The organism is Pseudomonas sp. SMV71, assembly GCF_052042015.1.
In the GTDB taxonomy this organism is placed as follows: Bacteria; Pseudomonadota; Gammaproteobacteria; order Pseudomonadales; family Pseudomonadaceae; genus Aquipseudomonas.
Map to the genome: position 1 here is coordinate 1 of NZ_JBKGGU010000025.1, position 52,576 is coordinate 52,576.

Genomic DNA, 52,576 nt, shown 5'->3' on the forward strand with positions numbered 1-52,576 from the left:
GCTCCCACAGTGATCCGCGTTAGCTTCGGCTCATCCGGTAAACGCAATGCTCTCCACCACCTCCAGGTCGTACCCTGTCAACCCCGCGTACTTGAGCGGTGGCCCCAGGTGGCGCAACTTGCCGACGCCCAGGTCCTGGAGGATCTGCGCCCCGGTACCCACTTCAGAATAGATGCGTGATTGGGACCGGCTGAACTGCCTGGGGGGCTGGGTGAGTTGCGGCACGCGCTCGAGCAGCGCCTGGGAGGATTCGTGGTTCGCCAGCACGACCACCACGCCACAACCTTCTTCGGCGACCCGTTGTAACGCCGCCCATAGCGTCCAGTTGGATGGTCCGTGGTATTCGGCGCCCACCAGGTCCCGCAGCGGGTCGATCACGTGCACTCGTACCAGGGTCGGTTCGTCGCGACGAATCTCACCCATGACCATCGCCATGTGCACGCCGCCCTCGATACGATCTTCAAAGGTGAACAAGCGGAAGGTGCCGTGCACCGTCGGCAATTCGCGCTCACCGATGCGCACCACGGTGTGCTCGGTGCTCAGGCGGTAGTGGATCAGGTCGGCGATGGTGCCGATCTTGATGCCGTGCTTACGCGCGAACACTTCCAGGTCCGGGCGACGGGCCATGGTGCCGTCGTCGTTCATCACCTCGACGATCACCGAAGCGGGCGTGAAGCCCGCCAGGCGCGCCAGGTCGCAACCGGCTTCGGTGTGCCCGGCGCGGGTCAGCACGCCACCTTCCTTGGCGCGTAATGGGAAGATGTGCCCCGGCTGCACGATATCGGCAGGGCCGGCATCGGCAGCCACGGCGGACGCGACGGTGCGGGCCCTGTCGGCGGCGGAAATGCCGGTGGTCACGCCCGTGGCGGCTTCGATGGACACTGTGAACGCGGTGCTGAACACGCTGCCGTTGCTCGGCACCATCTGTTCGAGGCCCAGGCGCTGGCAATGCTCGTCGGTCAGGGTAAGGCAGATCAGCCCACGGGCTTCCCGGGCCATGAAGCTGATGGCCTGGGCGCTGCAACAGTCGGCGGCGAGTAGCAGGTCGCCTTCGTTTTCGCGGTCTTCGTCATCCACCAGCAACACCATCTTGCCCAGGCGGTAGTCTTCGATGATTTCCTGAATGCTGTTAAAGGCCATGTCGGGCTCTCTTGTTCTTTATGAAATGCTGGATGGAAACAATTTGTGGTATACCATAATACAAAATAAACCGAGAGGTCACTATGAAGGCGTACTGGATTGCCCATGTGGATGTCACCGACCCCGATCAATACAGTCAATACACCCAGCGGGCACCGGCGGCGTTCGCCTTGTATGGCGCGCGCATGCTCGCCCGGGGCGGGCGTAGCGAAGCGATGGAAGGCAGGGCGACGCCGCAGCGCAGCGTGGTGATCGAGTTCGACTCTTACGAGCAGGCGGTGGCTTGCTACCACTCGCCGCAGTATCAGGAGGCCAAGCGCCACCGCAAGGACGTGGCCCAGGCCGAAGTGATCATTGTCGAGGGCGTGGCGCCTGCGTAGGCGTGGATGCCAGATCATTCACTTTGGGAGCGAGCTTGCTCGCGATGGCGGTGGGTCAGAAAAAAATCATCTGCTGACCCACCGCCATCACGAGCAAGCCCGCTCCCACAGAGGATTTCACAAGGTGGATTTCACAGGCTGGGCTCACAAGGGTGATCAACGAATGAAATGGATCTTGCCGCTGTCGTCGTTGCCGATGTAGATGCCATAGACGCCAGCCTGGCGTTCCTCGATATAACGTTCGAGGATCTGCCGGATGGCCGGGTAGTAGATGCTGTCCCAGGGAATGTCTTCGGGAGCGAAGAACTGGCAGGCGAGGGTTTCCGGGCCGAACTGGCCAGTGATTTCCACGGCGACGGCGCGGAAGATAATGTAGACCTCGCTGATCTTCGGCACGCTGAAGATCGAGTAGGGCGAAACTATGTCGGCGCGCACGCCGGTTTCTTCCCAGACTTCCCGCAACGCGGCCTGCTCAGTGGTCTCATTGCCCTCCATGAAGCCAGCCGGGAGGGTCCAGGTGCCTGGGCGTGGCGGGATGGCGCGTTGGCACAACAAGTACTTGCCGTCCCGCTCGATGATGCATCCTGCGATGATCTTCGGATTGACGTAATGGATGTAGCCGCAGCCGTCGCACATCAGCCGCTCATGGGTATCGCCCGCCGGCAGGCGGTGATTCAGGTCACTGCCGCCACACTTTGGACAAAAGCTCGGGCTGAACATGTCAGTGGCCTATGCGCGGTTCTTTCAGGGCGATGGGCGCGGTGATCTCGGGGATGTCGCCGGTTTCTTCCTGCTTGCGCTTGAGGTACTCCAGCGCCACCTTGGCTGCCGCGCGCACGTGATCCACCGAGGCCTGGTGGGCAGCCAGCGGGTCGCCGCTCTTGATGGCCTCGACCATGCGCTCCATTTCCTGGTTGCTGGCGCCGCGACGGTTTTCCTGGGACACCGACGTCGCCCGCAGGTAACTGATGCGCGCCTGCAACTGCCGCAGCTGGGTGGCTGCCACGTGGTTGCCGGAGCCTTCGAGCAGCACGTCGTAGAAGCCTTGCACCGAATCGATCACCTGTTGCAGCTCGCCTTCCTTGAGGGCCTGGCGGTTTTCCTCGAGGGCCCGCTCAAGTGCCTTGATGTCCTTGGCCTTGGCTCGCAGGGTGAACAACTGGACGATCAGGCCTTCCAGCACGCAGCGCAGCTCATAGATGTCGACGGCGTCGGCCAGGGTGATGATCGCCACCCGCGGGCCCTTGGCATCGGCGAACTCCACCAGGCCTTCGGATTCCAGGTGGCGCAGGGCTTCGCGCACCGACGTGCGGCTCACGCCCAGGCGGTCGCACAGGTCACGCTCGACCAGGCGATCTCCCGGCAGGAGCTGGAAGTTCATGATGGCGCTTCGCAGTTTATCCAGCACGATCTCGCGCAGGGTAACGGGGTTGCGATTGACCTTGAAGCTGTCGTCGAGTGGCAGGCGTTTCATGGGGTCCGCTCTGTAGTAAGGCTGTCCATGCCAAACGGGCAACATCTGCGCGTTCAGTTCAAACAGCCGAAGGTTGACTGGAGGCCTCGGCATCGGCTTCGGCAAAGGCTTCACGGGCAAGCCGGAAACTGTCTACCGCAGCCGGAACGCCGCAATAGATACCGACCTGAAGCAAAATTTCGCGTATTTGCTCACGACTCAGGCCGTTACGCAAGGCGCCACGCACATGCAGTTTGAGTTCGTGCGGGCGATTGAGCGCCGAGATCATCGCCAGGTTGATCATGCTGCGCTCCTTGAGCGACAAACCCTCGCGGCCCCAGACATGACCCCAGCAGTATTCGGTGACCATTTCCTGCAACGGCCTTGTGAAGTCGTCGGCATTCTCGATGGAGCGCTTGACGTAGGCCTCGCCCAGTACCTGGGTGCGGATCTTCAGGCCTTGTTCGTATTTGTCGTTGCTCATCGCGGCGTGCTCCCAAAGTCTTCGAGCCCACCCATCAGGGTGTATTTGAGTTCCAGATAATCGTCGATGCCATATTTGGAGCCTTCGCGGCCCAGGCCCGAGGTCTTGATGCCGCCGAACGGCGCGACCTCGGTGGAGATCAGGCCTTCATTGATGCCGACCATGCCGTATTCCAGTGCCTCGCTCATGCGCCAGGCGCGGCCCAGGTCGCGGGTGTAGCAATAGGCGGCAAGACCCGAGTCGGTGTCGTTGGCCATGTGGATGGCTTCGGCCTCGGTGGCGAAACGGAAAACGGCGGCCAGTGGTCCGAAGGTTTCGTCCCGGGCAACTTTCATTTGCGTGGTCACGCCGACCAATACCGTCGGCTGGAAGAATCCATGGCCGAGGGCATGGCGTTCGCCGCCGCAGAGCAGCCGGGCACCGTGGGCGAGTGCGTCCTGGACATGGTCCTCGACCTTGGCGACGGCCCGCTCGTTGATCAGCGGACCTTGGCTCACGCCTGCCTCGAAGCCGCTGCCGACCTTCAATTGGGCCACGCGCTCGGCCAAGCGTGCGACGAAGGCATCGTGGATGCCGTCCTGGACCAGGAAGCGATTGACGCAGACACAAGTTTGCCCGGCATTGCGGAACTTGGCGACCAACGCGCCTTCCACCGCACGCTCCAGGTCGGCGTCGTCAAAGACGATGAACGGCGCGTTGCCGCCCAGCTCCAGCGAGACCTTTTTCAGCGTCGGCGCGCATTGGGCCATGAGCAACTTGCCGATGTTCGTGGAGCCGGTGAACGAGAGTTTGCGTACCAGGGGGCTGCCGGTCAGCTCGCCGCCGATGGCCACGGCGTCGCCGGTGATCACGTTGAAAATGCCGGCGGGAATCCCGGCCTGTTCCGCCAGGACCGCCATCGCCAGGGCCGAGAACGGCGTCTCCGGCGCGGGCTTGACGATGCAAGGGCAGCCGGCGGCGAGGGCCGGACCGGCCTTGCGGGTGATCATCGCGGCAGGGAAATTCCACGGGGTGATGGCTGCCACCACGCCGATCGGTTCCTTGCTCACCACAATGCGCGCGCCGTCCTTGTGGCTGGGAATGGTGTCGCCGTAGATGCGCTTGGCTTCTTCGGCAAACCATTCGATGAAACTGGCGGCGTAGAGAATCTCGCCCTTGGCTTCTGCCAACGGTTTGCCTTGTTCGAGTGTGAGGATTTCTGCCAGCGCGTCGGCCTGTTCGATCATCAGCCCGTGCCAGCGCTTGAGGGTCTGGCTGCGTTCCTTGGCGGTCAGCCCGCGCCAGGCCGGCCAGGCTCTGTTGGCGGCAGCGATGGCCTGGCGGGTGTGTTCGGCAGCCAAGTTTGGCACCCGGCCGATCAATTCGCCATTGGCCGGGTTGAAAACGTCCTGGCAAGCGCCGTCGGGCGCTGCGAGCCATTGGCCGTCGATATAGGCCTGCTGGCGGAACAGTTGCAAGGCTGCTGGACTCATGCCGGCTCCCTGAAAGAATAGAAAAATACGTGTGGCGAGGGAGCTTGCTCCCGCCGGGCCGCGCAGCAGCCCTCGCTTTTTTTCGGGGCTGCCTTGCAGCCCAACGGGAGCAAGCTCCCTCGCCACGAATATTGCGTGGCTTGTGATTCTGGAATCAGCCCAACGCGGGCAGGGCGCCCAGCTTGCCCTTGTGATAGATCATCGGCGTGACGGCTTGCTCGGGCAGGATCAGGTGCTTCACAGCGCCGACGATGATGGCGTGGTCGCCGCCGTCGTACTCGCGCCACAACTCACACTCGATGATCGCCGTGGCCTTGGCCAGGATCGGGTTGCCGAGGTCGCTCAGGTGCCAATCGATGCCGTTGGCCTTGTCCTTGCCTTTGCCGGCGAAGGCGTAGGCTTCGGCGGTCTGGTCGGCGGACAGCAAGTGGATTGCGAATTGCTTGCTGTCCCGCAGGATCGGGTAGGTGTCGGAGGCATAGTTGGGGCAGAACAGCACCAGCGCCGGGTCGATCGACAAGGCGCTGAACGCACTGGCGGTGATGCCGACGATGTTCCCGTCCGGGTCCAGGGTCGTGACCACGGTGACGCCGGATGGGAAGGAGCCCATGACTTCTTTGTAAATGCCGGGTTCGATCATTTCTCAGGACTCCTAGCGCATCACGAACGGGTCAGGCATGGGCGCCTGGGAAAGGTTGATCCACACCGTTTTCAGCTCGGTGTAGGCCAGCACCGAATCGATGCCGCTTTCGCGTCCATAGCCGCTGTTCTTGAAGCCGCCGATCGGCGCCATGGCCGAGACCGCGCGGTAGGTGTTGACCCAGATGATCCCGGAGCGCACGTCACGGGCCAGGCGATGGGCACGGCCCAGGTCGCGGGTCCAGATGCCGGCGGCGAGGCCGAACTGCGAGTCGTTGGCAATCGCCAGGGCTTCGGCTTCGTCCTTGAACCGGATGACCGAGGCCACCGGGCCGAAGACTTCTTCCTGCATGATCTTCATGGAGTTGCGGTCGCATTCGAACAGGGTTGGCTCATAGAACCAGCCGTCACCCACGCCGGTCGGGCGTTTGCCACCCAGGCGCAGGCGCGCGCCCTCGGCGATGGCGTCGGCCACCAGGCCTTCGACCACGGCCAGTTGTTGCGCGGTAGCCATCGGGCCCATTTCACTGTCATCGTCCTGCGGGTTGCCAATGCGGATGCGCCTGGCGCGCTCTTCCAGGCGCGAGACGAACTCATCGTAGATCTCGTCCTGCACCAGCAGCCGCGAGCCGGACACGCAGCTCTGCCCCGATGCGGCGTAAATTCCGGCAATCGCCCCATTGATGGCGCTGTCCAGATCAGCATCGGCGAAGATGATGTTCGGCGATTTCCCACCCAGTTCCAGGGACAGCTTGGCGAAGTTCTCGGCGCTGCTGCGCACCACATGACGGGCCGTAGCCGCGCCGCCGGTAAAGGCGATCTTGCGCACCAGTGGATGACGGGTCAGTGCCGCACCGGTGCTGGGGCCGTAGCCGGTCACGACGTTGACTACGCCCGGCGGGATCCCGGCTTCCAGGGCCAGGCGAGCCAGCTCCAGGATCGTCGCTGACGCATGCTCGGACGGCTTGATCACGATGGTGTTGCCGGCGGCCAGTGCCGGGGCCAGCTTGATCGCGGTCAGGTACAGTGGGCTGTTCCAGGGAATGATGGCCGCGACCACGCCCATGGCTTCGTGCACGGTGTAGGCGAACAGGTCCGGTTTGTCGAGGGGCAGGGTGCCGCCTTCGAGCTTGTCGGCCAGGCCGGCGGTGTAGTGGAAAAACTCCGGCAGGTAACCGACCTGACCGCGGGTCTCACGGATCAGCTTGCCGTTGTCGCGGCTTTCGAGCTGGGCCAGTTGTTCCTTGTTTTCGGCGATCAGGTCGCCCAGGCGTCGCAGCAACTTGCCGCGAGCGGTTGCGGTCAGACCACGCCAGGCCGGGCTGTCGAAGGCGGTCTGCGCCGCCTGCACGGCGCGCTCGACATCAGCCTCATCGGCATCGGGCAGTTCAGCCCAGGCCTGCGCCAGCGCCGGGTTCAGGCTTTCGAAGGTCTTGCCGGACAGGGCATCGACCCATTCACCGCCGATGCACATGTGGAAGCGTGCGAGTGTCATGCAACGATCCCCTTTAATGGATTGGGTTGGGCGTACGCCTTGTCGAGGAATTCGAGCAGCACCTGGTTGACCAGGCGCGGCGATTCTACCGGCATCATATGCCGTTGCTCGGCGAGTACGGCAACGGCGGCGCCGGGAATGCGCGCGGCCAGTTGCTCGGCCATTTCCGGGGTCGAGCCCGGATCCAGTTCGCCGGTCGCGATCAGCGTTGGCGCCTGGATACTGCCCAGGTCGTCGGCGCGGTACATGTCCTGGGTGGCGAACAATTCATAGGTGGTCAGGTAGCCCTGCGGATCGTTCTGCGCCAGGGTCTGGCGCAACGCGGCGATCTGCGCCGGGTTGGCCGCCTGGTATTCGCGGCTGAACCAGCGCGACAGCGCGGCTTCGGCATTGGCATCCGGACCATGCTCGGCGGCTTGGGCTGTCCGGGCAATGACCCCGGCGCGTTGCTCGGGGCTGCGGTTGAACACGCTGTTGAGCACCACCAGGCTTTGCAGGCGCTGCGGGTAATGCAAGGCGAACGCGCGTGCCACCAACCCGCCCATGGAAAAGCCGACCACCGAGGCCTGAGGCAATTGCAAGTGGTCGAGCAATTCCAGCAACTGGTCGGCGTAGCCGAGCAAGCCGGTGCCGCCGGCCGGACGCGGGCTTGCGCCATGGCCGAGCATGTCGTAGGCAATCACGCGGTATTTCGTGGCCAGGCCAACGACCTGGCCGCCCCACATTTCTTTGTTCAGGCCCACGCCGTGGATCAAGACCACGGGCTGGCCTTGGCCGGTCGCCAGGTAACTGGTGCCGGCCGGGGTGAGTTCAGCGGTGAGCCGAATCATGGAGCGCTCCTGCTTGCCTTTTTATTGTGGTCAACCGGGCTGGTTCACTGCGCCTTTTCAGCGGCCAGTTCTTCCAGGTCGATGTAGCGGTTGCCGATACGCGGATGCAGGCGGCCGCCATCGGCGCAACCCAGGACCACGACGATTTCGTCGGCGCGCGGAGCGTCTTCGATCTGCATTTCCAGGGTGATGTAGTGCGAACGCAGGCCTTCGTCGTCCTTGTGCATCATCGGAATCTGGATCGAGGTGCCCGGGCCGCCGCGCTTGTTGGTGAAGCTCAAGTAGCTCTTGGCCTTGACCGCTTCGCGATAGTGATTGCCAAAGCGCAGGGTGTGGATGACGGCGGACGCGTGTTCGATTTCACCGTCGGCGCCGACCACGGCGGCCTTGCCGTAGGCTTCGATCTTGTCCGCGCCGCCGATGATGCCTACCAGGCGCTCGACCATCAGTGCGCCGAGGTCGGAGCAGTTTGCGCGGATTTCCGGTTTCAGGTCTTCGACAAAACCGCGGCCTAGCCAAGGGTTCTTCATGACCACCGCCAACCCGACCATGGTCACCGGCTTATCCGTGGCCTTGCCGCCTTCGATGAAGGTTTCGTCGACATAGCTGACGATCTTGCGAATTTCGAAACTCATGAGCTGCTCCGTAGGAGGGTGAGAGAAGTCTGTGCGTATGATGGTATACCATAATACTGTAAGCGCAAGAGGCGGCTTTCAGAATGTTCGCAAGGGGCGACAAAAGGGGGTGAGCCGGTCGGGGTGGCGGGAGAGCAATTTGTAACCGCCACAAAAAGAGCGAGGGCCGTCTATCCTCATGGGATAAATGTCCCTCTTTCAGTGCAATAGGCGCTTGTCAGCCCTCTTGTTGCACCTATTCGATCCATTCGAAACGACGCAAGGATCGCGACGGGCAGGCGCTTTATCTCCGGCGAGCGGTTCACGGTCGTCAACACGAGCATAAGACACGACCTACAGCTACACCGATGAAGTCTGCACGAGTATCAGTTCCCGCGGCTGACGCCTCAGCACAGCCCGCGCCAGCGCATCCCGCAATGGCATCTGGAACTGCCGCGACGGGTGCGCAGCCAGCTCGACCCCTACGGCAACCCAGATGCATGCACGGGTGCAGGTGAATTCAGTGGTGCAGGTCCGACACTCATCACCGCGCCGAGGCCCACGGCCTCATCGCGAGCAGGCTCGCTCCCACAGTGGATTTAGGTGTGAATACAAATTTCGTATCCGCCTCAACGCCCTGTGGGAGCGGGTTTACCCGCGAAGGCGGCGGTACATCCAACCTCTTCTTCGGCAGACCCACCGCTATCCATCCTCATTGCCAACTGACCCACCGCCATCGCGAGCAGCCTCGCTCCAGCGGGGGATCTGCTGCCAAGCAAGGTCCACCCAGTTCTCTAAAAATGAAGCTTTCATGACAAAAGTTCGGTAGCACATCGCCATTCCCGTCATGCCTGTGTGACGTGTTCGAGGGGCCTGCAAAGGGTCGTTTGGAGCCGGGGCGCGAGGGCGGGAGTGAGGCGATGGGAACTATGGAACGTTATTCGAAAGTGGGTATGCAGGAGCTTGACCAGCGGCTGTCGAAGATCGTCGAGGCGGCGCGCAAGCAGCCGGTTTCGGTGTATCGCTACGGCGCGCCATGGGTCTGGATCGTTTCCCAGGATGACTGGCAGGGCGCGCTCAAGGAAGTGTCCAGCTACATCCCCCAGGGGCATTCGCTGGTGTTGTTGCGTCCGCAGATCGACGACCTGCTCAACGATCATCGCGATGTCTTGCAAGGGCTCAATGCCGACGCCCAGATGCTCATCGCGCCGCAGACCGTCATGCATATCCTCCTGCTGCAATTGCTTTATTCGGTGCCCAGCGAGCAGCAACTCTACGAGCAACTCAACTACAACCTGCTGTTCCGCTGGTTCGTCGGCCTGGACCTGAACCAGAAAGTCTGGAGTTTCAACGTTTTGTGCAAAGACCTCGCCACCCTGCTGGGCGATGCGCGGGCGGTAAGACTCATCCAGAAAATCATCGGTGAAGTGTTCTGTGGCGCCTTGCTGCAAATGCCCGAGTTCTCCTTGAACTTCGCGCTGCTGCACACCTGGCTGGCTCGGCACGCCACGACGTCGACTGCAAGCAATTGAGCCGTACTTTGAACTCAGGGGGTGGTGTGGAGCATTTTTTCAAATCGCGGCCGGCGCTGTGGGGCTGGCTGTTGCTGGCGGTCGGGGGGCCGTCGGCATTGGCTGGCGAAGCTGGGCAAGACGCTGCCGAACCCGCAGCGCGCCTGGTGGACGTGAACGAGTATTTCGTGCGCGGCAACACCGTGCTCGATGCCCGGGCCATCGAGGAGGCGGTGTACCCGTTCCTCGGTCCACAAAAGGCCTTGAGCGACATCGAAGGCGCCCGGGACGCCTTGCAAAAGGTCTATCAGGCGCGTGGCTATCAATCGGTGTTCGTCGAGTTGCCGGAGCAGAAAGTCGAAGACGGCATCGTTTACCTGCAAGTCAGCGAGACCAAGGTCGGCCGGGTACGGGTGGTGGGCGCCAAACACTATTCCCCGGTGGAAATCCGCGAAGAAGTACCGGCCCTCCAGGAGGGCCAGGTGCCCGATTTCGCCCAGGTCCAGAGCGAGTTGGCGCAGTTGAACAAGACGCCCGGCCGCCAGGTCATGCCGTTGGTTCGTGAAGGGCAAAGACCAGGCACCATGGACGTGGACCTGCAAGTGGAAGACCAGAATCCCTGGCAAGCCAGCCTGGGCCTGAACAACGACTACAGTGCCGACACCGAGAGGCTGCGGACCGTCGCCAGCCTCGGCCACAACAACCTTTGGCAACTGGGTCACAGCGTTTCGCTGACCTTCTTCACCGCGCCTCAGGACACCGACAATGCCAAGGTCTGGTCCGGTTCATATACCGCACCACTGGACGAACGCTGGAGCGTGCAATTTTCCGGCTACCAGTCCGACAGCAACGTGGCGACCGTCGGCGGCAGCAACGTGTTGGGCAAAGGGCATTCGTACGGGGTTTCGGCGATTTACACGCTGCCATCCAGTGGCGCCTGGGCCAACACCTTGTCCGCCGGCGTGGATTTCAAGGATTTCGATGAAGAACTGAGCCTCGGTGGTTCCAGTGACAAGGCGCCGCTCAAGTACGCGCCGTTCACCTTCGCCTATAACGGGCTGCGTTACACCCAGGACAGCCAACTGGGTCTGGGCCTGAGCCTGGTGGCCGGTACTCGCAGCCTGCTGGGCTACGGCAGCTCCGACGAAGATTTCGACTACAAACGCTACCGCGCCAGCCCCAGCTTCGCCGTGCTCAAGGGGGACGCCAGCTACACCTTTACCTTCGGCAACGACTGGCAAACCGCATCCAAGGCGGCCTTCCAACTGGCCTCCGGACCGCTGGTCTCCAACGAGCAGTTCTCCGCCGGTGGCGCGACCTCGGTGCGCGGTTATCTGGCGGCCGAACGCACCGGGGACGACGGCTACCTGCTGTCCCAGGAGCTGCGCACGCCATCCCTCGCCAGGTTTCTTGGCAGCTACGTCCAGGAGTGGCGCTTCTATGCCTTTGCCGAAGGCGCGCAGTTGTACCTGCGTGACGAGCTGCCCGACCAGGACGCCGACTACGCCCTTGCCAGTGTTGGCCTCGGTACCCGGGCGAGCCTGAGCAAGTGGTTGTCCGGGAGCGTCGATTGGGGCCTCCCGCTGCTCGACGGGCCGAACACCTCGAAAAAGGAATCGCGCCTGCACTTCAACCTGCAAGCGACGTTTTGAACCCAGGAGTCATGTCCATGCAACGCTTATTGTTATCTCTGTTGATTTGCCTGGGGCTGGTTCTTCCGGCAACCGCCAATGCCTGGTGGCAGGACGACTGGCACTACCGTAAACAGATCTCGGTGGACACCACGCCTCAGGGCGCGGCTATCGCCCAGGCTCTGGGGCGCACCGCATTGCTGGTGCGCCTGCACACCGGCAACTTTACCTTCGACGGGGTCAAGGAGGACGGTTCCGACCTGCGCTTCGTCAGTGCCGACGACAAGACCGTGTTCAACCACCAGATCGAAAGCTTCGACCCGCTGATGGGCATGGCGTTGATCTGGGTCGATGTGCCGAGTGTGGAGGGCGGTCAACGCCAGGACCTGTGGATGTACTACGGCAACCAGAAGGCGCCGGCCGCCGGCAGCGGTCAGCTGACCTTCGATCCGGATTACACCGCGCTGTACCACTTCGACGGTGCCACCGGCGTGCCGCCCAAGGACACCACGGCGTACGGAAACAATCCCCAGGGCGCGGTCGGCACCGGCATCGATGGGGTAATCGGCCGTGCCCTGCAATTCAATGGCCAGCCACTGTTGCTGCCGGCCAGTGCGTCATTGCAGCACAACGCCGGTGGCGCGTTCACCTTCAGCGCCTGGTTGCGCCAGGACCAGGCCAGTGGCGAGCAGGTCGTCCTGGCCCGGCATGAAGCCGCCGCCAGCCTGCTGATCGGCGTCAATCAAGGCACGCCGTTCGTGGCCATCAATGGTCAGCGCGCCGTCTCGACCCAGCCGTTGAACCCAGGCCAGTGGCAGCACCTGGCGTTGACGGCCTCGGGCGACCGGGTGGTGCTGTACCTCAATGGCCGGGAAACCGCGAGCCTCGCCGTGGCGATGCCGGCATTCAACTCGCCGATTGCGCTGGGCGCCGACATTTCCGCCGGTGCCTTCGCGCCGTTCAGCGGGGCGATGGACGAAGCACGGCTGTCCAAGGTCGCCCGCCCGGCGCCGCTGTTGCTCGCCGACGCCAACGCCCAGGGCGCCGAATCGAAACTGGTGGCGTACGGCGTCGATGAGGAACAGTCCGGCTTTGGCTTCGGCAGCCTGGGTTTCCTGCTCAATGCCGTGCCGATGGATGCCTGGGTGATCATCGCGATCCTGGTGCTGATGATGTTCCAGTCGTGGATCATCATGCTGCGCAAGAACCGTATGGTCAGCCGGGTCAGCCGTGCGAACGAGGCGTTTCGCGAACATTTCGCCCGGATCGGCACGCGCCTGGAAATGTTCGCCGACGACCAGGAACTCGCCCAGCGCCTGCAACATTCGTCGCTGTGGCGGTTGTACCTGGTGGCGGTCAAGGAGATCCGCACCCGCCGTGAGCAGGGCGCCGACACCTCAAGCGTCTCGGCGGCCACCATCGAAGCGATCCGTTGCTCCATGGACGGCGTACGCACCCGGGAAAACCAGCAGCTCAGTTCGAAACTCTCGACCCTGTCCAACGCCATCGCCGGCGGCCCCTACATCGGCCTGCTCGGCACCGTGCTGGGGATCATGGTGGTGTTCCTCGGCACGGCGATGGCCGGCGATGTGAACATCAACGCCATCGCTCCAGGCATGGCTGCGGCACTGCTCGCCACCGCCATGGGCCTGTTCGTCGCGATCCCCGCGCTGTTCGGCTACAACCGCCTGATCACCCGCAACAAGGAAGTCAGTGCCGACATGCGGGTGTTCGTCGACGAATTCATCACGCGCCTGGCGGAGCTGCACGGCGAAGGCCAGTCCGGCGAAGCGACCCCGCGCCGTGACCATCACGCTCAATCGTTCGTACCGGCCTGAGGACATCGCGATGGCTAGCGTAAACGCTTCACACGATGACGACGATGATGCCGCCGTCGACAGCATCAACATCACGCCGCTGGTGGATGTGCTGATGGTGGTGCTGGTGATGTTCATCCTCACCGCTACGGCACAGGTCTCGGGCATCCAGATCAACCTGCCCAAGGCCAGTGCCTCGGTGTCGCTTTCGGAGGCCAAGACCAAGGCAATTTCGGTGAATGACGGTGGCCAGGTGTTCCTCGATGCCTACCCGGTGACATTGGCTGAACTGGAAGAACGCCTGCGCATCGAGAAGGCCCAGAGCCCGGACTTCCCGGTAATCGTGCGCGGTGACGCCACGGTGCAGTACCAGAAAGTCATCGAGGTGCTGGACCTGTTGCGGCGCCTGGAACTGTCCCAGGTCGGTCTGGTGACCGGCAAACCGAGCCAGGGCTGACCATGACCGCCAGACTTCCCATTAATCCGCCCCCGGTGAAGCCCTCGCCACTGCGCCTGTTCAAGTGGGCCGCTGCCCTGGTGCTGGGGGCCGTGGCGGCATGTCTGCTGTGGCAGTGGGCCAACGACATGAGCGGCGTACGCCGTGAAGCGCCGAAAGTGCCGACCATCATCCCGCTGCCGCCTCCACCCCCGCCACCCCCGGAGAAGCCCAAGGAACCGGAGCCCAAGGTCGAGGAGAAGGTGGTCGAGCCAGAGCCGACCCCGGAACCCGAAGAGGTCAAGCCCGAGGAAGAAGCGCCGCCGTCACCGGTGGATGACCTGGCCAACCCGATGCAGATGGACGGCGACGCCCAGGCTGGTAACGACGCCTTCAACATCGGTGCCGGCAAGGGCTCAGGCATGGCCGGGGCAGGGGGCGGGCGCCTCGGTAATGGCACCTACAGCCAGTTCCTGGCGTTCACCTTCCAGCGTTTGCTGCGGGAAAACCCTGAGCTGCGCAGTCTGGCGTTCTCGCTGCAGGCCGACGTCTGGCTCAGTGCCGTGGGCGAGATCACCCGGGTCGAGCTGGCCAAGTCCAGTGGCAACCCGCAGGTGGATGAGCAAGTGATTTCCGCCCTGCGTGCCGCGCCGCATTTGAGCGAACGGCCACCGGCCTCCCTGACTTTGCCTGTGCGCCTGTCCTTGCAGGGACGGCGTCCGGGTTAACCGAATATTGAAAGTTTGCCAACAGGAGTTGTGTGCAGATGATTTCCAATGTGAATCGATTGTCGTGGGCGGTCGGCCTGGTGGTGCTGGGCCTGGCCGCACATGCGACGGCCGCCCCGGCGCCTTCGGAAAACGCCACGATCAATCTGATCCGCTTGCTCGTGCAGCAGGGCGTATTGAAGCAGGACCAGGCTGATGGCCTGATTGCCCAGGCCGAGCGCGAAGCCGTGCAGGCCCGCCAGGCCTCGGCAACGGTTGCCGCAGCGCCCACGGGCGCGCCGGGCGACGTGCGCGTGCAATACGTGCCGAACATCGTGCGCGAGCAGATCCGCGATCAGGTCAAGGCGGAAGTCATGGCCACCGCCAGGCAGGAGAACTGGGCCCAGCCCAACACGTTCCCGGATTGGGTCTCGCGCATCAGTTTCGATGGCGACATTCGCCTGCGCGATGAATCGCGCTATTACTCGGGGACCAACAGCAACCAGATCGTCGACTTCGCCCGGCTCAACGACAAGGGCCCGTATGACGTCAACCCCAACAGCAGCGCCAGCCTGCCGCCGTTGCTCAACACCCGCGAAGACCGGGAAAACCTGTTCCGCCTGCGGGCGCGCCTGGGCATGAAAGCGGTGATCGCGCCGCAATGGACCGCCGGCATCCGGATCGGCACCGGCTCGGACAACAACCCGGTGTCCACCACCCAGACGCTGGGCGGTGGTTTCGGCAAGAAGGACATCTGGCTCGACCAGGGTTACCTGACCTGGAAGCCGTCGGATGAGTTGACCTTGACCGGCGGGCGCATTGCCAACCCGTTTTTTTCCACCGACCTGTTGTATTCCGGTGACCTGAACTTCGACGGCGTGGCGGCGATTTTCAACCACAAGCTCAACCAGGATTGGGGGCTGTTCGGCACCGTCGGTGCGTTTCCGGTGGAGTACACCAACGACACCAGCACCAGCAACGGGACAGACAAAGAGGAGAGCGACACCAAGTGGCTGTACGGTGCGCAATTGGGGGCCAACTGGGCGATCAACGACAGCAACCGTATCAAGGGCGCAATGGCGTATTACCGCTTCGACGACATCGAAGGCCAGCGTTCGTCGCCGTGCCAACCGTGGGCCGGTGACCCGGGTTGCGACAGCGACGGTTCGCGCGTGGCTTTCATGCAGAAGGGCAACACGGTGTTCCTGCTACGCGACATCCTGCCCAACCCACTCAACCCGTCCACCACGCCACAACCACAGTACGTCGGCCTGGCCTCGGAGTTCAATCTGCTGGACCTGAACCTGGCGCTGGATACCGACCTGCCCGCGGACCTGAAACTGCGCAGCCAGGCGCATTACGTACACAACCTGGGCTATGACGAAGGCGAGATGCGCAAGCGCTCGGCCGGGCAGTTCGCCAACAACCTGGACAGCGATGGCGAGGTGGAAAGCGGCGCCAACGCCTGGATGCTCCAGTTCACCCTGGGCAACGCGCTGGAGCTCAGGCGCGAAGGCGACTGGAACCTGTTCGCCGGCTACAAGTACATCCAGCCGGACGCCTTGCCGGACGGTTTCAACGATTCGTCCTTCCACCTGGGCGGCACCAATGCCAAGGGCTATTTCCTGGGTGGCAACTACGGTCTGGCGAGCAACGTCTACGCCACCGGTCGCTGGTTGAGTTCCGAAGCGGTGTACGGCGCACCGTACGACATCGATGTCTTGCAGCTTGAAATCAATACGCGCTTCTAAGCGCAGGGAGGCCTCATGAAAAGGCGAGCCATGAATCCGTATCCCGCCGCATTGTTGATGCTGGGCCTGCTGGTCAATGCCAGTGCCCACGGCGAGGGCCTGGAGGAGCGACTGCGGGCGCAGTTGCGCAGCACCACCGCACAGTTGCAGACCCTGCAGAGCGAACAGGCCCAGGCCACTGCTGCCCGGCAGGCCGCGGAAAACCAGGCCAGGGAGGCCCAGGCGCAGATCAAGCAACTGACTGCACAATTGAACAAGGCCCAGGCCTTGAACGAGCAGTTGGCCGGGCACCGGCAAAACCTGCAAAACCAGGCCCAGGCCCAAGTGGCGGCCAGCAACGAACAGATCGGCAAGTTCAAGAAAGCTTATGACGAGCTGTTGACCCTGGCCCGTGGCAAGGAAACCGAGCGGGCCCGTCTGGAGGCGCAATTGACCGAGCGTGACACACAAGTGCAGCAATGTTCGGTCAAGAATCAACAGATGTACGAAGTCGCCAAGAACCTGCTGCACGCTTACGAAACCATCGACGTGGCGGACGTCATGAAAATCCGCCAGCCGTTCGCCGCCAGGACCCGGGTGCGTTTCGAGGAGCTGGCCCAAGGCTTTGGCGATGATCTCTACAAGAACCGTTTCGATGCGCCCCAGGCCTCGATCACTCATTGATTCGCAAGGAAGAATGACATGACCTCAATGGTTGAACACGTCAGCGCAAAATCCCTGACCGAACTGCTGCAAGCCGCCGGTTACCGGGTCAACGAAACCGAGCAGAACGGCATCGTGCAATTGCTCAGCGCCAGCCAGGGCATCGGTTTCGCCGTGCGTTTCGGCAACCCGACGGCGACCCCAGGGCATTACATGGACTTTACCTTCAGCTGCGCACTGCGCGTGCAAGGTGAACTGCCGGCCGGTTTGGCCGAGCTGTGGAACGCCTCGCGACGCTTTGCCCGGTTGTCGTTGCAAGGTGAGTTCCTGCTGATGGAAATGGATGTGGTGGTCGCCGCCGGCGTCAGCGCCGATCACTTGCGCAGCAATCTCGAACTCTGGGATCGACTGTTGCAGGAATTCATCGTGTACCTGCGCGAGTTCAGCCAGAACGCCGCACGTTCGCAGACCCGGGCCGAGCCTGCCGAAACCGCGCTGGAAGAGGCGAGCGCATCGTGAAAAAGCCGACCTTCGTCATCAGCGCCGCTGCGTTGGGCCTGGTCGCTACGGCGGTGGTGCTTGGCCTGCGTCCGGGCAACGATCCGGTGGCGGCGGTGCAGACTGCCAGTGTGTTGCAAGCCGACTCGCCAAGCCTGGCCCGGCTGGGCAACCAGCAAGTCAGCCCGGAAGAACTCAAAGCCCTGCTGGCGGCGCTGGCTCCTGAGGTTCGTCAGCAGATGCGTGGCAATCGGGCCGCGCTTGAGGGTTGGATTCGCGCACGCCTGGCGGAAAAAGCCGTGTTGGAACAGGCGGATGCCCAAGGTTGGCGCCAGCGCCCTGAGGTGGAGCGTCAGACCCGTGCGGCCACCGAGCAGATTGTGTTTCGCGATTACTTGCAGTCTGTCAGTCAGGTTCCGGCCGGGTACCCCAGCGAAGAAGAGTTGAAACAGGCTTATGACGCCGGGAAAGCCAACTGGACCGCGCCGGCGTTGTACCGTGTCAGCCAGATTTTCCTGGCGGCCAGCGAGCCGCAAACGGTTGAGGCGGTACGTCGGCAGGCGATGGACCTGAGCAAGAAGGCCCAGGCTTCACCGGCCGAGTTCGCTGCGCTGGCGACTCGTTTCTCCCAGGATCGCACCAGCGCGGAGCGGGGTGGCGACAGCGGTTTCCAGCCCTTGCAGCAGTTGGTCCCGCAGGTGAGGGAGGCAGTGGCGCGCTTGAAGGTCGGCTCGGTGTCGGATCCGGTGCAGAGCGCGGCGGGGTTTCACGTCATCAAGCTCACCGAGCAGCAACCGGCCCGGGAAGCGACCCTCGACGAAGTCCGCGAGCGCTTGACCCAGGCCCTGCGCGCCCAGCGCCAGGAGCAGATCGCCAAGGCTTACCTGGACGGCATGCTCGATACGGCGACGCTGAGTATCGACGGCGCTCAGCTGAGCAAGGTGCTAGAGGAGGTGCGTTAGTTTCTCGCTCCTGATCCCGTGACGAGGGAGCTTGCTCCCGCTGGGACGGTCCGACGCCTCGGGCGAAGCGGCCCCAATAAACATGACCGCGTTCTTTTCAGGAATCAATCGATGCCGGCTTTAGGGCTGCTGCGCAGCCCAGCGGGAGCAAGCTCCCTCGCCACAAGGGGATGTGCCTGGGTCGAGTCATCGCGCAGCCCTCGCTTTTTTGAACAACCGACAGGGAGTCACCCATGACCTTTACCGAGCCCGCAGGACGCCAGGCCATCATCAGCCCCTACCGCACGCCGCTACGGTCCGCCGATCCCTGGCTGGCATCGGCCGGCAGCATCGAGCCTGCGGTGGCCCAGTGCTTCCTGGTCAGTGCCCGTTGTGGCTGTTTCATGCAAGCGGCCCGTAGCCTCAACGTCAAGGCGACCTGGTTGCGCAAACAGTTGGCGCAGCTCGAAGCGCGACTGCAACGGCCGCTGTTCAGCTTCCAGGGCAGCGCCTTGACCCTCAGCCGCGAAGGCCGGCAATTGCAGGCGCGCTTGATCGCCCTGATGAACGACGGCCCACCGCCGCACGACGAGCAGCCATTGATTCGCCTGGCCGTGGCCGAGCCGATCCTGCATGACATTCTGGGGCGCGACCTGATCTCGTTGCTGCGACGCAACGCCAGCGCACGGCTGCAGATCCTCACGCTGGACAGCGAAATGGCCTTGCACGCCGTCAGCGCCGATCTGGTGTTGTGGTTAAGCGATGCGCAGGTGTCGGCGCCGGGGCCGAGCTTCGCCACGCTGCCGGCTGACCGATTGGCAAGCCTGAATTACGTGCCGCACATCGCCAAGCGCTATTCCCGGCCAGCCACCCGCCCGGACTGCCTTGACGGCCTGAGCGACTACATGCTCGTGCAATGGCAGGCGGACCAGCAGGTGGACAGCTTTGCGCCGTGGAATACGCTGCTGGAGCAACGCCGGGCCGGTGTGGTGCAGGTGCAATCCTACGAGCTGATGCTGGAAATGATCCGCTGCAGCGCCTGCATCGGACTGTTGCCGCAGTACATCAGTCGCTTCGACCGAGGGCTGGTCGCCTTGCCGGGGCTGTTCGAGCAAAACATGCAGCGGCATTTGTGGATGACGGTCAATGCCCAGGCCGAAGCTTCGCCCGAAGTGCAGATGCTCATCGAACTGATTCGCCACACGCTGGATGAGCGAAGGGACTGGTTTCAAACCTGACCGCTCTACAGGGGAGACCCGTGTCCATCGTGGGAGCGAGCCTGCTCGCGATAGCGGTGTGTCAGCCAACGTCGATGCCAACTAAACCACCGCCATCGCAAGCAGGCTCGCTCCTGCAACAGTGGGTGATGCGAGCCCCGGGACAGGCAAAACCCCATGCATTGGCTATACCTGTAGTTCCGCCCCGTCTTGTGTGGCTTGAAGGAGTGACAGCATGAAGCTCGCGTCAGTGATTGGAACCGTGTGCATCGCCTCGCTTGTCCTGGCGGGTTGCTCCAGCAAAGTCACCCAGCCGGATGAGTACTCGGGATTTCTCGGCGACTACAGTCGTCTGAAGGAAGAAAAATCACCGTCGGGGGCCGAGGTGATGCGGTGGGTCGATCCGAAGATCGATCTGGACAAATACACCAGCTTCTATATCGAGCCGACCCAGCTGTACCCCAAGCCCCAGCCAACCGTGAAAATCCCCCAGGCGACCCTGTCCGGAATAACCGGCTACTACGACCAGGCGCTCCAGCGCGAAGCGGGAAAATCCTTGCCCCTGGCAACCGCGCCGGGCCCCGGTGTCCTGGTGATGCGCGCGGCCATTACGGCGGTCAGCAGCAAGACCGAAGGCCTGAAACCCTATGAAGTGGTGCCGATTGCGCTAGTGGCGGCGGCGGTCAGCACCGCCAGCGGCATCCGTGACCAGGAAACCACCCTGGGCACCGAAGCGGTGTTCCTCGACGGCGGTAACAATGCCGTGGTGGCCCAGGTCGTGCGCAAGGGCACGGGCAAGCCCTTGTCCAATGAATCCCAGGTGATGAAACCCGACGACGTCAAGGGCGTGATCGATGGCTGGGCAGCGGATCTGCACCAGTCATACCTCAAGCTCAAATCCAAATAAGCAACCTGAGCAAATCGCCGGCCCCCTGTGGCGAGGGAGCTTGCTCCCGCTGGGCTGCGCAGCAGCCCTATGTGAGTGCTGCGCACTCAAGCGGGAGCAAGCTCCCTCGCCACAGTGTTCGTCCAAACCTTCAGCCAGTAGCGTGGTCCACACCATGACTTTTTGTCTCCAACCATAGGTCGCGCAACCATTTCATGGTTAACTTCCGGCCTCAGCCTTTTTCAAACCTGTCAGAAGGAATCCGTTCATGGCTACAGTCACGCTCAAAGGCAATCCGGTGCAAGTCAACGGCCAGCTGCCGCAAGTCGGCTCCAAGGCGCCAGCCTTTTCCCTGGTGGCCGGCAACCTGTCCGACGTCACCCTGGCGAGCCTCGCCGGCAAGCGCAAAGTGCTGAACATCTTCCCAAGCGTCGACACGCCGACCTGCGCTACTTCGGTGCGCAAGTTCAACGCTCAGGCCAACGGCCTGGATAACACCGTCGTGCTGTGCATCTCCGCCGACCTGCCGTTCGCCCAGGCGCGCTTCTGCGGTGCCGAAGGCCTGGAAAATGTACAGAACCTCTCGACCCTGCGCGGCGCCGAATTCATTCAGGACTACGGCGTGGCGATTGCCGACGGCCCACTCAAAGGCTTGACCGCCCGTGCCGTGGTCGTGCTGGACGAGAACGACACCGTGCTGCATAGCGAACTGGTGAAGGAAATCGCCGAAGAGCCGAACTACGACGCTGCTCTGGCTGCCTTGAAATAAGTTTCCTGATATAAGCATTTATTACATTTGTTGACGGCCCGGGCCTTGAGTCCAGGCCGTTTTCATTTGTGTTTCAACGTCTTAGCCTGACTTCGGGATTCGTAAGCCCAAGGTAAATTGCCGGTAAAGGCGCTTTGCTAAATATCCGACAGTGCTTATCGTTCAGCCTTCCGTAAAAGAGCCCCACGCGCCCAATGGTTGACCACTCCATGCCATCCTCTGTTTCCCGCAATTCCCGTCGCTGGCTGTTCGGCCTGTTCATCGTCCTGGTCGTCGCGCTGCTGGCCTGGAAGTTCTGGCCCACCGCCACAGGTCAGAAGCCTGGGGCAGGGCAGAAGGCCGCAGCCGGGCACATGGGGCGCTCGGGCGGCATGCGACCTGGATTTGGCGGCGCAACGGGGCCGATCCCGGTTCGGGTGGCGCCGGCGGTCACCGGGGATTTCCCGCTGTATTACAAGGCATTGGGCACGGTCACTGCCCTCAACACCATCAACGTGCGCAGCCGGGTCGGCGGTGAACTGGTCAAGGTGGCTTTCGAAGAAGGGCAGATGGTCAAGGCCGGCGATTTGCTGGCTGAAATCGATCCGCGCCCCTACCAGAACGCCTTGCTCCAGGCCGAAGGCACGTTGCTGCAGAACCAGGCGCAGTTGAAGAATGCCCAGGTCGATCTTGAGCGCTACCGTGGCCTCTACGCCGAAGACAGCATCGCCAAGCAGACCCTCGATACGGCCGCCGCGCTGGTAGGCCAGTACCAGGGCACGGTCAAGACCAACCAGGCAGCGGTCAACGACGCCAGGCTCAACCTGGAATTCACCAAGATCCGCGCTCCCATCTCTGGGCGGGTCGGCCTTCGGCAACTGGACATCGGCAACCTGGTGGCGGCCAATGACACCACCGCCCTGGCGGTCATCACCCAGACCCAACCCATCAGCGTCGTGTTCACCCTGCCCGAAAACAACCTGGAAACCGTACTCGCACGCTACCGCAGCGGTGCGAAGCTGCCGGTGGAAGCCTGGGACCGTGGCGACGTGAAACTCCAGGCCAGCGGTGTGCTGCAAAGCCTCGACAACCAGATCGACGTCACCACCGGTACGCTGAAGTTCAAGGCTCGCTACGAAAACCGCGATCAGTCGCTGTTCCCCAACCAGTTCGTCAATGTGCGCCTGCTCGCCGACACCCTCAAAGGCGTGGTGCTGGCACCGACCGCGGCCATTCAGTTCGGCACCAATGGCACCTTCGTCTACGCCCTGGAAGGCGACAAGAAAGTGACCATCCGGAAGCTGAAGGTCGGGGCCAGCGACGGCGAGAACACCGTGATCACCGAAGGCCTGGCCGCCGGTGACCGAGTCGTGCTCGAGGGCACCGACCGCTTGAAGGAAGGCAGTGAGGTGGAGGTGGTCAATGACAGTCGGGACGTGCCCACCACGCCGACCGAGCACCTGCAGGGCAAGACCGCGGCAGCCCCGGATGAGCCGGCTGCGGCCGACAAGGCGAAAAAGGACGGCGCATGAATCTCTCGCGGCTGTTCATCCTTCGCCCGGTCGCCACCACGCTGAGCATGCTGGCCATTGTCCTGGCCGGCCTGATCGCTTATCGACTGCTGCCGGTGTCGGCCTTGCCCCAGGTCGACTACCCGACCATCCGCGTGATGACCCTGTACCCCGGTGCCAGCCCCGACGTGATGACCAGCGCCGTAACCGCCCCCTTGGAGCGGCAATTCGGGCAGATGCCGGGCCTGACGCAGATGGCGTCCACCAGCTCCGGCGGTGCGTCGGTGATTACCCTGCGCTTCAACCTCGAAACCAACATGGATGTCGCCGAACAGCAGGTGCAGGCGGCAATCAACGCGGCCACCAACCTGCTGCCCGACGACCTGCCGGCGCCCCCGGTCTACAACAAGGTCAACCCGGCCGATACCCCGGTGCTGACCCTGGCGATCACCTCCAAGACCATGCTGCTGCCCAAGCTCAATGACCTGGTCGATACGCGTATGGCGCAGAAGATCGCCCAGATCAGCGGGGTCGGCATGGTCACCATCGCCGGAGGCCAGCGCCAGGCCGTGCGGATCAAGGTCAATCCCGAGGCCCTGGCGGCCAACGGGCTCAATCTGGCGGACGTACGTACGCTGATCAGCGCATCCAACGTCAACCAGCCCAAGGGTAACTTCGACGGCCCGACCCGGGTCTCGATGCTCGACGCCAATGACCAGTTGACCTCGCCCAAGGACTACGCCGAACTGATCCTGGCCTACGCCAACGGCGCGCCGTTGCGGCTCAAGGACGTGGCACAGATCGTCGACGGCGCGGAAAACGAACGCCTTGCCGCCTGGGCCAATGAAAACCAGGCCGTGCTGCTGAATATCCAACGCCAGCCAGGGGCCAACGTTATCGAAGTGGTGGACCGGATCAAGGCCCTGTTGCCGAGCATCACCGACAACCTGCCGGCCGGCCTGGACGTCACCGTGCTGACCGACCGGACCCAGACCATCCGTGCCTCGGTCACCGACGTGCAGCATGAATTGCTGATCGCCATCGCCCTGGTGGTGATGGTGACGTTCCTGTTCCTGCGCCGTTTCAGCGCCACCATCATTCCTTCCGTAGCTGTACCGCTGTCGCTGATCGGCACGTTCGGCGTGATGTACCTGGCAGGGTTCTCCATCAACAACCTGACGCTGATGGCCTTGACCATCGCCACCGGGTTCGTGGTGGACGACGCCATCGTCATGCTGGAGAACATTGCCCGCTACATCGAGGAAGGCGACAGCCCGTTGCAGGCCGCGCTCAAGGGCGCCCGGCAGATCGGCTTCACCCTGGTGTCCCTGACGTTGTCGCTGATTGCCGTGCTGATTCCGCTGCTGTTCATGGCCGACGTGGTCGGGCGGCTGTTCCGCGAATTCGCCATTACTCTGGCAGTGGCGATCCTGATTTCGCTGGTGGTGTCGCTGACCCTGACGCCGATGATGTGCGCGCGGTTGCTCAAGCGTGAGCCCAAGGAAGAAGAGCAGGGCCGCTTCTACCGCGCCAGCGGCGCCTGGATCGACTGGTTGATTGCCGCCTATGGGCGCAAGCTGCAGTGGGTGCTCAAGCACCAGCCGCTGACCTTGCTGGTGGCGGTGGGCAGCCTGGTCTTGACGGTGGTGCTCTATCTGGCGGTGCCCAAAGGGTTCTTTCCGGTGCAGGACACTGGAGTGATCCAAGGCATTTCCGAAGCCCCGCAATCGATTTCCTTTGCTGCCATGAGCGAGCGCCAGCAGGAGCTTGCCAAGGTGATCCTTGCCGACCCTGCCGTGGACAGCCTGTCGTCCTACATCGGCGTGGATGGCGACAATGCGACGCTCAACAGCGGCCGCTTGCTGATCAACCTCAAACCCCACAATCAGCGGGATGACAGCGCAACGGCGATCATTGCCCGCTTGCAGCCGCAGCTGGACCGGCTGGTGGGCATTCGGCTGTTCATGCAGCCGGTGCAAGACCTGACCATTGAAGACCGGGTCAGCCGCACCCAGTACCAGTTCAGCCTGTCGTCGCCGGACGCCGAGTTGCTCAGCCTCTGGAGCGGCCGTCTCGCCGAAGCCCTGGCGCGCCAGCCGGAACTGACCGATGTCGCCAGTGATTTGCAGGACAAGGGCTTGCAGGTCTATCTGGTGATCGACCGCGACGCGGCTTCACGCCTGGGCGTCTCGGTGGCGAACATCACTGACGCGCTGTATGACGCCTTTGGCCAACGGCAGATCTCCACCATTTACACCCAGGCCAGCCAATACCGCGTGGTATTGCAGGCCCAGGCCGGCGAGCGGATCGGGCCCCAGGCGCTGGATCAGATCCACGTCAAGACCACCGATGGCGGCCAGGTGCGGCTGTCGAGCCTGGCCCATGTCGAGGAGCGCCAGGCGCAACTGGCGATTGCCCACATCGGCCAGTTCCCGGCGGTGATGATGTCGTTCAACCTGGCGCCGGGCGTAGCCCTCGGGCATGCAGTGGATGTGATCGAAAAGGTCCAGCAGGACATCGGCATGCCGATAGGCGTACAGACGCAATTCCAGGGAGCGGCCCAGGCCTTCCAGGCATCGTTGTCGAGTACGCTGCTGCTGATCCTGGCGGCAGTGGTGACCATGTACATCGTGCTGGGCGTGCTGTACGAGAGCTACATCCACCCGATCACCATTCTGTCCACCTTGCCCTCGGCGGCCATCGGCGCCTTGCTGGCATTGATACTCAGCGGTAACGACCTGGGCATGATTGCGATCATCGGGATCATCCTGCTGATCGGCATCGTCAAGAAAAACGCGATCATGATGATCGACTTTGCCCTCGACGCCGAACGCAATCAGGGCGTGGACCCGCAGACGGCGATCTATCAAGCCGCGCTGCTGCGTTTCAGGCCGATCCTGATGACCACCCTGGCGGCCTTGTTCGGTGCAGTGCCGCTGATGCTGGCCACCGGCTCCGGCGCCGAACTGCGCCAGCCATTGGGGTTGGTGATGGTCGGTGGGTTGCTGGTGAGCCAGGTGCTGACGCTGTTCACCACCCCGGTGATCTACCTGTATTTCGATCGCTTGGGGCGGCGCTTTGCCCGGGTTGATGGGAAAGAGGTGCAGGCATGAGGCGCAGCGTGGGCCGGCCGCATACCCTGTGGCGAGGGAGCTTGCTCCCGCTGGGCTGCGCAGCAGACCTTTTGGTGAGTGCTGCGCACTCAAGCGGGAGCAAGCTCCCTCGCCACAAAAGCGTCGGCCACAAAAGTGTTTGCTGCATGGCGCCTGATGGCTGGAGCGCTTGCCCATGAACCTCTCTGGCCCCTTCATCCGCCGCCCCGTGGCGACCATGCTCCTGAGCTTCGCGATCATGCTGCTCGGCGGCGTGTGTTTCGGGCTGTTGCCTGTCTCGCCGCTGCCGCAGATGGATTTCCCCGTGATTGTCGTCCAGGCCAACCTGCCAGGCGCCAGTCCCGAGGTGATGGCGTCGACGGTGGCCACGCCGCTGGAGCGTTCGTTCGGTGCCATCGCCGGGGTCAACACCATGAGCAGCCGTTCAAGCCAGGGCTCCACCCGGGTGATCCTGCAGTTTGACCTGGATCGCGACATCAACGGCGCCGCCCGGGAGGTGCAGGCGGCCATCAACGCCTCGCGCAATCTGCTGCCCAGCGGCATGCGCAGCATGCCCACCTACAAGAAGGTCAATCCGTCCCAGGCACCGATCATGGTGCTGTCGCTGACCTCGGACGTCCTGGAAAAAGGCCAGCTCTACGACCTGGCATCGACCATCCTGTCTCAGAGCCTGTCCCAGGTCTCCGGAGTCGGCGAGGTGCAGATCGGCGGCAGCTCCCTGCCGGCGGTGCGCATCGAGCTGGAGCCGCAGTTGCTCAACCAGTACGGTGTCGCCCTGGACGATGTGCGCACGGCCATCGCCAACAGCAACGTGCGCCGGCCAAAGGGTTCGGTGGAGGACGACCGGCGCATGTGGCAGGTCCAGGCCAACGACCAGCTGGAAAAGGCCAAGGACTACGAAACGCTGATCATCCGTTACCAGGACGGTTCGGTCCTGCGGCTCAAGGACGTGGCGAAAGTCGCCGACAGCGTCGAGGACCGCTACAACAGCGGTTTCTTCAATAACGACGCGGCCGTGTTGCTGGTGATCAATCGCCAGGCCGGGGCCAACATCATCGAGACGGTCAACGAAATCAAGGCACAACTGCCGGCCTTGCAGGCGGTGCTGCCGGCCAGCGTCAAGTTGAACCTGGCGATGGACCGTTCGCCGGTGATCAAGGCGACGCTGCATGAAGCGGAAATGACGTTGCTGATCGCCGTAGCGCTGGTGGTGCTGGTGGTGTTCCTGTTCCTGGGCAACTTCCGCGCTTCGCTGATCCCGACCCTGGCGGTGCCGGTATCGCTGGTGGGTACGTTCGCGGTGATGTACCTGTACGGTTTTTCCCTGAACAACCTGTCGTTGATGGCGTTGATCCTTGCCACCGGGTTGGTGGTGGACGACGCCATCGTCGTGCTGGAAAACATTTCCCGGCACATCGACGAAGGCGTGCCGCCGATGCAGGCCGCGTACCGCGGCGCCGAAGAGGTGGGCTTCACTCTATTGTCGATGAACGTTTCGCTGGTGGCGGTCTTCCTGTCGATCCTGTTCATGGGCGGGATCATCGAGAGCCTGTTTCGCGAGTTTTCCATCACCCTGGCGGCCTGCATCGTCGTCTCGCTGGTGGTTTCCCTGACGCTGACACCGATGCTCTGCGCCCGCTGGCTCAAGCCCCACGTGCCCGGACAGGAAAACCGTCTGCAGCGCTGGAGCCTGCGCCTCAACGACCGCATGGTCCGCGGCTATGCCACGAGCCTTGACTGGGTGCTGCGCCATCGGCGACTGACCTTGCTGAGCCTGCTGTTGACCATCGGTGTGAACGTCGCCTTGTATGTGGTAGTGCCGAAAACCTTCATGCCGCAGCAGGACACTGGCCAGTTGATCGGCTTCGTACGCGGCGACGACGGGCTGTCGTTCAATGTGATGCAGCCGAAGATGGAAATCTTCCGCCGCGCGGTACTCAAGGACGACGCGGTGCAGAGCGTTGCCGGTTTCATCGGCGGCAACAACGGCACCAACAACGCGTTCATGCTGGTGCGCCTCAAGCCGATCAAGGAGCGCAATATTTCCGCGCAGAAGGTCATCGAGCGCCTGCGCAAGGAAATGCCCAAGGTGCCGGGTGCGCAGCTGATGCTGATGGCTGACCAGGACCTGCAATTCGGTGGCGGCCGCGAGCAGACCACGTCGCAATATTCCTACATTCTGCAAAGCGCTGACCTGGCGTCGCTGCGCGAGTGGTATCCCAAGGTCACGGCAGCTTTCAGGGCCCTGCCGGAGCTGACCGCCATCGATGCCCGCGACGGGGGCGGGGCGCAGCAAGTGACGCTGGTGGTGGATCGCGACCAGGCCAAGCGCCTGGGCATCGACATGAGCATGGTCACGGCAGTGCTCAACAACGCCTATAGCCAGCGGCAGATCTCCACCATCTACGACAGCCTGAACCAGTACCAGGTGGTGATGGAGGTCAATCCCAAGTATGCCCAGGACCCGAACACCCTCGAACAGGTCCAGGTAATCACCGCCGAGGGGGCGCGGGTGCCGCTGTCGACGATCGCGCATTACGAGAACAGCCTGGAGGACGACCGGGTCAGTCATGAGGGCCAGTTCGCCTCCGAGGGCATTTCGTTCGACATGGCCGAGGGCGTAACCGTGGAGCAGGGCACGGCGGCCATCGAGCGGGCCATTGCCAAGCTGGGGATGCCCGAGGATGTCATCGCGAAAATGGCCGGCACCGCCGATGCGTTCGCGGCCACCCAGAAGAGCCAGCCGTTCATGATCCTCGGGGCATTGCTGGCGGTGTACCTGGTGCTGGGCGTGCTGTACGAAAGCTATATCCACCCGCTGACGATCCTGTCCACCTTGCCATCGGCCGGGGTCGGTGCGCTGCTGTCGATTTACGTATTGGGGGGTGAGTTCAGCCTGATCTCGTTGCTCGGGCTGTTCCTGCTGATCGGCGTGGTGAAGAAAAACGCGATCCTGATGATCGACCTCGCCCTGCAACTGGAACGTGGCGGCCAGTCACCGCAGGAGTCGATCCGCAGTGCCTGCCTGCTGCGGTTGCGACCCATCCTGATGACGACCCTGGCGGCAATCCTCGGTGCCTTGCCGCTGCTGCTCGGCAGCGCCGAAGGCGCGGAGATGCGCCAGCCGCTGGGCCTGACCATCATTGGCGGGCTGGTGTTCAGCCAGATCCTGACCCTTTACACCACGCCTGTGGTTTATCTCTATCTCGACAAACTGCGCCATCGTTTCAATCGCTGGCGCGGCGTGCGCACTGATGCTGCCCTGGAAACTCCGCTATGAACGACCGTTCGCTTTTCAACCTTGCCACCGCGCTGACGACTGCCCGTGGTTCGCGGGCGCTGAGCCTGGCGCTGTGCGTGGCGCTGCTCAGTGCTTGCGCCATCGGCCCGGATTATCAGCGCCCGGAGGTTGCCGCACCGGCGCAATACAAGGAGGCCCAGGGCTGGCGCCAGGCCAACCCCAGCGACGCACTTGCCCGTGGCGCCTGGTGGGAGCTGTACGGCGATGCCCAACTCAACGGCCTGGTGGAAAAGCTCAACACCTCTAACCAGACCGTGGCCCAGGCCGAAGCCCAGTATCGCCAGGCCCAGGCCCTGGCTCGCAGTGCCCGGGGCGCATTTTTCCCGACCGTGGACCTGACCGTCGGCAAGAACCGTTCGAGCCAAGGTACCGGCAGCAGCAATTCGAGCCTCAGCAGCTCGGCCAGCGGCATCCGCGACACCTATAGCGCCCAGGCCGGCGTGAGCTGGGAGGCGGATGTCTGGGGCAAGCTGCGGCGCACGCTGGAAGCCGACGAGGCCAGCGCCCAGGCCAGTTTTGCCGACCTGGCCGCGATGCGCCTGAGCCAGCAGTCCGAACTGGTGCAGAATTATCTGCAGTTGCGAGTGATCGATCAGCAGAAGCGGTTGTTGCAGACCACCCTGGACAACTATCAGCGCTCGTTGAAGATGACCGAGAACCAGTACCGTGCCGGCGTTTCCGGCAAGGACGCGGTGGCCCAGGCGCAGAACCAGCTCAAGACGACCCAGGGCGATTTGATCGACCTGATCTGGCAGCGGGCTCAATTCGAAAACGCCATTGCCGTGTTGATGGGCCTGCCTCCGGCCGAATTCAGCCTGGCCGAAACCCAGGACATCCCGTCATTGCCGCAGATCCCGGTAGCGCTGCCGTCGCAGCTGCTGGAGCGCCGGCCCGACATCGCCTCGGCCGAGCGTTCGGTGATGGCCGCCAATGCCAACATCGGCGTAGCCAAGGCCGCCTATTACCCGGACTTCACCCTCAGCCTGAGTGGCGGCTACAGCAGCAGTACCTATGACAACTGGATCAGCGTACCTAACCGTTTCTGGTCGGTGGGGCCGCAGCTGGCCATGACCTTGTTCGACGGCGGCCAGCGCTCGGCGGAGGTCGACCGCACCATCGCCGCCTACGACCAGACCGTCGCCACCTACCGCCAGACCGTGCTCGACGGCCTGCGCGAAGTGGAAAACTACATGATCCAGCTCAAGGTGCTGGAAGACGAAGCCCGCGTGCGCCAGGAAGCCCTGGATGCCGCCCGTGAATCCCTGCGCCTGACCCAGAACCAATACAAGGCCGGGCTGATTGTCTACCTCGACGTGGTGACCGTCCAGGCCACGGCCTTGAGTAATGAACGCAGCGTGCTGAGCTTGCAGCAGAGCCGGCTGATCGCCAGTGTGCAACTGATCGCCGCGCTAGGTGGGGGTTGGGATGGGCAGATGGAAGCAGGGGAGAAGCCCGAGTAAATGGGGTATACCGTTCTTCATTGGAAGTCCGGTAAACCCGTGGCGAGGGAGCTTGCTCCCGCTGGGCTGCGCAGCGGCCCCATTTTTATGAGCGCTTCGCGCTCAAGCGGGAGCAAGCTCTCTCGCCACGGGTGATTTTTATTACAGCCACCAAGTCCCGCATTTGGCCGATGCACTGTCTACGACCTGTCTCATTGCCTTGCTATAGTTCAAGCCTCTTTTCAACCGGTAAAGGATCACTGCCATGTCGCAATACCAAGCGTTCACCGTCGAACTTGCAGACAACATTGCCCATGTGCAAATCAACCGCCCGGAAAAGATCAATTCGATGAATGCCGCGTTCTGGAGCGAGATCATCGAGATTTTCCAGTGGATCGACGACACCGACGAAGCTCGGGTGGTGGTGCTCAGCGGTGCCGGCAAGCATTTTTCCTCCGGGATCGACTTGATGATGCTGGCGGGGGTGGCCAATGAACTGGGCAAGGATGTAGGGCGTAACGCGCGCGTGCTGCGGCGCAAGATCGTGCAACTGCAAGCCTCGTTCAATGCCGTGGACAACTGCCGGAAACCGATACTGGCGGCGGTCCAGGGTTACTGCCTGGGCGGCGCCATCGACCTGATAAGCGCCTGCGACATGCGGTATGCAGCCCAGGATGCGCAATTCTCCATCAAGGAGATCGACATCGGCATGGCGGCCGATGTTGGCACATTGCAACGCTTGCCCCGGATCATCGGGGACGGCATGCTGCGTGAACTCGCTTATACGGGGCGCACCTTTGGTGCTGACGAAGCGCGCAGCATCGGCCTGGTCAATCGTGTCTACAGTGATACCGCCAGCCTGCTTGACGGTGTGATGGGCATTGCCCGGGAAATAGCTGCCAAGTCGCCGATTGCGGTGACCGGCACCAAGGAAATGATCAGCTACATGCGCGATCACCGCATCGACGACGGGCTGGAATACGTCGCGACCTGGAACGCCGCCATGCTGCAATCGACTGACCTGCGCGTGGCCATGGCCGCCCATATGAGCAAACAGAAACCCGAATTTCTGGATTGATTGATCATGATTGAACGCTGGACCACCGCAGTACTCGATACCGATCTTCCTGGCGGCTGGGCAGTTGCCCGAAGCCCGGAAGGCTTTCTGTACGATGCCAACGGCGCGCTGTTTCCCCGCGACTGGCTCAAGCGCCAGGAACTGTCGGTTCTGGCCGAGCATGGTATCGGGCACTTCGATGGCGAGCCGGTCTATCTGCTGGAACTACACAGCTCGCTGGACATTCCCGGTTGCAACTGGAAAGGCCTTCGGGCGTTCATGCTCGAGGACGATCACGCCTTGTACAAGGTGCTGGGCTACGCGGCGCAGATCGGCACTTGGGCCCGGGAACATCGTTTCTGCGGAAGTTGCGGCAAGCGAATGAGCCAGATCCCAGGGGAGCGGGCCATGTATTGCGACGGTTGCGATCTGCGTCACTACCCACGGATTTCGCCGAGCATGATCGTACTGATCACCCGCGGCGACGAGATTCTGCTGGGGCGTTCCTACCGCTTCGTTCCGGGCGTCTACAGCACGTTGGCCGGCTTCGCCGAGCCGGGCGAGTCGATGGAGGATTGTTTGATTCGCGAGGTGCGCGAAGAAGTCAGCATCGAAGTGAAGAATATCCAGTACATGGGCAGCCAGTGCTGGCCGTTTCCTCATTCGATGATGCTGGGGTTCCACGCGGAATACGCCAGTGGCGAGATCGTTTGCCAGGAAGAAGAAATCGAGGATGCCCAGTGGTTCAGCATCCACAACCTCCCACCGCTGCCGGCCTCGCGCTCCATTGCACGCTACCTGATCGATCTCTACGTGGCGCGGCGTCTAGGCCATGCTGAACCAGTGCTGCCAGGCTAGGCGCACGGTCAACCCCAGGACCACGGTGATGAACACCGGTCGGATGAACTTCGCGCCGCCGCTGATGGCGGTGCGGGCACCGAAGAACGCCCCGACCATGACCGACAGGCCCATGCTCAGGCCGATCACCCAATCCACCTGTCCAGAAAAGATGAACACCGCCAGCGCCGCGATGTTGCTGACGAAGTTCATGCTACGCGCCACGCCACTGGCCTTGACCAGGTCGATGGGGTAGAGCAGCAGGCTGCTAACCGTCCAGAACGCCCCGGTACCCGGGCCGGCCACGCCGTCATAAAAGCCCAGGGTAAAGCCTTGGGGCGATTGCCACTTCTTCTTGATCGGCGCATTGCTGTCCAATGGTGCCTTGGGCGTACCGCCAAACAGCAGATACAGGCCACAGGCGAAGACGATCACCGGCAGCATCTTGTTCAGCCACTCGGCGGGCAGGTAATGCGCAATGATGGCACCGGTCAAGGCGCCGACCAGGGTGCCGACCAGGGCGTGGGTCCACTGCCGGGGGTGGAACAGCTTGCGCCGGTAGAATGTAAAGCTGGCCGTGGCCGAGCCGAAGGTCGAACTGAGCTTATTGGTCCCCAGGACCAGATGGGGCGGCAGGCCGGCAGTGAGCAGGGCGGGCGTGGTCAGCAGGCCACCGCCACCGGCGATGGCATCGATGAAACCGGCAATGAACGCGACAATGGCGAGGATAGCGAGGGTAGTGAGGTCGACGCTGAGTTCAAAAGGCATGGAATGGGCTTATTCGGCGAGGCGCAGAAGGGCTGCGGGGAAAGCCGGTATGTTACCCATAATGGCAACGGGCTGCGACTCTATCAGGACACTTACAGGGTCGGTGGCGAGGGCGCGAACGCCCTCGCTACGTTTCACTCTGGTCGAAACACGGCCCGCAAACAGTTTTCGCGCTTGTCCTTGAACATGGCATAACCCTGCGCCGACTGTTCCAGACCCATGGGATGGGTCAGCAGGTAGGAAGGGTCCAGTTCACCTTTCTGAATATGCTCGAACAGGCGCTTCACGTACCGCTGGCCGGGTTGCTGTCCCGAGCGCAAGGTCAGCGCCTTGTTGACAATGGCTCCCATCGGGAACTTGTCGAGCAAGCCGCCATACACGCCCACCACCGAAACCGTGCCGCCCTTGCGACAGGCCCGGATCGACTGACGCAGCACCGTCCCGCGTTCGGTGTGCAGCCGCATCATTTGCTTGGTCTTGTCGTAGACATAGTCGAGTTCGGTGCCATGGGCTTCCATGCCGACGCAATCGATGCAGCGGTCCGGGCCCCGGCCGCCGGTCAGCTCCAGCAAGGCGGCATGCACGTCAGTTGTTTCGTAGTTGAGGGCAATCGCCCCGGCTTTTTCTTCCGCCAGGCGCAAGCGATCCGCAAAACGGTCGATGGCGATGACCCGTTCGGCGCCCAACAGATAGGCGCTGGTGATCGCCATCAGGCCGACGCCGCCACATCCCCAGACCGCTACGGTATCGCCGGGCTGGATATCGGCGTTGTCGGCGGCGAAATAACCGGTGGGTACCGCATCGGAGACGAACACGGCCTGCTCATCGCTGACACCTTCGGGAATGGTAAACAGATTCACGTCGGCAAACGGTACGCGGATATAAGTCGCGTGGCTGCCGGCAAAACCGCCGAACGCGTGGCTGTAACCGATGATGCCGCAAGCCGGCTGGCCATACGCAACCTCGGTTGCGGTGGGGTTGGGGTTGGAGTTGTCGCAGCAGGAAAAATCCGAGCGCTGGCAGTGCTCGCAATGCCCGCAACCGATAATCGACACCGTGACCACCCGATCGCCTTTCTTGAACTGCGTGATGGCCGAGCCAGTCTCCACCACTTCACCCATGAACTCGTGGCCGATGATGTCGCCGGCCTGCATGGTTGGTACATAGCCGCCCAGCAGATGCAGGTCCGAGCCGCAGACTGACGACAGCAATACACGGACAATGGCATCGCGGGGATTGAGAATGGAGGGATCGTCGACGGTCTCGACTTGCAATTTGTTCGGGCCCTGCCAGGTCAATGCACGCATCAGGCGGTACCTCCAATGGTCGGTGTGGTTGTAGGGGCTTGCGCCGCACTGGCAGCCGGGTGGACGAACAGGAAATCCCTGGCACCCTGAGCACGCATCCGGTTCGTGGTGACTTCGCCGGTTTCCAGCTGTTGTTTGATGCTGCGCAGCAAGTTCAGCAGGGCCTTGTCGGAGAACTTGGAGACAGCGGCGGCCAGGGCATAACCGGCGGTACCAAACGAGGTCTCGCAGGCCACGATCACCTTGATCTGCGTGCCACGGCCAGCCGGCGCGTCGCTGAAAAGCATCTGGATATCATGTTTGAAGCGTGTCTGTGGCGCCGCGATCCAGTGCAGCTTGCGGCCCTCCTTGGGCTCGGACTGTTCAAGGTCGCAATACAGAACCTTGTCCCTCGGCCCATTGGCAACCCACCGATAGGTATGTTCGCCGGTTTGCTCGATCGCATCGATCCAGGGCACCAGGGCACCGAGCTCTGCCGGATTACGGCAAAATGCGAATACCTCTTCACGTGGCTTGTTCACGGTGATGCTGCGGGAAATCACTTTGCTGCCGTCCCAACCCCGATCCTGCTCGAAAGCGCGTTCGAAAGGGGTATGGGCCAATGCACTCTTGATTCGGCAGGCGCCGGAATACCCGCGCCAGGCAGCGCAGGCTCCGACCAGCGCCTGGGTCCAACCCTTAAGCCCGCCCTGGCGCAGGCCGTTGGCGATCAACAGCGTGCCGGCCAGCAGCGACACTGTCCGTTCCGGTGTGCCGAGATTGGGATGCGACGGGGTCGGCACCGCTGCCCGACTCGCAACCAGTTGAGGACGTTCGGTCATGATGAGTGATCCTTGTAAATCCGCAGAAGACATAAGGAATGAACCGGTAAGGGGCGCGGTTGTTCCATCGGCATGCGGGGTTTCCGATGAGGCGGATGCACCGCCTTCAGCCAATCGCCGCCCGAGATCGAGTCTCAAACGCAGGGCGAAACCTGGGCCGCTGACCGATTTTTTTTTGAAATCAAGGGGTTGCCAGTCCAGGTAAATGAGTACATAATTGCGCCCATCGAACGCACTGGGGTCTAAAAAATCTCAATGTTTTCAAGGAGATAGCGCTCGGTGAGCGTACTGTTTCCTTAGCAGGTTCGTACAACGGTTGATGTGGTTGCATTGCATCAGGCGTCTTGAGGCCGAATAGCAAAATGGTTATGCAGTGGATTGCAAATCCACCTACGCCGGTTCGATTCCGACTTCGGCCTCCACTTTTAGAAAGCTCTGTAGATCTATGATTTACAGAGCTTTTTTGCTTTAGGCTGTCGCAAGATTTTGTCTCGAAAAGGACAGATGCAACCTTGCTTCATGGGGTGGGGATGTATATATTTCCCCCTCTGCTGCATCAGCCGGAGACCAGGTTATCCAAAGCCTCTCCATGGCTTGAACGCGCTACCGCCCGAATGGCGAAACTGGTAGACGCATGGGACTTAAAATCCCCCGCTCGTAAGGGCGTGCCGGTTCGATTCCGGCTTCGGGCACCATCTAAAATCAAGGGTTTGCGGGCGAAAGCTGATGCAAACCCTTGTTTGTTTCCGGGTCGCAATTTAGGCAATGGGTCGCAATTCACTTTGTCGGCGACACTTTTTTGCCTATGCGGTTGCGGATGTATTGCTCGGTCATGACTACGGTCGTATGCCCAAGTTGATCTCTCGCTTGCAGAATATCTCCGCTGGATTCTGCCTTGTCCGTACCGGCCTTTGCTCGCAAGTCACGCATCTGAAACTCGGATTTTGCAACCCCGGCGGCTTCCCTGGCTGCGTCAAACCTTCCCCTCAACATAGCCACCGACATTGGTGTGCCGTCCTCAGTAACGATCAGCCGCGTAGAGCGGACCTTGTGTTCTGACTTTCGGGACATGATTCGATCAATCACCACTTTCAGTTCCCCAGTGATTTCAATCCGCCGCTTGGCATTCGTTTTGCCCTGCAGCACCCAAATTTGCCCGTCCCGGACATCCCGTTCGTCCATTAGTCGGGTATCGGTCACCCGTTGGCCGGTCAGGTAGGCCAAATCCATTGCATCGCGAAGGCCGGCATCGGCCTTCTCGTACACACGTTTGAAAAGGGCGTCTTCAATGTAGATGTCGCGCCCGGTTTCTTTGTTGCCCTTGATGCCGGCGCACGGATTGGCAAGCGCCGTGTACCCGACATCCCTGGCATAGTTCCAGATAGCACTGAGTAGAGCCTTCTCCCGGTTGGCTCTCACGGGGGCGGCCTTCCGCCATGTGAGGTATTGCCGAACATGGAGTGGTTGGATTGTCTCCAGCGGCGCTGGCGGGTCATCAAAGAAGGACATCAGGTTTTTCAACTCCCTGATGTTGTCTTTTTGGGTTGCAGGCTTTTTGGTAGGAACCACGTCCACCATGTACTTCTCTGCCACGTAGCGAAACGTGATGACCTTGGCAACCAGGTCCGTTGCTGTGCGGTCGCGCTCGAGCTTGGCGTATTCCATGATTGCCAGGCCGTAATCGCTGCCCAACGCAATTTCCTTGCGGTCCTTGCCGCCCACCTCGTAGTAATAAAAAATCCGGCCACTGGCCTTTTTGCGCTCGCGAAGCCGGGCTATTGAGCCGGGTTTGCTTGGTCGTCTTCCCATTTCAGCCAGCCTTACGTGGTTTCCATTCGTGTTTTTCTGGTTCCAGCATACCGACCGCAGTCACGGCCATTGCGGTGACGCTCGGCCAACCGTTCACCTTGATGGTATGCCTGATGCCGTTTTTCTTCAGGTTGAGAATCTGACCCGCCTTGGTTCGCGCGCCGGTGAGCTCGCAAACCTCCTCGTGGGATAGAAACTGGATGCTCATGCGATGCTCCATGCCGCGCTTGGCGGCAGAAGGTGGCGAGGGGTTACGCTGATCGGCGACCGTTTTCTTTCTGACGTTCCACGTCGATCTGTTCGTAGAGGTCGTCGACTCGTTTGTTTTTCCTGTCGATGGCCTGGGAGCGCTTGATGTGCTCGGACATTGCCTTGTCATAAGGCTCTATCAGTTTGATCAGTCGCATCTTCTCTTCTGGGTCTTTCGATTCGTTGAACCTGACGGCCAGCCGGTCGCGCTCCTTGAAATCCACACCGTCGAGTGCGCGGTTTTCCTTCTGCATTTCCTCAAGCACCTCGGCCGACTGCCGCTCCCAGCGTAGATACAAAACATCGCTTCGCTTTGGGCGGGTGAAGTGCTGGCGCCGGATCCAGGCCACCAATTCATCCTTCGTCATTTCCTCAAGAACATCTTTTGATTGCGAATTTTTCATGCAGGGATTCCTCGCCCGCCGTTCACCGGCAGGCAGGTAGGGGGAGTGGGGGATGGGTTACCGCTAGTTGGTCACGGCTTCCAACGTCTGCCGACGCGAAAAACCATCATCATGTTGTGATGCAGAGGCACCTTGAGAACGTGGTCGAAAAAATCGCCCTTTCCAGAAATGAAACCGGTGGGCACCTTGCTCCCAGCGGTCCCGAATTCTCGCCAGCATTCCTCGCCGCCGTTCTTTTCCCAGTAGGCGCGTTCGCGCTTTGGGATCTCGTCGTAGGTTTTGTAAAACACGGAGTGATCTGGGATATCACAGATCCGGCGCCATGCTGGGTTGCGCTTGCACCACTCGGCGGCATGCCGAGAAGCCTGCTCGACAGAGTAAAATTCCTTGGTGTTTTGTTCGGTCATGGCCTCGGCCCCCTGTACACCAGCCAGGCCATGTAGAGCAGGGGGGGGATCATGGCTGAACCTCCTTGCCCATGGCTGCGTCGATGCACGCATCAAGGTCGCCGGAATCGTAGTGAGGCGTTTCAATGCGAAGCTCGAGCTTCCCGTAGCTGACATCCCAGTCGTACTGGCTTGAGTCGCGCAGCCACCGATACCGTTCGGCATCCTTGCGCAGCGCCTCGCTCTCGGCCTTGAGCTGGTCGCGATCTTGCTCGACCTGCGCGCATAGCACAGCCACATCGTGCAGCCGGCTTTCCGTGCTCTTGATCTCCGCGATCAACGGCTCAATGCTCGAATAGCAAAGGGCGAGCAAGTTGTTGGCCGCCTCGATTGCCCGGCCTGTTCCAGGTACGCCACGCTGGCACTGACGCATCAGGCCCGTGAGTTTTGCTTTGTCGATGGTCATGCGCACACTCCCTGGCCGCCTGGGCATATCTGGATAAGGATGAAGGCGAAAAGCTGGAACAGCAGGACAAGAGCCGCCAGCGCTATGCAGACTTTCTCTCTCATGACATCACCGATGCAGCAGAGAGGATGAGAAGGCCCCACAGGATTGCGCTGAGGGCCATGGCTTTGAGGATCATGGGGTCACCCGCTTGAACTCGACGACCCAGACCCAGGGGTTGACGTCCCAGGCATCAGGCCCATTTACTTTGTTCCAGAGGTTGCCGAATGCGTGCCGCGCTGAGCCCAGGCATTGCTCATGACTGGTTGTCTTGTCCCACATCCAGCCTTCGCGCTGTTGGTGGCCGGCCTGCGCCGGACATTCACCGACATCTTTCCATCCGTGCCCGCCGTGGAAACACTGTTTGCCGTAGTCGGTGAAGAAACATCCCTCGGCCTGTGCCTGCTCATCGCTGATGTCCTGCAACCGCTCGACGCGGACGTCGGTGATCTCCAGCAGGATGCGGCTGGCCCACCGCGGCATGTGGATGCTTGGCCGCCAGGTGATTAGGCTCTCTTCGCCTTCCCAGTCCGGCAGCGGGTCGGCTCGGTACACCAAGTCAACATCTGCACGCTCCTCAACAGGCACGCCGGCTTGCCGGTAATCATTGATGAAGCAGGTCTCGCGCACCCACAGCCGGTCGCCGGGCCGACCATAGGGGCATTCCGGGTTAGGCTTCGTCACATCAGGGTTGCGAATGAATGGCTGGCCCAGCCCATAGCTGCCGATGTCGGCTTTCGAACGGGGCTGAATCTTCACCGTCCGCCGGGTGACTGTCTTTCGGCCATCCAGAATGGCGCGCACCATCGGCGCCGAGAACAGAATCGGTCGTTCCTTTACTTGAGACATGGTCTCTCCATCCCGCCACATGGGCAGGCTTGATAGGGGAAGGGGTTATAGAGGGGTGGAGTACAGATGTACTCCTATCGGGATTTGGCAGGCTCTGCGCTGGCGGATAGGGCTTTGATCCTGGCGACGAGGTCAAATGGTAAATCGAATTCAACCGACCAATGACGCTTCGTGATATCCGCAACCAGCCCCTCCAGCTCGTCGATTCGCTGGTCTGCCGTGGTCAGGCGCTGTTGCAGGGCCTGGTTCTCGGCGACGACCCGGTCGAAGTCGGCAGCCAGAACCATGCGCTCGCTTCGGTCGCTGTGGTTGACGATGTACCGCAGTGGATCGTTTCCTGTAGGCATACGTGAGTCCTTGCCGGGCCAGGCCCGGGCGGTGGAGTGGGGCATTCAGGATTCGAGGTAGACGGCTATGAACTGCGTCGCCGCTTCAGCATTGATGGCGTTTCCGTAGGCGCGCAGTCGCTCCACGATCGTGGGATAGCCTGCAACCAGCGGGACAGTTCCGGAACTCTCAGATGGCGGGCGCGGTTGGGGTGGAGCGTTTCCAGGCGTTGGCCTGTTTGCCAATTGAGGTGGTGACCTCTATGGCCTTGGCATGCTGCGGCACGCTGATAAACCGGCTTTCTTTGAAAAGCCGCATCAGGAACTCTATGACCTGAACCTTCTCAACCAGTGAGGCCAGGTGTGGATGCTTGTCCCGGGTCGAGTTAGCCCGGGCAATCAACATCAGCACATCGATACACTCATCGATGACGCGCTTCCCGAGTGACTGCTTGAGATCTCGGGGAATGTTTCGAGTCAGGTTCGTGGCCATCTGGAGCAGGCCCATCGAAACCTTGTAGATCTGCAACTCCGTATGCATTGCCATTGGCGCGCCCTCCTTGGGCCAACCGGCCGCAAGCGGCCGGATTAAATAAGCAAATTAATCAATCAATTGACTGCGGACGGGGCGGACGCGGAGCTCGCCGCCCTTGCCGTTGCCGCCCTGATGGCCATCACCGAAGGTCATGTAGAACGCGCCGTAGGCGGAGCGCTGCGAAGAGGACCAGTAGGCGCGAGCCTGGAACGCCTCGGGGCCGTCTTCGCGGAAAGCCTCAACGCTGGTCTGGGTTGGCGACTCTTCGCTGTACAGCAGGCCTACAGGCTCGCTGTTTGGGTTGTCGCCGCTGCGGCTGTATTCCCAGTTCGCTTCGGTGGACGGCTTGAAGTGCCGGTACTGCAACTCCTGCACGTCACGCGCAGGGATTGCCCAGTCAGTGAAGCCGCCGATATTCAAGGCCAGGACCTTCTGAGCCAGCTCGCTGCCTGCCGCGGCCATGGCCTCCGTGTTGGCTCGGCTGTCGGTGAAGCTGCTGGCGCCTTCGATCTTTTCGCCGTACTTGCCCCAGGCGCCGACCAGCTCATGCTCGGCGCCGGCGGTGATGTTCAGGTAACGCTTGCCGGTCTCCGGGTCACGGGTGATGCCGGAGAAGAAGCCACCGCCGAAGGGCTGGCCGATTTCCGGGATGGCGATTGCGGGTACTGCCTGAGCTGCTACGGACATGGTCATTCCTCTTTTCGAAGGCAACAAAAAAGGCGCTGCTGCGCCCCGGTGCCGGATCAAGAACGAATGAATGAAGGGTTAAATAAAGAATCTGCGGACGGGGCGGACGCGGAGCTCGTCGTACTTGCCGGTGAGGTTCTGAAGGCCATCAGCGAAGGACATGATGAACGCGTAGTAGGCGGAGCGCTGCGAACTCGACCAGTAGTAGCCCTCGGTGATCAGGTCATTCACCCAAGCCTGGTAGAGCTGGGCTGCCGCTGGCAGGTCGAAGTCGGAGTGACCGTCAGCGGTGTATGCCCGGCACGCCTCAGCGGCTGGATGACCTCCTACGGCGATCAGGGCGTCGGTGTTGGCCTTGCCGTCCCATTTGCTGGTGGCTTCCGATTCTTCACGGTACCGACCCCACGCATGTTCGCCTACGTCGCTTGCGGCGAAAATCAGGTAGTGCGCTGGCACACCGTCTCGCTCTGCCACGAAGCCACCATTGATACCGCCTTGGCCGGGCCAGTATTCGCCCAGGGCGGGGATGGCGGTTGGCTCGACCTGATGCACATTGGCCGCTGGCGGGAGAGAGCTTGCGAGCAGGGTGGCGATTGCAATCTCTGCCAGCCTTGGGCGGGCCACTTTGAAGTGGATGCCATTGTGTTCCAGTTTCACCATTTCGGATTTCATGGGGGTTCCTCGGGATGGGAGCAGAATTATTCGTCGTGACAGATGCGAAGGGCTTCGCGGTCGAAGGCCAACTTCAATTTGCGCGACACGTTTTCGGGTATCACGTATTCGTGTCGCGGAGGTGTCAGTAAGGGAATGGCGCCGCCCGGGCCCAGGCCGTGCAGGTGGTGAATCATCAGCGTGATGGCCTCGCCCTGTTCCTCGATGCCGGACCAGGCCATCAGCTCAGCCAAGGCCTGTCGGGTGCCGGGTAGGCAATGAAGCCGCAATTCCTCTTCGCCACGGTTCTTCCTCTTCGCCGCGGTTTTCGCTGAGCGGTCTTTCTGCGTTGCCGCCATGGCAGCTCTCCGTGATTCCACTGGCCGGCAGTGCCAGCCAGGTCTGTCGTTTGCGTTGTTGGGTGCGAGCTATGCGACGCATGAAGTACATCCGCGTCGCGCTTTCGGGTAGTCAATTCCGTGCTCTTCCAGGATGCGTTCCAGGGTCTTGTTGGCGATCCCCAGCTTCCCGCACACCTGGCGCCGGGTGATACCCAGCTCAAGGAAGGCCCGTATCCGCTCGGCGAACTTTGCGTCCCGGGCTTTCATATGCTCTTGCCGGTGCGCGTCGTTTGCGCCGCCCCTGGTAGGCCGCTTGAATGTCAGGCCATGTTCCTGGGCGATGTTGTAGAGTTTGCGTCGGCTGATGCCCAGCTTCTCGACGACTTCGGACTGGGTGTGTGTCGCTGCCATCGCTCGGATCGTTTCGACCTGTCTCATTCTTTCCTGATGGCGGATGTCCACCACAGCGACGGGTGCAGGCTCCGGTTTTGGTTTTCGGCGCACAAACGGCTTTGGCGCCGGTGGCATCTGATTGCTGTAGGTGATTGGTCTGGGCTTGTACCCGAAGGGCTCGGCGACTTCGATGCGGCCGCCGGCTGCCAGGAACTGGGCTACCTGGTCGGAGAGGGCGTCGGCCTGGGGCCGGTTATGCTCGACCAGGCTGAGGTGGTTGCTGATCATGGTGGCCTCACTTGATGCGAATGGAGCTGTCGCCGCGCTCAAGGTGCGCCCAGGTCGGCTCCGGCAGAAGTTCATGCTCGGCGTCTTCGCCGGCGGCCATGCGCTTACGCACGGCTTCGTTGTGCTCGCGGATCTCCTTGAGCTTGGCGGCGATGGCGTTCTTGTCCGGGGCGAACGTGGTTTTGGGAACGATGAAGTCCTCGGGCAGCTCCGCCTCCTTGTCCACGATCACTTTCTCCTTGCCCAGGGCAAGGGTGATGGTGAACAGCGGCCGCTTGATCGATTTGATATTGGCGGCTTCCATGTTTCGGCGCAGGTAATCGCCGATCTGCGCGACGGCGTTGGATTTGATGCGCTTGAGCTCTGCCAGTCGTTCAATCTCGTTATCGATGGCAGTAACGTCGCTTTCGATGTTCCGGCGCAGCAGGACGATGTTATCGGCCTTGACCTCGAACTCGCCCTGGATCTCGTCCATGGCGTGCTGCAAGGCCTCTTTCAGGCCCTCGTCGTCCGTGTCGGCCATGCCTTGAAGCTCGGCCAGCTTGCCGGTGAGTGCATAGAGCTGTGTCATGCTGCAGTCTCCTGTTTTGGCTCAGAGAGCTTTTTCCACTCCAGAGAGATCCGCGCAGCGCCTTTCTCATCCTTGCGCAACGTGAGCTGGCGGACAGCGGTGTCGTGGATCTTCTTGAGTTCGTGCGGGGTCTTGGCGCCCTGCATGGTGTCGATTACCGACTTGATGTAGTCGAGTCGGTCCTGCGCTTGTTTGGCGATCTCGGCTTCCTTGTCGACCGCCTGCTCGATCGCTTCCTCTTCCTGGCGCTGCTGAACGTAGTCGCGGTCATCGAACATGCCCAGGAACACGTCGGCGCTGAAGCCCAGCATGGACAGGGACTTCTTGATGGCGTCGGTGAGGGACTTCTTCGGCGCCTCGCCGTCCGTGGTGGTGCCGTACTTCGATTTGTACAGGTAAGGCGTGCAGCCGTACTGCTCCAGCTCGCCGCGCTCGCCGTCGATCTTGAACCAGAACAGGATCTTCACCGTATGGTTCAGTTCGAAGCCTAGGCTGGCGCGCTTTTCACCCTCGCCGAGGAACATTTCGGCGCCCTTGTCGAAGCGCTCTTCGGTAACCTTCCAGCCGAAGCCGATGCCCACCGGCCCGAAAACCTCGGTGGCCTTCATGATCATGGCCGTGCCGTTCAGGCTGGTTATTTGCTGGCCGCCGACCTTGGCGTCTTTGGTGTATCTGGTGTCGGTCTTTTCGACCCGATTCCAGATCTGCATGTTTTTGTCGGACATGACTGTTCTCCGCGCCACCGGAGAGGGGCGCTGTGAAGGGGGTTATTGGGTGGCTTTGGCGGTGACTGGCATTGGCGAGAAAAGATAACCGCGCGCTTTTGCTACTGCGGATTCAGCCTTGTTTAGCCACGGCCTGAAATGACTTTCGATGTAATCCAAATCAACATCCGACAGAATAAGCTCGCGCTTTAAGTACTCCAGCGCCTCCAGCAGATCCGGCGCGGCGGCGATCAGCTTGGCGTTGGCCTCAGCCTCTTGCTCGCTGGCGTAGTAGCCGGAGTTGTCGTTTCCGGTCACAGATCCAACCATGTAGCCCTGATGGCCATCGATGAACGACCCGGACATGATGATCTTGGGCGCTGTCGAGCAACGCACCCAGGGGCCTGGCGTATGTTTGTGTTCAGTCATGACAATTCCTTGCCGCGACGTGCGCAGCGCTTGAAGGTGTGGGTTAGGAGGTGATGCGATCGGCGTAGGCGCTTGCGAGCATCCAGGCCGTACAGAGAAGAAGGACGATTGCCGATCCGCGCCAGGTGTAGAGCCTGCGCAGGCGTTGGATTTTGGTCATGATGACGGCTCCAGGCTGAGCAACCTTTCTCCCAGCGTTATGCGGGCGGCCACTTTGTCCCGGTCAACGCCTGTGATGCTTGCGATCTCGCCGAGGCTGAGCCCTTGACGCCGAAGCCTTGCGCAGCGCTTGGCGAGTGCCTGCTGGCGCTTCTTGGCACCTTCGCCGCTCATCGCAGCACCTGTGAGAGCTGAGGCACCTGACAAGCAACATGGCGATCCCTGACCACTGTGTAGGCCAGCATGGTCATGAGGAGGCCGGCGGTGAGGATCCATGTGAGGGCTTTCATGGCCGAGCCCTCACTTCAACCCGGCCAGCTTTGATAGCTGCTACCAGCTTCGGCGGCAGTGCTGCCACAGGAAGTTCGCGCGGCAAGCCAGCACCGAGGATGGTCAGGCTCCGCTCGATCTCGGCGATCTGCTCATCGATCAGCGACTTATGGATTGGCGTGGTCATGACAACTCCTTGCGCTGCCGACTGATCTTCAGCAGGCGGGCGCTGTAGTGTTTGAATTCTTCAGGGGTGATGTCGCCAGCGGTGAAGTGGCGGATGATCAGCCCTTCAGCCAGCGAGTCGTCCAAGTCCTTGGCACTTGTGTGCTCAAGGGTTTCCAGGGCCTGGTCGATGTCGATGTGAGCGCTCACAGCTCGTTGTCCTCTGCCTGGGCGATCATGGCGTCATTGACCAGGGGGCGGAGTAGGCCCTCTGCAATCTCGCCAAGCGTGCCCAATGGGTGATCACTGCGGCCGAGCAGTTCGGCCATGGCGTTCTTGTCCGGCCGGCCCGATGAGAGCAGCAGCCATCCCAGGGCAGGGGTTTGAACCTTGCAGTCCGCCAGCCGGCCGTTCACGTGCTCATCCACGGCCAGGGCCAGGTCGGCCACGGTCACGCCTTGAGGCTGGCGCATCCGACGCTGGAACTTCACATCCGTGCCCCGGAGCAGGTCCTCGACCGCGTTGTACAGCCACTCAGCCCGCGCGACCTCTTCCCGCGTCTCGCTCACCGGAGGAGGCAGCTTCGCGTCGTGAACGGCCTGACAGATATTCAGTGCTGCGTGCATGGTCGCCTCCAGGCGGACGGAGTGTTGATCCAACAGAACTCGAATGCACTCATCCGCTCCGCTGGTTGCCGTTGGGCGCGGAGGTGAGTGCATTCGGGTTGTGTCGGGATAAGAAAAGGCCCAACTGGACAGGAGGGCCTTTTCGATGCGGTGGTGTTGCTCACGGTCGAGGGTTGGGGGCGGGACCATCAGCGCCAGAACGCCTGGGCCCCGCTGGTACATCGCCAGCGCTTGCGGTGAATCCGCAATGGACCGGTTGGCAGGCCGTCATCAGGTGGCGGTTCTGGCCGCGCATGGCTGAGCGCTGCGCCGATCAGGAAGATTTGGAGCATGCGATTCTCCAGCTTGAGGGTTGCAGGTGGCCGGCACTGCCCGGCACGTATCAGGCCTGGCCGCTCGTACCTGAGCAGCCCCGCGATTCACCTGCGATTAAAAGCAATAAATGAATCAATGAATTGGCAATCTGCGGACGGGGCGGACGCGGAGCTCGACGTTCTTGACGTAGTAGTCCTGAGTGCCATCATCGACGGTCATGTCGAATGCGAAGTTGGCGGAGCGCTGCGAACTCGACCAGTAGGCGCCCTCGGTGATCAGGTCCGGCACGTACTGCCACACCTGGTTGAGTTCGCCGATGGAAGGAAGGCCGAAGTCGTGATGACCGTCAGCGGTGTAGTTGGCTGCTGCCTCGGCGGCCGGGAATGAACCACCAGCTTCCAGCAGGGTAGTGGTGTTCAGGATGCCGTGGGTTCGGCTCGTGGCGCCGGTCTCGGCTCCATATTCGCCCCAGGCGAACTTGCCGAGGTCTTCAGCACCCACGATCAAGTGGTGAGGTCCGTCAGGGTAGTGGCGGATCCCTACATAAACACCGCCTTGGCCGGGCCAGTATTCGCCGATGGCCGGAACCGAAGAAGCGGCCGGCGCCGCATCGACTGTCATTGCCAGTGTCGCCAGCTTCAGTACAACAGCTTCGTCAGGGCTGCTGATCGTCAAGCCAAGACGGGAGTAGGTAGTCAGTTGATTTGCTTGCATGGGGTTATTCCTTGTCGGGGATGTTCGGTTGTTTTCCCAATGCCCACCGCTCTGGATGGGTATTAGTGAAAAGGTCCGTCATGCCGCAGCCTTGCAGTCAGCAGCCGTCATGCGCTGCCCGTCTTCCAGCTCAACCACGCACACGCCGTTGGTATAGCCGCGCTCAGCATTTATCCGGTTGGCCTCGCGGATGCAGGCATCCAGGTCTTCATCGGTGAAAACCCGAAACTCGCCGCGAAGGGTGATGCGAAGAACCTTGCTCATCGTATTGCCCTCGCTTCACGCGCCTGCCCGAGAACCTCGCGGGAGAAGGCGTTAATATTCATGTGTGCGCTGACGGTCATCGCCCGGCGCTGCTTAATGTGGCTCCGCATCGCAAGGTCAGCCATATCAGCCGGGTCAGCCTCAAGCGCGGCGATTGCCTCAGCAACACCGCCGAACCACTTTTCCAGCAGCCTGGCGCAGGATGCTGCGGCCTCGCTCACTACCTCATCGCTTGCTTCGAACGTTGGTTTACTCATCGTCTTGCCTCCGTTGATTTTCCGGATGACCCTGTCGCCAAGGTCACCGAGAAAATCCGGCTGATTTCCGGGGCCGCCTCAAAGAAGCGAATCGAAAAATCAACCGACAGCCGTGACCCGCTACTGGCGTCGGTCACTGGTTTGAATCAAATGCTGTCTCGTTTCACCGCTGATGCCGGCTCCCCGGTCACCCCAGCTCAACTCTCCGTCCTGCTTAAAGAACTTGGTTCCAGTCGGTCCCCAGGGAGGGGGCTGGGAGATCACTTCGCTGATCCCGTGCTATCTGGCGGCTTCACCAGTCGTGTGGCGGGTCTGTTGAGGCCCTGGCGAGTCGCTGTGGCGTCTCGATGGGTGAACAATACCGATGGCATTATTATTCGTCAATACCGATGGCAATATTATTTTTCGTGGGCAATAAAAAGCCCGCACTTAGCGGGCTATGGCTTTCCTATCTGTGCTATCTGGCGTACATGCCCCACCAAAAAACGTGGCCCAGTATGGCTATCTGCTGTTCCTGCATTTGCATGAAACTGTAGTCCTCATCAGGGTGGTCGTCCCGGTTGAAGCTGCGCAGCCGGATACCGTGGGGAAGCCTGAACAGCTGTTTCACGCGAAGCTGCCCATTATGGTTCAGGGCGTAAAGGTCTCCGTCGATCACGTCGCCCAAGGACGTCTTTCCAAGATCAACACCAACGGTAGCCCCGTCACGCAGGACTGGCGTCATGCTGTTACCGCGAACCGTTACGCACTTTGCATGGCTGAACTGCACGTTGTTTTCGCGGAGATTCTTCTTCTTGAACCTGAGGCTTTCCCCGATATCCTCCTGGATTACGAAGCGACCCGATCCCGCCGCCAGCTCCACCTCCCTCAAGAAGGGGACCTCGACCTCGTCGTCCCGCACCGGGGTCTGCTCGTCCCACTCATCTATGTCGTTGAGCTGAGAAGCATTGGACGAGACGTCTCTGAAGTCGTCATCGACAAACTTCTTCACTGCAGCCCTGGCCCTCAAGTCGGTAGCAAATCCCACAAGTTGAGATATCTGCGCAGCCAGCCGCGGACTGAAATCTTCTACAGGCACATCCAGAATCTTTGAAAACTCTGCAGCCACAGGCGCATTGAGTGGGTTTATGCCGTTCAAATAGTGGCTCACGGAGCTTTGGTTCATATCGAGAGCATGCGCGAGCTTTTCCTGCGTCAGGCCTAGGTCGCGCTTCTTCGAATTGAATATCGCCTTGAGCTTGTCTGACTCGGCTTTTCTTTCTGGGTCTAGGGCTTTCTTCTTCATCCGCAAATCTTATTCCTGCTGGTAATACTATCCAAATGCCGATGGCATTTACTTTGTTAAATGCCATAGGTAATATCCTCCCCATGAGTAACCCATGGGAGAAGACCATGAATCGCGTCCACATCAAGGAATTCGCAACGAAGCTCGGCCAGACCGAGGCGGCGATCCTACTCGGAATGACCCAAGGAGGCCTGAGCAAGGCCATCCGTGTCGGCCGAGACGTTTACGTCACTGAGCACCCAGACGGTACCTACACCGCCGAAGAGGTGCGCCCGTTCCCAACCCAAACGGTTGCAAAGAAAACCGCCGCTTAACCCACCTTGCATGCTCAAAGGAGCCCAAAACGATGCACTTCGACCCAAGCCACATGCACGACAAGCCCACCAAGGTACGCCTGGACGAGGTGGCCGACGATCTGCTGACCGCCATGGCCCGCTTCCAGCGCACGCAGAAAGCCGTCCTCGCCCGGGAAATCCTCGAGCGCGGCCTGAACCAGATGATGGAAGAGCTTAACGCGAAAACCGACGTGGCCTGAAGTTGCCGAGGAGGCCCTGTGCCTGAAAGAAAACCGCTGGAAATCCAGCTCGACTGGCAGGGACAAGCCGACCTGGAGCTGTTGGCCAGGCGCAATGGAGTAACCCCAGAAGAGCTGGCCGCAACAATCATGAACAGAGCGCTCGATCGCATGACGCGCCCACCGAAAAGCCGCAGCAACGTCGCTTCCATAGGACGCAAGGGCTGATAAGTCCCCCAGGGACTATTGAGGATCTGCCAATGGAAAACCAAAGCAGTAAATCGGACGCACAAAAAAGCCACCGGGCAAGGGTGGCTTTTCGTGCAGCAATTTCAAATCAGTTCTGGAGCGAATAATGCACCACTCAACCGAATCGATCAACCCCCCCGATAATGTCGCGACACGTTTTGGTAATTCTGAAAACGTGTCGCCGACTATGTCGCTCAGTCTGGGCGGTGTGAAAATCAGGCAGGACCTAGAAGGTCGCTATTGCTTGAATGACCTGCACAGGGCGGCAGGCAAAGAGAAGCGGCATGCGCCAAGTTACTGGCTTGCGATCCAGCAAACTGGAGAGCTTATCGCCGAACTGGAAACTACCGGAATTCCGGTAGTTACGATTGAAGGCCGAAACGGCGGCACCTTCGTTATGAAGGAGCTGGTTTATGCCTATGCCATGTGGGTTAGCGCAAAATTCCACCTGCAGGTGATCCGGACTTTTGATGCCGTGGTCATAGGCCACATTCAACTTGTCGAGAGCAAGCAGTCCCGGGAACGCGCTCGCCTAGAAGCCCCGGCGCTGACTGACGCCATCAAACATGGACGCCTGGCCGCTGGCAAAGACATCAAGCATTACCACTTCAGCAATGAGTTCGACCTGATCAACCGTATCGCCCTGGGCATGCCATCGAAGGCCTACCGGGCGGCGCACTGCATCAGCCCAACCGATTCAATCCGTGACCACCTCACGCCTTGCGAGATCCGCTGCATTGAGCACCTTCAGCGGGTCAATGCGTCCCTGATCGACGTGGGCATGGACTTCGAATCCCGCAAGCAGAAGCTCAGCCAGATCTATATCCAGCGCCACAGCCGGGCTCTCCTTTCCGAAATCAAGCGCCTGGAGTTCTGACCATGGCTGAGAAAACCTACCAGCAGCTCATCGAAACTGCCGCCACGACTGCGCTTGAGTACTACCAGGCGCAGAACACTAAAAAGGCCCTCAAGGCTGAATTGCGCTCGTTGTACGACACCTACTTCGAAGCTCATGGCCGCCCCGACGGGAAGTTCGATCCCTGCAACGATGCCTTCCTGCCCGTGATGAATTTCACTGAGGCGCAGTTCCAGCGTGTCCGCGCCGCCAAGAAGGCCGAATACAACGCCAAGCGTCGTCACCACACCGCGCTGCGTGCGCTCGAAGCTTTCCGGCCAGGCAATCTCAAGGGGGTCGCATGATGCACTACTTCAAGAGAAACATAGGCGACTACCACAAGAAGGCTGGTCGCCTCACCATGCTTGAGCACGGCGCCTATACGCTGCTCCTCGATGCCTGTTATGACCGGGAGCGCTTCCCAACTTTGGAAGAGGCTATCGACTGGTGCTGGGCGCGCAATAAGGAAGAAACAGACGCAGTTGAGCTTGTTTTGCGCAAATTCTTCGATCTCATTGATGGTCGCTACGTACAGGCGCGCATTCAGGATGAGATCAACGCCTATCACGCCACAGCCTTGAAAAATAAGGGGATTGCAGAAAAGCGTGAAGCAACGAGACGCACGAAGCGTGCACCACTCGTGCACGAAGCGTGCACGGATGGTCACCTAACCAATAACCATAAACCACTAACCATTAACCAAGAACCAATAGATCAAAAGACTTGCGCACCTTCGGTGAGCGAGCAGGAGGATTTGTTCCCGAAGTTCTGGGCGCTCTACCCACGCAAGCAGGACAAAGCCAAAGCACAGAAGGCCTGGGCGAAGCTGAAGGTCGGTGACGAACTGTTCGCATTGATCGCCAAGGGCTTGGCTGCTCAGGTTGTGTCCGCTGACTGGCTCAAGGAGGGCGGCAAGTACATCCCGATGCCTACCACCTGGTTGAACGGCAAGCGCTGGGAGGATGAGGTAAAGCCAGCCACCAACGTCCATCCGTTCCCACAATCGCGACACACGGGTTTTGCTGACCGCGACTACACCGCAGGCCTGAAACTGCGGGAGGACGGCTCCTATGCGATCTGAGACAGTCCAGGCGACGCCCGAATTGCCACCGGGAACACGCATTCAGCCAGCGACCTGTGAAGCCCACGGCGCCTACGAGCAGAAGATATTCCCACTGCTGGGCAAGGAGCTGAAGAGCGGCTGCCCTGAGTGCGGCCGCGAAGTCCGTGAGAAGGCGGAGGCCGCCGAGCGCGCCAACAAGGCGATGGAGCAGCGCATGGCGATGGAGCGCAAGCTGGGTGCGGCCCTGATTCCCAAGCGCTTCGCAAGCAAGACCCTGGACGGCTATGTCGCCAAGACCGCGGAACAGCGCAAGGCACTGAACACCTGCCGCCGTTACGCCGCCGAGTTCGCGCAGATTGCCGAAACCGGTCGTTGCTTGTTGCTGCTGGGCAAGCCCGGTACCGGAAAGACTCACCTGTCGGTAGCCATTGCCAACGAGATCATGGCCAGGACCACCGCCACGGCTGTGTACCGCACCCTTGGCGCAGTGCTCCAGCAGATCCGGGCGTCTTACGACCACGCCAGCGAACAGAGCGAGAGCCAGATCCTGTCGAGCCTGATCAGCCCCTCGCTGCTCCTCCTGGACGAGATCGGCGTGAGCAAGGAGAAGCCCAGCGACTTCGAGCTGACGACCTTGTTCGCGATCATCAACGGCCGGTACGAGGAAATGCGTCCGACCATCATCGTTTCCAACCTGGACGGCCAGGCGCTGCCCGGCGCCATCGGCGAGCGCTGCATTGACCGCCTGCGCGAGGGCGGGGTGATCGTCATCCCGTTCGAGTGGGAATCGCAGCGCGGCAAGGAGGGGTTCTGACATGACGCTCGATAAACAAAAACTCCAGAAGCTGCTGTGGGCCGAATCCGCGTCCTACCGTGCCGACTGCGCAGACTGGAAGCGCAACACCGAGGCGCTGCAAGAGTTCCTCGGGGAGAAGACCGTGGAGGAGGTGGCGCTGGAGCTGCTGGCCGAGAACGAATCCCTGCGCAAGGATGCCGATCGGTACCGTTGGCTTCAGAAAGGGCGCAGTAACGACATCGAGGTCGTGGAATGGATCGGCCCGCACTACGCAGGAATGGTCGGTGAAGACCTGGATGTGCTGATCGACGCCGCCATGGGCAAGGCGGTGCAGCCATGACCGACAAGATCAGCGTCAACTGCCAGGCCAAGCTCTCCGAGGCCATCACCGCGCTCAGCACCATGTACCGGGACAAGAAGTTCGTGGTCGT

General features: G+C 61.4%; 63 protein-coding genes, 2 tRNA genes and 1 pseudogene (1 of these 66 cut by a window edge). 31 read left to right on the forward strand and 35 right to left on the reverse strand.

Translation table 11 applies throughout. The features are described 5' to 3' along the window. Window positions 1-30 precede the first annotated feature (30 nt). Entirely contained in the window at window positions 31-1,140 is a 1,110-nt protein-coding gene (ribBA, locus tag ACLEJQ_RS22005; RefSeq protein WP_440798407.1) for a bifunctional 3,4-dihydroxy-2-butanone-4-phosphate synthase/GTP cyclohydrolase II, read from the reverse strand. A gap of 83 nt (window positions 1,141-1,223) precedes the next feature. Between ribBA and ACLEJQ_RS22010 the strand changes: the two genes are divergently transcribed. Then, entirely contained in the window at window positions 1,224-1,520 is a 297-nt protein-coding gene (locus ACLEJQ_RS22010) for a DUF1330 domain-containing protein (protein ID WP_440798408.1), read from the forward strand. Between the two features lie 156 nt (window positions 1,521-1,676). Here the strand turns inward: ACLEJQ_RS22010 and ACLEJQ_RS22015 are convergent, their stop codons facing one another. From ACLEJQ_RS22015 to ACLEJQ_RS22050, 8 genes are all read right to left on the reverse strand, one after another. Further along, window positions 1,677-2,240: an NUDIX hydrolase gene (locus ACLEJQ_RS22015; protein ID WP_440798410.1), complete on the reverse strand. Its 564-nt coding sequence runs from the start codon at window positions 2,238-2,240 to the stop codon at window positions 1,677-1,679. Window position 2,241: 1 nt separating this feature from the next. Then, window positions 2,242-2,994: a GntR family transcriptional regulator gene (locus tag ACLEJQ_RS22020; RefSeq protein ID WP_440798412.1), complete on the reverse strand. Its 753-nt coding sequence runs from the start codon at window positions 2,992-2,994 to the stop codon at window positions 2,242-2,244. Window positions 2,995-3,052: 58 nt separating this feature from the next. After that, window positions 3,053-3,457: a carboxymuconolactone decarboxylase family protein gene (locus tag ACLEJQ_RS22025; protein ID WP_310362778.1), complete on the reverse strand. Its 405-nt coding sequence runs from the start codon at window positions 3,455-3,457 to the stop codon at window positions 3,053-3,055. Then, window positions 3,454-4,929 (reverse strand): NAD-dependent succinate-semialdehyde dehydrogenase, encoded by a 1,476-nt coding sequence (locus tag ACLEJQ_RS22030; RefSeq protein ID WP_440798415.1) that lies wholly within the window; start codon window positions 4,927-4,929, stop codon window positions 3,454-3,456. Before ACLEJQ_RS22030 ends, ACLEJQ_RS22025 begins: the two co-directional genes overlap by 4 nt. A gap of 154 nt (window positions 4,930-5,083) precedes the next feature. Beyond that, a complete protein-coding gene (locus ACLEJQ_RS22035) occupies window positions 5,084-5,569 on the reverse strand; it encodes a flavin reductase family protein (RefSeq protein ID WP_042728215.1) in 486 nt (161 codons plus the stop codon). A 12-nt stretch (window positions 5,570-5,581) separates the two neighbouring features. After that, complete coding sequence (locus ACLEJQ_RS22040; RefSeq protein WP_440798418.1) at window positions 5,582-7,063, reverse strand: aldehyde dehydrogenase; 1,482 nt, start codon at window positions 7,061-7,063, stop codon at window positions 5,582-5,584. Continuing rightward, a complete protein-coding gene (locus ACLEJQ_RS22045) occupies window positions 7,060-7,893 on the reverse strand; it encodes an alpha/beta fold hydrolase (RefSeq protein WP_440798420.1) in 834 nt (277 codons plus the stop codon). The genes ACLEJQ_RS22040 and ACLEJQ_RS22045 overlap by 4 nt, the downstream gene beginning before the upstream one ends. Before the next feature lie 44 nt (window positions 7,894-7,937). Next, the gene (locus tag ACLEJQ_RS22050) at window positions 7,938-8,528 is read right to left on the reverse strand and encodes an amino acid synthesis family protein (protein WP_440798422.1); all 591 of its coding nucleotides are present in this window, start codon (window positions 8,526-8,528) and stop codon (window positions 7,938-7,940) included. A 325-nt stretch (window positions 8,529-8,853) separates the two neighbouring features. On the opposite strand from ACLEJQ_RS22050, the pseudogene ACLEJQ_RS22055 reads away from it, so the two are divergent. The 19 genes and pseudogenes from ACLEJQ_RS22055 to nudC form a co-directional block, all read left to right on the forward strand. Beyond that, window positions 8,854-8,999, forward strand: a pseudogene (locus ACLEJQ_RS22055) (transglutaminase N-terminal domain-containing protein); the annotation flags it as partial. A gap of 437 nt (window positions 9,000-9,436) precedes the next feature. Further along, window positions 9,437-10,039 carry a transposase gene (locus ACLEJQ_RS22060; RefSeq protein WP_440798424.1) on the forward strand — a complete coding sequence of 201 codons (603 nt, stop codon included), beginning with the start codon at window positions 9,437-9,439 and terminating at the stop codon, window positions 10,037-10,039. Window positions 10,040-10,107: 68 nt separating this feature from the next. Continuing rightward, window positions 10,108-11,670: a ShlB/FhaC/HecB family hemolysin secretion/activation protein gene (locus ACLEJQ_RS22065; protein ID WP_440798596.1), complete on the forward strand. Its 1,563-nt coding sequence runs from the start codon at window positions 10,108-10,110 to the stop codon at window positions 11,668-11,670. A gap of 17 nt (window positions 11,671-11,687) precedes the next feature. After that, the gene (locus ACLEJQ_RS22070) at window positions 11,688-13,487 is read left to right on the forward strand and encodes a DUF2341 domain-containing protein (RefSeq protein ID WP_440798426.1); all 1,800 of its coding nucleotides are present in this window, start codon (window positions 11,688-11,690) and stop codon (window positions 13,485-13,487) included. Window positions 13,488-13,497: 10 nt separating this feature from the next. Further along, window positions 13,498-13,923, forward strand: a complete 426-nt coding sequence (locus tag ACLEJQ_RS22075; protein WP_003201710.1) for an ExbD/TolR family protein — start codon at window positions 13,498-13,500, stop codon at window positions 13,921-13,923. Window positions 13,924-13,925: 2 nt separating this feature from the next. Further along, complete coding sequence (locus ACLEJQ_RS22080) at window positions 13,926-14,630, forward strand: energy transducer TonB family protein (protein WP_440798430.1); 705 nt, start codon at window positions 13,926-13,928, stop codon at window positions 14,628-14,630. Window positions 14,631-14,668: 38 nt separating this feature from the next. Beyond that, window positions 14,669-16,360, forward strand: coding sequence for a putative porin (locus ACLEJQ_RS22085; protein WP_440798432.1), 1,692 nt, complete (start codon window positions 14,669-14,671; stop codon window positions 16,358-16,360). 15 nt (window positions 16,361-16,375) lie between these two features. After that, window positions 16,376-17,023 (forward strand): DNA repair protein, encoded by a 648-nt coding sequence (locus ACLEJQ_RS22090; protein ID WP_440798434.1) that lies wholly within the window; start codon window positions 16,376-16,378, stop codon window positions 17,021-17,023. Between the two features lie 18 nt (window positions 17,024-17,041). Next, window positions 17,042-17,521, forward strand: coding sequence for a YbjN domain-containing protein (locus ACLEJQ_RS22095; protein WP_440798436.1), 480 nt, complete (start codon window positions 17,042-17,044; stop codon window positions 17,519-17,521). After that, entirely contained in the window at window positions 17,518-18,462 is a 945-nt protein-coding gene (locus tag ACLEJQ_RS22100; RefSeq protein ID WP_440798438.1) for a peptidylprolyl isomerase, read from the forward strand. Before ACLEJQ_RS22095 ends, ACLEJQ_RS22100 begins: the two co-directional genes overlap by 4 nt. A 233-nt stretch (window positions 18,463-18,695) precedes the next feature. After that, window positions 18,696-19,679 carry a LysR substrate-binding domain-containing protein gene (locus ACLEJQ_RS22105; protein ID WP_440798440.1) on the forward strand — a complete coding sequence of 328 codons (984 nt, stop codon included), beginning with the start codon at window positions 18,696-18,698 and terminating at the stop codon, window positions 19,677-19,679. Between the two features lie 214 nt (window positions 19,680-19,893). Next, window positions 19,894-20,565, forward strand: coding sequence for a DUF3313 domain-containing protein (locus tag ACLEJQ_RS22110; protein WP_440798442.1), 672 nt, complete (start codon window positions 19,894-19,896; stop codon window positions 20,563-20,565). A 247-nt stretch (window positions 20,566-20,812) separates the two neighbouring features. Next, a complete protein-coding gene (gene tpx / locus ACLEJQ_RS22115) occupies window positions 20,813-21,313 on the forward strand; it encodes a thiol peroxidase (protein WP_440798444.1) in 501 nt (166 codons plus the stop codon). Between the two features lie 194 nt (window positions 21,314-21,507). Beyond that, window positions 21,508-22,824 (forward strand): MdtA/MuxA family multidrug efflux RND transporter periplasmic adaptor subunit, encoded by a 1,317-nt coding sequence (locus ACLEJQ_RS22120; protein WP_440798446.1) that lies wholly within the window; start codon window positions 21,508-21,510, stop codon window positions 22,822-22,824. Then, the gene (locus ACLEJQ_RS22125; RefSeq protein ID WP_440798448.1) at window positions 22,821-25,916 is read left to right on the forward strand and encodes an MdtB/MuxB family multidrug efflux RND transporter permease subunit; all 3,096 of its coding nucleotides are present in this window, start codon (window positions 22,821-22,823) and stop codon (window positions 25,914-25,916) included. The genes ACLEJQ_RS22120 and ACLEJQ_RS22125 overlap by 4 nt, the downstream gene beginning before the upstream one ends. 175 nt (window positions 25,917-26,091) lie before the next feature. Beyond that, window positions 26,092-29,196 carry an efflux RND transporter permease subunit gene (locus ACLEJQ_RS22130; RefSeq protein ID WP_440798450.1) on the forward strand — a complete coding sequence of 1,035 codons (3,105 nt, stop codon included), beginning with the start codon at window positions 26,092-26,094 and terminating at the stop codon, window positions 29,194-29,196. Continuing rightward, window positions 29,193-30,677, forward strand: a complete 1,485-nt coding sequence (locus ACLEJQ_RS22135) for an efflux transporter outer membrane subunit (RefSeq protein ID WP_440798452.1) — start codon at window positions 29,193-29,195, stop codon at window positions 30,675-30,677. Before ACLEJQ_RS22130 ends, ACLEJQ_RS22135 begins: the two co-directional genes overlap by 4 nt. Window positions 30,678-30,921: 244 nt before the next feature. After that, window positions 30,922-31,734 carry a crotonase/enoyl-CoA hydratase family protein gene (locus ACLEJQ_RS22140; RefSeq protein WP_440798454.1) on the forward strand — a complete coding sequence of 271 codons (813 nt, stop codon included), beginning with the start codon at window positions 30,922-30,924 and terminating at the stop codon, window positions 31,732-31,734. 6 nt (window positions 31,735-31,740) lie between these two features. Next, window positions 31,741-32,571, forward strand: a complete 831-nt coding sequence (gene nudC / locus ACLEJQ_RS22145; protein ID WP_440798456.1) for an NAD(+) diphosphatase — start codon at window positions 31,741-31,743, stop codon at window positions 32,569-32,571. Here the strand turns inward: nudC and ACLEJQ_RS22150 are convergent. The 3 genes from ACLEJQ_RS22150 to ACLEJQ_RS22160 all read right to left on the reverse strand — a co-directional run bounded on the left by ACLEJQ_RS22150 (window position 32,539) and on the right by ACLEJQ_RS22160 (window position 35,446). Next, complete coding sequence (locus ACLEJQ_RS22150; RefSeq protein WP_440798458.1) at window positions 32,539-33,318, reverse strand: TSUP family transporter; 780 nt, start codon at window positions 33,316-33,318, stop codon at window positions 32,539-32,541. The two genes, nudC and ACLEJQ_RS22150, sit on opposite strands and share 33 nt — an antisense overlap. Window positions 33,319-33,452: 134 nt before the next feature. Next, window positions 33,453-34,625 (reverse strand): zinc-dependent alcohol dehydrogenase, encoded by a 1,173-nt coding sequence (locus ACLEJQ_RS22155; protein ID WP_440798460.1) that lies wholly within the window; start codon window positions 34,623-34,625, stop codon window positions 33,453-33,455. Beyond that, complete coding sequence (locus ACLEJQ_RS22160) at window positions 34,625-35,446, reverse strand: SRPBCC family protein (RefSeq protein ID WP_440798462.1); 822 nt, start codon at window positions 35,444-35,446, stop codon at window positions 34,625-34,627. Before ACLEJQ_RS22160 ends, ACLEJQ_RS22155 begins: the two co-directional genes overlap by 1 nt. A gap of 348 nt (window positions 35,447-35,794) precedes the next feature. Here ACLEJQ_RS22160 and ACLEJQ_RS22165 point away from each other — a divergent pair. Next, window positions 35,795-35,868, forward strand: a tRNA-Cys gene (locus tag ACLEJQ_RS22165). Between the two features lie 186 nt (window positions 35,869-36,054). Next, a tRNA-Leu gene (locus ACLEJQ_RS22170) sits at window positions 36,055-36,141 on the forward strand. 82 nt (window positions 36,142-36,223) lie between these two features. Here the strand turns inward: ACLEJQ_RS22170 and ACLEJQ_RS22175 are convergent. The 23 genes from ACLEJQ_RS22175 to ACLEJQ_RS22285 form a co-directional block, all read right to left on the reverse strand. Then, the gene (locus ACLEJQ_RS22175; protein WP_440798464.1) at window positions 36,224-37,255 is read right to left on the reverse strand and encodes a tyrosine-type recombinase/integrase; all 1,032 of its coding nucleotides are present in this window, start codon (window positions 37,253-37,255) and stop codon (window positions 36,224-36,226) included. Between the two features lies 1 nt (window position 37,256). Then, window positions 37,257-37,463 carry a DUF4224 domain-containing protein gene (locus ACLEJQ_RS22180; protein WP_440798466.1) on the reverse strand — a complete coding sequence of 69 codons (207 nt, stop codon included), beginning with the start codon at window positions 37,461-37,463 and terminating at the stop codon, window positions 37,257-37,259. Window positions 37,464-37,506: 43 nt separating this feature from the next. Beyond that, complete coding sequence (locus ACLEJQ_RS22185) at window positions 37,507-37,908, reverse strand: hypothetical protein (protein WP_440798468.1); 402 nt, start codon at window positions 37,906-37,908, stop codon at window positions 37,507-37,509. 71 nt (window positions 37,909-37,979) lie between these two features. Continuing rightward, entirely contained in the window at window positions 37,980-38,315 is a 336-nt protein-coding gene (locus tag ACLEJQ_RS22190; RefSeq protein WP_440798469.1) for a hypothetical protein, read from the reverse strand. Window positions 38,316-38,364: 49 nt separating this feature from the next. Next, entirely contained in the window at window positions 38,365-38,760 is a 396-nt protein-coding gene (locus ACLEJQ_RS22195) for a hypothetical protein (protein ID WP_440798471.1), read from the reverse strand. 174 nt (window positions 38,761-38,934) lie between these two features. Next, a complete protein-coding gene (locus ACLEJQ_RS22200) occupies window positions 38,935-39,648 on the reverse strand; it encodes a hypothetical protein (RefSeq protein ID WP_440798473.1) in 714 nt (237 codons plus the stop codon). A 74-nt stretch (window positions 39,649-39,722) separates the two neighbouring features. Continuing rightward, window positions 39,723-40,040, reverse strand: a complete 318-nt coding sequence (locus tag ACLEJQ_RS22205) for a hypothetical protein (protein WP_440798475.1) — start codon at window positions 40,038-40,040, stop codon at window positions 39,723-39,725. A gap of 124 nt (window positions 40,041-40,164) precedes the next feature. After that, window positions 40,165-40,521 (reverse strand): four helix bundle protein, encoded by a 357-nt coding sequence (locus ACLEJQ_RS22210; RefSeq protein ID WP_440798477.1) that lies wholly within the window; start codon window positions 40,519-40,521, stop codon window positions 40,165-40,167. A 54-nt stretch (window positions 40,522-40,575) separates the two neighbouring features. Next, window positions 40,576-41,196: a DUF1566 domain-containing protein gene (locus ACLEJQ_RS22215; protein ID WP_440798479.1), complete on the reverse strand. Its 621-nt coding sequence runs from the start codon at window positions 41,194-41,196 to the stop codon at window positions 40,576-40,578. 78 nt (window positions 41,197-41,274) lie between these two features. Further along, the gene (locus ACLEJQ_RS22220; protein ID WP_440798481.1) at window positions 41,275-41,868 is read right to left on the reverse strand and encodes a DUF1566 domain-containing protein; all 594 of its coding nucleotides are present in this window, start codon (window positions 41,866-41,868) and stop codon (window positions 41,275-41,277) included. A 26-nt stretch (window positions 41,869-41,894) separates the two neighbouring features. Then, window positions 41,895-42,206: a hypothetical protein gene (locus tag ACLEJQ_RS22225; protein ID WP_440798483.1), complete on the reverse strand. Its 312-nt coding sequence runs from the start codon at window positions 42,204-42,206 to the stop codon at window positions 41,895-41,897. A 69-nt stretch (window positions 42,207-42,275) separates the two neighbouring features. After that, window positions 42,276-42,869, reverse strand: coding sequence for a hypothetical protein (locus tag ACLEJQ_RS22230; protein WP_440798485.1), 594 nt, complete (start codon window positions 42,867-42,869; stop codon window positions 42,276-42,278). Between the two features lie 7 nt (window positions 42,870-42,876). Next, window positions 42,877-43,440 carry a siphovirus Gp157 family protein gene (locus tag ACLEJQ_RS22235; RefSeq protein WP_440798487.1) on the reverse strand — a complete coding sequence of 188 codons (564 nt, stop codon included), beginning with the start codon at window positions 43,438-43,440 and terminating at the stop codon, window positions 42,877-42,879. Next, window positions 43,437-44,165: a hypothetical protein gene (locus tag ACLEJQ_RS22240; RefSeq protein WP_440798489.1), complete on the reverse strand. Its 729-nt coding sequence runs from the start codon at window positions 44,163-44,165 to the stop codon at window positions 43,437-43,439. The genes ACLEJQ_RS22235 and ACLEJQ_RS22240 overlap by 4 nt, the downstream gene beginning before the upstream one ends. Window positions 44,166-44,207: 42 nt before the next feature. Then, complete coding sequence (locus ACLEJQ_RS22245; protein ID WP_440798491.1) at window positions 44,208-44,573, reverse strand: hypothetical protein; 366 nt, start codon at window positions 44,571-44,573, stop codon at window positions 44,208-44,210. Between the two features lie 445 nt (window positions 44,574-45,018). Continuing rightward, entirely contained in the window at window positions 45,019-45,189 is a 171-nt protein-coding gene (locus ACLEJQ_RS22250; protein ID WP_172679768.1) for a hypothetical protein, read from the reverse strand. Next, window positions 45,186-45,377 carry a hypothetical protein gene (locus tag ACLEJQ_RS22255; RefSeq protein WP_123578696.1) on the reverse strand — a complete coding sequence of 64 codons (192 nt, stop codon included), beginning with the start codon at window positions 45,375-45,377 and terminating at the stop codon, window positions 45,186-45,188. The genes ACLEJQ_RS22250 and ACLEJQ_RS22255 overlap by 4 nt, the downstream gene beginning before the upstream one ends. Beyond that, window positions 45,374-45,793 (reverse strand): hypothetical protein, encoded by a 420-nt coding sequence (locus ACLEJQ_RS22260; protein ID WP_440798493.1) that lies wholly within the window; start codon window positions 45,791-45,793, stop codon window positions 45,374-45,376. Before ACLEJQ_RS22260 ends, ACLEJQ_RS22255 begins: the two co-directional genes overlap by 4 nt. Window positions 45,794-45,981: 188 nt before the next feature. Continuing rightward, the gene (locus ACLEJQ_RS22265) at window positions 45,982-46,125 is read right to left on the reverse strand and encodes a hypothetical protein (RefSeq protein ID WP_440798495.1); all 144 of its coding nucleotides are present in this window, start codon (window positions 46,123-46,125) and stop codon (window positions 45,982-45,984) included. A 115-nt stretch (window positions 46,126-46,240) separates the two neighbouring features. Then, on the reverse strand, window positions 46,241-46,822 hold the full coding sequence (locus ACLEJQ_RS22270; RefSeq protein WP_440798497.1) for a DUF1566 domain-containing protein: 582 nt from the start codon (window positions 46,820-46,822) through the stop codon (window positions 46,241-46,243). 78 nt (window positions 46,823-46,900) lie between these two features. After that, the gene (locus ACLEJQ_RS22275; protein ID WP_440798499.1) at window positions 46,901-47,086 is read right to left on the reverse strand and encodes a hypothetical protein; all 186 of its coding nucleotides are present in this window, start codon (window positions 47,084-47,086) and stop codon (window positions 46,901-46,903) included. Further along, window positions 47,083-47,343 (reverse strand): hypothetical protein, encoded by a 261-nt coding sequence (locus tag ACLEJQ_RS22280; RefSeq protein WP_440798501.1) that lies wholly within the window; start codon window positions 47,341-47,343, stop codon window positions 47,083-47,085. The genes ACLEJQ_RS22275 and ACLEJQ_RS22280 overlap by 4 nt, the downstream gene beginning before the upstream one ends. 457 nt (window positions 47,344-47,800) lie before the next feature. Beyond that, window positions 47,801-48,628: a LexA family transcriptional regulator gene (locus ACLEJQ_RS22285; RefSeq protein WP_440798503.1), complete on the reverse strand. Its 828-nt coding sequence runs from the start codon at window positions 48,626-48,628 to the stop codon at window positions 47,801-47,803. Between the two features lie 107 nt (window positions 48,629-48,735). On the opposite strand from ACLEJQ_RS22285, the gene ACLEJQ_RS22290 reads away from it, so the two are divergent. From ACLEJQ_RS22290 to ACLEJQ_RS22330, 9 genes are all read left to right on the forward strand, one after another. Further along, window positions 48,736-48,942, forward strand: a complete 207-nt coding sequence (locus tag ACLEJQ_RS22290) for a Cro/CI family transcriptional regulator (RefSeq protein WP_440798505.1) — start codon at window positions 48,736-48,738, stop codon at window positions 48,940-48,942. Window positions 48,943-48,974: 32 nt separating this feature from the next. Then, a complete protein-coding gene (locus tag ACLEJQ_RS22295; RefSeq protein WP_010568074.1) occupies window positions 48,975-49,163 on the forward strand; it encodes a hypothetical protein in 189 nt (62 codons plus the stop codon). A gap of 18 nt (window positions 49,164-49,181) precedes the next feature. Next, window positions 49,182-49,370, forward strand: coding sequence for a hypothetical protein (locus ACLEJQ_RS22300; protein ID WP_440798507.1), 189 nt, complete (start codon window positions 49,182-49,184; stop codon window positions 49,368-49,370). A 127-nt stretch (window positions 49,371-49,497) separates the two neighbouring features. Next, a complete protein-coding gene (locus tag ACLEJQ_RS22305) occupies window positions 49,498-50,268 on the forward strand; it encodes a KilA-N domain-containing protein (protein WP_440798509.1) in 771 nt (256 codons plus the stop codon). A gap of 2 nt (window positions 50,269-50,270) precedes the next feature. Continuing rightward, window positions 50,271-50,591, forward strand: a complete 321-nt coding sequence (locus ACLEJQ_RS22310; protein WP_440798511.1) for a hypothetical protein — start codon at window positions 50,271-50,273, stop codon at window positions 50,589-50,591. Further along, window positions 50,591-51,367 carry a YdaU family protein gene (locus ACLEJQ_RS22315; RefSeq protein WP_440798598.1) on the forward strand — a complete coding sequence of 259 codons (777 nt, stop codon included), beginning with the start codon at window positions 50,591-50,593 and terminating at the stop codon, window positions 51,365-51,367. The genes ACLEJQ_RS22310 and ACLEJQ_RS22315 overlap by 1 nt, the downstream gene beginning before the upstream one ends. Then, window positions 51,357-52,163, forward strand: a complete 807-nt coding sequence (locus ACLEJQ_RS22320) for an ATP-binding protein (protein ID WP_440798513.1) — start codon at window positions 51,357-51,359, stop codon at window positions 52,161-52,163. Before ACLEJQ_RS22315 ends, ACLEJQ_RS22320 begins: the two co-directional genes overlap by 11 nt. 1 nt (window position 52,164) lies before the next feature. Beyond that, window positions 52,165-52,485, forward strand: coding sequence for a hypothetical protein (locus ACLEJQ_RS22325; RefSeq protein WP_440798515.1), 321 nt, complete (start codon window positions 52,165-52,167; stop codon window positions 52,483-52,485). After that, window positions 52,482-52,576 carry the start of a hypothetical protein gene (locus ACLEJQ_RS22330; RefSeq protein WP_440798517.1) on the forward strand. 376 nt of this gene lie beyond the right edge of the window, so only the first 95 of its 471 coding nucleotides appear in the window; its start codon is at window positions 52,482-52,484; its stop codon lies beyond the right edge, outside the window. The genes ACLEJQ_RS22325 and ACLEJQ_RS22330 overlap by 4 nt, the downstream gene beginning before the upstream one ends.

Excerpts from the sequence above, each read along its gene's own strand:
- ribBA (WP_440798407.1), bottom strand. The coding sequence starts at position 1,140 with ATGGCCTTTAACAGCATTCAGGAAATCATCGAAGACTACCGCCTGGGC.
- ACLEJQ_RS22010 (WP_440798408.1), top strand. The coding sequence starts at position 1,224 with ATGAAGGCGTACTGGATTGCCCATGTGGATGTCACCGACCCCGATCAA.
- ACLEJQ_RS22015 (WP_440798410.1), bottom strand. The coding sequence starts at position 2,240 with ATGTTCAGCCCGAGCTTTTGTCCAAAGTGTGGCGGCAGTGACCTGAAT.
- ACLEJQ_RS22020 (WP_440798412.1), bottom strand. The coding sequence starts at position 2,994 with ATGAAACGCCTGCCACTCGACGACAGCTTCAAGGTCAATCGCAACCCC.
- ACLEJQ_RS22025 (WP_310362778.1), bottom strand. The coding sequence starts at position 3,457 with ATGAGCAACGACAAATACGAACAAGGCCTGAAGATCCGCACCCAGGTA.
- ACLEJQ_RS22030 (WP_440798415.1), bottom strand. The coding sequence starts at position 4,929 with ATGAGTCCAGCAGCCTTGCAACTGTTCCGCCAGCAGGCCTATATCGAC.
- ACLEJQ_RS22035 (WP_042728215.1), bottom strand. The coding sequence starts at position 5,569 with ATGATCGAACCCGGCATTTACAAAGAAGTCATGGGCTCCTTCCCATCC.
- ACLEJQ_RS22040 (WP_440798418.1), bottom strand. The coding sequence starts at position 7,063 with ATGACACTCGCACGCTTCCACATGTGCATCGGCGGTGAATGGGTCGAT.
- ACLEJQ_RS22045 (WP_440798420.1), bottom strand. The coding sequence starts at position 7,893 with ATGATTCGGCTCACCGCTGAACTCACCCCGGCCGGCACCAGTTACCTG.
- ACLEJQ_RS22050 (WP_440798422.1), bottom strand. The coding sequence starts at position 8,528 with ATGAGTTTCGAAATTCGCAAGATCGTCAGCTATGTCGACGAAACCTTC.
- ACLEJQ_RS22060 (WP_440798424.1), top strand. The coding sequence starts at position 9,437 with ATGGAACGTTATTCGAAAGTGGGTATGCAGGAGCTTGACCAGCGGCTG.
- ACLEJQ_RS22070 (WP_440798426.1), top strand. The coding sequence starts at position 11,688 with ATGCAACGCTTATTGTTATCTCTGTTGATTTGCCTGGGGCTGGTTCTT.
- ACLEJQ_RS22075 (WP_003201710.1), top strand. The coding sequence starts at position 13,498 with ATGGCTAGCGTAAACGCTTCACACGATGACGACGATGATGCCGCCGTC.
- ACLEJQ_RS22080 (WP_440798430.1), top strand. The coding sequence starts at position 13,926 with ATGACCGCCAGACTTCCCATTAATCCGCCCCCGGTGAAGCCCTCGCCA.
- ACLEJQ_RS22085 (WP_440798432.1), top strand. The coding sequence starts at position 14,669 with ATGATTTCCAATGTGAATCGATTGTCGTGGGCGGTCGGCCTGGTGGTG.
- ACLEJQ_RS22090 (WP_440798434.1), top strand. The coding sequence starts at position 16,376 with ATGAAAAGGCGAGCCATGAATCCGTATCCCGCCGCATTGTTGATGCTG.
- ACLEJQ_RS22095 (WP_440798436.1), top strand. The coding sequence starts at position 17,042 with ATGACCTCAATGGTTGAACACGTCAGCGCAAAATCCCTGACCGAACTG.
- ACLEJQ_RS22105 (WP_440798440.1), top strand. The coding sequence starts at position 18,696 with ATGACCTTTACCGAGCCCGCAGGACGCCAGGCCATCATCAGCCCCTAC.
- ACLEJQ_RS22110 (WP_440798442.1), top strand. The coding sequence starts at position 19,894 with ATGAAGCTCGCGTCAGTGATTGGAACCGTGTGCATCGCCTCGCTTGTC.
- tpx (WP_440798444.1), top strand. The coding sequence starts at position 20,813 with ATGGCTACAGTCACGCTCAAAGGCAATCCGGTGCAAGTCAACGGCCAG.
- ACLEJQ_RS22120 (WP_440798446.1), top strand. The coding sequence starts at position 21,508 with ATGGTTGACCACTCCATGCCATCCTCTGTTTCCCGCAATTCCCGTCGC.
- ACLEJQ_RS22125 (WP_440798448.1), top strand. The coding sequence starts at position 22,821 with ATGAATCTCTCGCGGCTGTTCATCCTTCGCCCGGTCGCCACCACGCTG.
- ACLEJQ_RS22130 (WP_440798450.1), top strand. The coding sequence starts at position 26,092 with ATGAACCTCTCTGGCCCCTTCATCCGCCGCCCCGTGGCGACCATGCTC.
- ACLEJQ_RS22135 (WP_440798452.1), top strand. The coding sequence starts at position 29,193 with ATGAACGACCGTTCGCTTTTCAACCTTGCCACCGCGCTGACGACTGCC.
- ACLEJQ_RS22140 (WP_440798454.1), top strand. The coding sequence starts at position 30,922 with ATGTCGCAATACCAAGCGTTCACCGTCGAACTTGCAGACAACATTGCC.
- nudC (WP_440798456.1), top strand. The coding sequence starts at position 31,741 with ATGATTGAACGCTGGACCACCGCAGTACTCGATACCGATCTTCCTGGC.
- ACLEJQ_RS22150 (WP_440798458.1), bottom strand. The coding sequence starts at position 33,318 with ATGCCTTTTGAACTCAGCGTCGACCTCACTACCCTCGCTATCCTCGCC.
- ACLEJQ_RS22155 (WP_440798460.1), bottom strand. The coding sequence starts at position 34,625 with ATGCGTGCATTGACCTGGCAGGGCCCGAACAAATTGCAAGTCGAGACC.
- ACLEJQ_RS22160 (WP_440798462.1), bottom strand. The coding sequence starts at position 35,446 with ATGACCGAACGTCCTCAACTGGTTGCGAGTCGGGCAGCGGTGCCGACC.
- ACLEJQ_RS22175 (WP_440798464.1), bottom strand. The coding sequence starts at position 37,255 with ATGGGAAGACGACCAAGCAAACCCGGCTCAATAGCCCGGCTTCGCGAG.
- ACLEJQ_RS22180 (WP_440798466.1), bottom strand. The coding sequence starts at position 37,463 with ATGAGCATCCAGTTTCTATCCCACGAGGAGGTTTGCGAGCTCACCGGC.
- ACLEJQ_RS22185 (WP_440798468.1), bottom strand. The coding sequence starts at position 37,908 with ATGAAAAATTCGCAATCAAAAGATGTTCTTGAGGAAATGACGAAGGAT.
- ACLEJQ_RS22190 (WP_440798469.1), bottom strand. The coding sequence starts at position 38,315 with ATGACCGAACAAAACACCAAGGAATTTTACTCTGTCGAGCAGGCTTCT.
- ACLEJQ_RS22195 (WP_440798471.1), bottom strand. The coding sequence starts at position 38,760 with ATGACCATCGACAAAGCAAAACTCACGGGCCTGATGCGTCAGTGCCAG.
- ACLEJQ_RS22200 (WP_440798473.1), bottom strand. The coding sequence starts at position 39,648 with ATGTCTCAAGTAAAGGAACGACCGATTCTGTTCTCGGCGCCGATGGTG.
- ACLEJQ_RS22205 (WP_440798475.1), bottom strand. The coding sequence starts at position 40,040 with ATGCCCCACTCCACCGCCCGGGCCTGGCCCGGCAAGGACTCACGTATG.
- ACLEJQ_RS22210 (WP_440798477.1), bottom strand. The coding sequence starts at position 40,521 with ATGGCAATGCATACGGAGTTGCAGATCTACAAGGTTTCGATGGGCCTG.
- ACLEJQ_RS22215 (WP_440798479.1), bottom strand. The coding sequence starts at position 41,196 with ATGTCCGTAGCAGCTCAGGCAGTACCCGCAATCGCCATCCCGGAAATC.
- ACLEJQ_RS22220 (WP_440798481.1), bottom strand. The coding sequence starts at position 41,868 with ATGAAATCCGAAATGGTGAAACTGGAACACAATGGCATCCACTTCAAA.
- ACLEJQ_RS22225 (WP_440798483.1), bottom strand. The coding sequence starts at position 42,206 with ATGGCGGCAACGCAGAAAGACCGCTCAGCGAAAACCGCGGCGAAGAGG.
- ACLEJQ_RS22230 (WP_440798485.1), bottom strand. The coding sequence starts at position 42,869 with ATGATCAGCAACCACCTCAGCCTGGTCGAGCATAACCGGCCCCAGGCC.
- ACLEJQ_RS22235 (WP_440798487.1), bottom strand. The coding sequence starts at position 43,440 with ATGACACAGCTCTATGCACTCACCGGCAAGCTGGCCGAGCTTCAAGGC.
- ACLEJQ_RS22240 (WP_440798489.1), bottom strand. The coding sequence starts at position 44,165 with ATGTCCGACAAAAACATGCAGATCTGGAATCGGGTCGAAAAGACCGAC.
- ACLEJQ_RS22245 (WP_440798491.1), bottom strand. The coding sequence starts at position 44,573 with ATGACTGAACACAAACATACGCCAGGCCCCTGGGTGCGTTGCTCGACA.
- ACLEJQ_RS22250 (WP_172679768.1), bottom strand. The coding sequence starts at position 45,189 with ATGACCACGCCAATCCATAAGTCGCTGATCGATGAGCAGATCGCCGAG.
- ACLEJQ_RS22260 (WP_440798493.1), bottom strand. The coding sequence starts at position 45,793 with ATGCACGCAGCACTGAATATCTGTCAGGCCGTTCACGACGCGAAGCTG.
- ACLEJQ_RS22265 (WP_440798495.1), bottom strand. The coding sequence starts at position 46,125 with ATGCTCCAAATCTTCCTGATCGGCGCAGCGCTCAGCCATGCGCGGCCA.
- ACLEJQ_RS22270 (WP_440798497.1), bottom strand. The coding sequence starts at position 46,822 with ATGCAAGCAAATCAACTGACTACCTACTCCCGTCTTGGCTTGACGATC.
- ACLEJQ_RS22275 (WP_440798499.1), bottom strand. The coding sequence starts at position 47,086 with ATGAGCAAGGTTCTTCGCATCACCCTTCGCGGCGAGTTTCGGGTTTTC.
- ACLEJQ_RS22280 (WP_440798501.1), bottom strand. The coding sequence starts at position 47,343 with ATGAGTAAACCAACGTTCGAAGCAAGCGATGAGGTAGTGAGCGAGGCC.
- ACLEJQ_RS22285 (WP_440798503.1), bottom strand. The coding sequence starts at position 48,628 with ATGAAGAAGAAAGCCCTAGACCCAGAAAGAAAAGCCGAGTCAGACAAG.
- ACLEJQ_RS22290 (WP_440798505.1), top strand. The coding sequence starts at position 48,736 with ATGAATCGCGTCCACATCAAGGAATTCGCAACGAAGCTCGGCCAGACC.
- ACLEJQ_RS22295 (WP_010568074.1), top strand. The coding sequence starts at position 48,975 with ATGCACTTCGACCCAAGCCACATGCACGACAAGCCCACCAAGGTACGC.
- ACLEJQ_RS22305 (WP_440798509.1), top strand. The coding sequence starts at position 49,498 with ATGCACCACTCAACCGAATCGATCAACCCCCCCGATAATGTCGCGACA.
- ACLEJQ_RS22310 (WP_440798511.1), top strand. The coding sequence starts at position 50,271 with ATGGCTGAGAAAACCTACCAGCAGCTCATCGAAACTGCCGCCACGACT.
- ACLEJQ_RS22315 (WP_440798598.1), top strand. The coding sequence starts at position 50,591 with ATGCACTACTTCAAGAGAAACATAGGCGACTACCACAAGAAGGCTGGT.
- ACLEJQ_RS22320 (WP_440798513.1), top strand. The coding sequence starts at position 51,357 with ATGCGATCTGAGACAGTCCAGGCGACGCCCGAATTGCCACCGGGAACA.
- ACLEJQ_RS22325 (WP_440798515.1), top strand. The coding sequence starts at position 52,165 with ATGACGCTCGATAAACAAAAACTCCAGAAGCTGCTGTGGGCCGAATCC.